Below are 57,671 nucleotides of genomic sequence, written 5' to 3'. Positions count from 1 at the left end.
TTCTGGACGTCAACTTCAAAGACGCCCGTCCACCTGAAGAGGTGAAAGCAGCATTTGACGATGCGATTGCCGCTCAGGAAGACGAACAGCGTTATATCCGTGAAGCCGAAGCCTATGCCAGGGAAATCGAACCCAGAGCGCGTGGTCAGGTTAACCGGATGGAACAGGAAGCCACCGCTTATAAGCAACGTGTCACCCTGGAAGCCCGCGGTGAAGTAGCACGCTTTGAAGAATTACTGCCACAGTATGTTGCGGCACCGGAAGTAACCCGTCAGCGTCTTTATCTGGAGACTCTGGAAGAGGTTTACGGTAACACCAGCAAGATCATGGTGGACAATAAAGGTAGCGGTAACATGATGTATCTGCCGCTGGATAAAATTCTGGAGCGTCAGAACAGCGCCACCTCGGCCCCTGTGTCCTCTAATACCCTGGAAGGCCTACGAACCAACACGCAAAACCAGTCTGCCAACGGCAACACGAGTAGCACAGGTTCCAGATCTGACAGATTCCGCACCGGGAGGGAGTAAGGCATGAAAAATTTTAGTATTGCACTGATTATCGTGCTCGTAATCCTAGGCTTCGGTTCGGTATTTGTGATTGAAGAAGGTTACCGCGGCATTGTCATTCAGTTTGGTAAGGTCCGCCGTGACGCCGAGACCGGACAAACCATCGTTTACGAGCCGGGTATTTATCTGAAGTTACCTTTTATCGACACGGTAAAACAACTGACTTCCAAGGTGCAGACCCTGGATGACGGCGCAAACCGTTTCGTAACAGCAGAGAAAAAAGACCTGATCGTTGATTCCTATGTGAAATGGCGCATTAAGGACTTTGCTACTTATTATCTGGCCACAGGTGGATTCAAGGACCAGGCCGAGACGCTGTTAAAGCAGAAGGTTAACAACGGATTGCGCACCGAGTTTGGTAGCCGCACTATTTCCGAGATTGTGTCAGGCGAGCGTTCAGAGCTGATGAACAAAGCCATGAAACAATCGGCTGAGAGCGCCGTTGAACTGGGTATTGAGATTGTCGATGTGCGGGTTAAGCAGATTAACCTGCCATTGGAAATCAGTAACTCTATCTTCGAGCGTATGCGTGCCGAGCGTGCTGCCGTAGCCAAGGAGCACCGTTCTCAGGGTCGTGAGCAGGCAGAAATTATCCGCGCTGACATTGATGCCCGGGTAACAGTAATGCTGGCAGATGCAGAGCGTAACGCCAGAAAACTGCGCGGTGAAGGTGATGCGGAAGCGGCCAAAATTTACGCCGACGCCTACACCAAAAACGCGGAGTTCTACGCCTTCCTGCGCAGTATGGATGCCTACCGTAAGAGCTTCAATAGCAAGCAGGATGTGTTGATTCTTGAGCCGGACAGCGATTTCTTCCGCTACATGAATAACACTAAAGGTAAGCAAAACTGATAAAGGGCCCCCAGGGGCCCTTTTGCTATTAGCAAGAGGCCAACCTTGTACCAACATCTGTACCGCCGCTTTCTCGACGCCAATAAGGGTAGACAGCATTTTGCCTGCCACAGTCATCACTACTGGCCAGATGTCACCCGTGATGCCATGCTGCAATACTGGGATGACACGGCGGCACTGGTGGACGACAAATGGCAGCATTTGTTTAGCGAGAAACTGCCCCAAGTCCAACAATCTATTGCTAACACTTTGAATACCGGCATGCCAGAACAACTGGCCTTTGCTCCCAACACCCATGAATTGCTATACCGCATCCTCAGTTGCCTGGACTGGCAAAAGCCGCTGAAGATCCTCACAACCGATAGTGAGTTTCATAGTTTTAACCGGCAAATCAGCCGCCTGGACGAGTTCGACAATCTCAGCCTTTGTCGTATTGAAACCCTGCCCTTTGCTAACTTTGAAGAGCGCTTTGCCGAGGCGATCCAATCAGATGACTGGGACCTTATTTTTGTCAGCCAGGTGTTTTTTAATTCAGGCCTGGCGGTCAAAGACTTGGAAAGCCTGGTCGCGAAAGCATCCGCTGATAGCATTGTTGTGATCGATGGTTATCATGGCTTTATGGCTATTCCAACCGACTTGTCGGCCATCGCCGGACGCGCCTTTTATCTGGCCGGTGGCTACAAATATGCGCAAGGAGGAGAAGGCTGTTGCTTCCTGCACGTTCCACCTAATTGTCAGTTGCGTCCCGCCTATACAGGCTGGTTTGCCGAATTCGGCGAACTCGACCAGGCCAAGACAGGCCAAGTAAACTACGCCACCAACGGTATGCGCTTTGCGGGTGCCACCATGGATTTTTCCCCTTTGTATCGTTTGGCCGCCGTGCAGCAGTTGTATCAGCAACAAGGATTAGATGTGGCGACTATCCACGCTTATGTTCAAGGCCTGCAACAAGCATTTTTGCAGCATCTGGATACATTGCAGCACCCGGAACTGAACAGAAACAACCTACTGGTCAACGAGCTATCGTATCATGGTCATTTTCTGACTTTTAAATTGCACAACGCTGATAAGGTACAGCAGTTGCACCAGCAACTGAGCAACCATGGAGTAATTACCGATGCCAGAGGCGACAGATTACGCTTTGGTTTTGCCATTTACCACAATGCGGCAGAATATGATCTTAGCTGCCTGAAGGAAGCGCCATGACCGACACCTTATGGATAGCACTGGCCTTGGTATTAATAGTGGAAGGTATCGGGCCCTTACTATTCCCTAATCGCTGGCAGAATTTTATGCATCAGCTTGCCAGCCAGGCGCCGCAACAGTTGCGCACAATGGGCGGAACTATGGTCACTATCGGTCTGGTGGCACTGTATTTTCTCCTGAGTTGACCGGAAATTTCCCATGGCAGCAAGGAATTAACACTCCTGTTAGGGTATTTCCCGGAAAACAGATGATCTGACTGCTCGAAATTTGATAGAATCCCCGCCTAATTTTCTGACCTCTTTTTAATCCATGGCAAAAAACGTTGTAGTGCTCGGCACCCAATGGGGTGATGAGGGTAAAGGTAAGGTCGTTGATCTGTTAACAGACAAGGCCAAATTCGTTGTACGTTACCAAGGTGGTCACAATGCTGGTCATACTCTGGTCATCAACGGAGAGAAGACCGTCTTGCACCTGATCCCTTCAGGCGTACTGCGTGACAACGTCACCTGTGTAATTGGTAACGGTGTAGTACTGAGCCCTGAAGCCTTGATGAAAGAAATCAAGATGCTGGAAGAACGCGGCGTACCAGTAAAAGAGCGCTTGGTTATCAGCGAAGCCTGTCCCCTGATTTTGTCTTACCATGTCGCCTTGGATTTAGCCCGCGAGAAAGCCCGTGGTAATAACCCTATAGGTACCACCGGCCGCGGCATTGGCCCTGCTTATGAAGATAAGATTGCACGTCGCTGCCTGCGCGTTGGCGATCTGTTCTGCGCCGAGACTTTCGCTGCTCGTCTGAAAGAAATTGTTGAGTTCCATAACTTCGCGCTGACCCAATACTACAAAGTTGAGCCAGTGAATTATCAGGAAGTATTGGAGCAGACTATGGCTATCGCTGATGTGATTAAAGCCATGGTGGTTGATGTGCCGGATATGCTCGACAAAGCCCGCCTGAATGGCGACCCCATTATGTTTGAAGGCGCACAGGGTACGTTGTTGGATATCGATCACGGTACTTATCCGTATGTAACGTCTTCCAACACCACAGCCGGTGGCGTAGCCACAGGTGCCGGTTTCGGTCCGTTAAACCTGGATTACGTACTGGGTATCGTAAAAGCCTACACTACTCGTGTTGGGTCTGGTCCTTTCCCTACCGAGCTAAACTGCGAAATTGGCAACCACCTGGGTACTAAAGGCCATGAATTCGGTGCCACTACAGGTCGTAAGCGTCGCACCGGTTGGTTTGACGCCGTAGCGATGAAGCGCGCTGTACAAATCAACAGCATCAGCGGTTTCTGTCTGACCAAACTGGATGTGCTGGACGGCCTGGAAACCCTGAAAATCTGTGTGGGCTACAAATTCCCAGACGGTACCGTGCGTGACGTACCGCCCATGGCTGCTGACGGATACGAGAAAGTCACCCCGGTATATGAAGAAATGCCCGGCTGGAGCGAAAATACCTTCGGTGCCACGACGTTGGATGCGCTGCCGCAAGCCGCACGCGACTACATCAAGCGTATTGAAGAACTGACGCATGTGCCGGTTGATATCGTCTCTACTGGCCCGGATCGGGTTGAGACAATAGTTCTGCGCCATCCATACGGCGCCTGATAAGACAAAGCCGCATACAAATGCGGCTTTTTCATTTCTATATCTCTAGTTTTAAGCAATTAATACGCTGCATTTTGGTTATGTTGTCTGGCCAGCACCATCTCAGCATTCACCTTTGCCAGCGAGTACAGTGCGATCCCCGCTTCATCCAGATTGCCACTCAGCAGTTCCTCCCTGACCTCCTGTACGGCAGGGGTGCCTCGGGCAAACAGGCTGGACGACACTTCTGGTGTACGCTGCCAAACTGCAATTAAATTGCGCAGTGAGCGATACAGTGTCACATTTTTATAGGCATGCTCATCGTGCAGGGTGTCCAAACGGCGGGTAAAAAGTACTCCCGTGGCTTCACTACCCGGTTCTGCCAGATTACGCTCCAGCAGCATAATAGATGTCAGGCGCTGTAAAACCATCTTGGTTTCTTCACTTAATGAATGCTGACGATGTTTAGCCAGCAGTGACTCTTGCACAGAAGTGATGTGCTGGGTCAGCAACCAAGGTTCAGCCAGCCACTTAACCAGAGCTTCGTCTTGCACTGGGGTGTTTTCCGCAACCCCTGGCACCTCAAGCTCCAGCATAACGTCTTTCCAACCTTGCAACATACTGCTTGGTTTACCTTGTAGGCCAAACAAGCGTAATTGCTGGTCCAATTCGTCCGACATCTGAATTTGAACAGCATTCGGCTCTATAGGTACTTCATTCGCCGCCAGACATTGGACACTCAAAGTAACGCTTAACGTTCCGGCGCACAGACCGGTCAATAATGCACGATATGCTTTCATGTTCTGTTCTCCTGATAACGATTCCTTGATGGCCGTTAAATCGCCATCACACCTAAAAGCGCTATTGGGGAGAAAATTCAGACATGAATTAACGATATTTTTTTATTTTCAATTAAAATTACCCAGAACAAGCACATGCATGACCTCTTGCGAACCAGCCTGACTCGTTTATAGTCCTTTAAGTCTTTGTTACTGAACCTGACTGGCAGAATAAGGCTTATATGATTACCTCCGCCTCTTTTACACAACAACTGGACCGCTGGCAGTCAGGCGATTCGGATGCCTTCGCTCAGGTCACTGAATTAATCTACCAGGAACTGCATAGGCTGGCCTGTAAGGAAATGGCCAAAGAACGAAAAGGCCACACCCTGCAAGCCACGGCACTAGTCAATGAGGCCTTTTTGCGACTGGCCGATGCTAATCTCAGTTGCAATGACCGGCGCCACTTTTTCTCACTGGCCGCCCGTACTTTACGACGTATTTTGGTCGACCATGCCAGGCAAAACGCCCGCCAGAAGCGCGGAGAAAATGGTCAGCGCCTGACACTACATGAATCCATGCTGGCAAATTCAACATCGCAAATGGAGGTGTTGGAGTTGGACGATGCCCTCACTCAACTCGCCAGTCAGGACCCTCGCAAGGCTGAAATCATTGAATTGCAGTTTTTTGCAGGCATGACCAATGATGAGATCGGCGAGCTGTTGGGGCTATCCAGCAAAACCATAGAACGCGACAGTAAGTTTGCCCGCGCTTGGTTACACCAGTTATTGAGTGAGTAGAAAAAACGCCGCTTGATGCGGCGTTTGTTATCCATGGGTGTCTAACTAAAAAAGATTAGACTCGTTCAAAAACGGTAGCGATACCCTGCCCTAAACCAATACACATGGTGGCGAGACCAACAGACTTGTCGTTAGCCTCCATCAGATTGATCAGAGTGGTGGAGATACGCGCACCTGAGCAGCCCAATGGATGCCCCAGCGCAATGGCGCCGCCATTAAGGTTAACTTTTTCGTCGTAGCTTTCCAGCCAGCCTAACTGTTTGATACAGGACAGCGCTTGCGCAGCAAAAGCTTCATTGAACTCCGCAATCTCAATATCATCCATACTCATACCAGCGGCTTTTAGTGCCTTTTTGGTGGCAGGTACAGGCCCGTAGCCCATAATCGCCGCATCACAACCAGCTACCCCCATCGAGCGCAATTTGGCGCGAGGTTTCAGACCCAGCGCTTTGGCTTTATCAGCGGACATCACCAGCATGGCTGAGGCGCCATCGGAAATGGCCGATGCCGTACCGGCGGTAACGGTACCGTTAACCGGGTCAAACACCGGCCGTAATCCTGCCAGCGTCTCTACCGTGGTATCCGGGCGCACAACCTCATCATAATCTACCAGCGTCAGTACGCCGTCAGCATCGTGGCCTTCAATGGCGGCGATTTCTGATGCCCAGCGCCCTTCCAGGGCTGCCTGATGTGCGCGCTGATGTGAACGGGCGCCAAATACGTCCTGCATTTCACGGGTGATGCCATTTTGGCGGCCCAGTAATTCGGCAGTCATGCCCATATTGCCGGAGGCCTTAGCGGTGTATTTCGCCAGGCCTGGGTGGAAATCGATATTAAAGTTCATGGGTACATGACCCATGTGTTCCACACCACCTATGATGTACACGTCGCCCTTTCCAGCCATGATGCCGCAAGCCGCATCATGCAAAGCCTGCATGGAAGAGCCACACAAGCGGTTCACCGTGACCGCCGGTACAGAGCGAGGAATATTCGTCAGCAGCTGGGCATTACGGGCAATGTTGAAACCCTGCTCCTTGGTCTGCTGTACGCAACCCCAAATGATGTCGTCAATTTCGCTTGGATCTAACGCACTATTGCGCTCAAGCAATTGGGTCATCAACTGTGCAGACAATGTTTCGGCGCGCACATTGCGAAATACGCCACCCTTGGAACGACCCATGGGGGTGCGGATGCAATCGACTATTACCACGTCTTTCATGATGTTCTCCCAACCTTAAGCGAAATAGGACTTGCCGGATGCTGCCATCTCGCGCAATCCGTCGGTGATCTGATAAATAGGCCCAAGGGCAGCATACTTGTCGGCCAAAGCCACAAAGTTTGCCAATCCCATACTTTCCATATAACGGAAGATACCGCCACGGAAAGGAGGGAAACCAAGACCGTACAAGAGCGCCATATCCGCTTCGGCAGCACTGGCAACAATGCCCTCTTCCAGACAACGCACCGCTTCATTGGCCATCGGGATCATCAGGCGGGCAATGACTTCTTCTGCATCAAATTCACGATGCTCGATATTAATCAGCCTGTAGGCTTCTGCGGCGGCGGCTTTGCTAGGCTTACCGCGCTTGTCTACCGAGAAGTCATAGAAACCTTTGCCATTCTTCTGGCCCAGACGCCCGGCCTGGTAAAGGCTCTGAATGGGATCATTACCAATACGCTGCATACGCTCAGGAATGCCCTCGGCCATCACACCCGCAGCATGATCCGCCGTATCCATACCCACTACGTCCAGCAAGTAAGCCGGACCCATAGGCCAACCAAAGATTTTTTCCATGACCTTATCAACGGCAACAAAGTCCGCACCGTCCAGCAGCAGTTGGCTGAAGCCGGCGAAATAAGGGAACAACACACGGTTAACCAGGAATCCCGGGCAGTCATTAACCACTATGGGGGTTTTACCCATCTTCAGTGAAAAGGCTACCACCGCTGCAATAGTATCGTCGGTGGTTTTTTCACCTCGAATAATCTCCACCAGCGGCATTTTATGCACGGGGTTAAAGAAGTGCATACCGCAGAAACGCTCAGGCTTATCCAGGCTGGTAGCCAGGCTGTTAATGGAAATTGTTGAGGTATTGGAACAGATGATCGCATCTGCACTCACAGCCTGTTCGGTTTCTTTTAATACTGCCGCTTTGACCTTGGGATTTTCTACCACAGCTTCAATAACGATATCGGCGCCCTTAATCGCACTGTATTCCAGGCTGGGAACGATATTATTCAGGGTTGCGGCCATGGTCTTACTGTCTACCTTGCCGCGCTCCATACCTTTACCGAGGATTTTTGCCGCTTCGTTCAGGCCCAGTTGTAAGGCATCCTGACGAATGTCTTTCATCACCGTTGGGGTACCTTTCACTGCGGACTGGTAGGCAATACCACCGCCCATAATGCCTGCGCCCAACACCGCGGCTTGTTTGATATCCTTGCTGGCGGACTTCGCTTGCTTCTTACCTTTGCTTTTCACCAACTGGTCGGCCATAAAGATGCCGATTTGCGCGGTCGCAGCTTCGGTTTTGGCTAATGCCACAAAGCCTTCATTTTCCAGCTTAAGGGCACCTGCACGATCTAATCCTGCGGCTTTGGCCACAGTATCTACCATCATATGCGGAGCCGGATAATGACGCCCCGCCACCGCAGTGACCATAGCCTTAGCCGTAGCAAAGCTCATCATGGATTCATTGGCATTAAGGCTTAATGGTGACTTTTTCTGGTCACGGCGTTTTTGCCAGTCCAGACGACCAGCAATAGCTTGCTTAAGCATATTAATTGCCGCATCACGCAGTTTGTCTGCGCCAACCACAGCATCAATGGCACCATCAGCCAATGCTTGTTCAGGCTTCTTGTCACGACCACTGGTCATCCACTCAAGTGCATTATCTGCACCGATAATGCGCGGTAAGCGCACCGTGCCACCAAAGCCCGGCATCAAACCGAGCTTAACTTCAGGCAGGCCGATTCGGGCCGTGTTGTCGACGACACGAAAATCACAGGCCAGGGTCATTTCACAACCACCGCCCAAGGCAAAACCATTCACCGCAGCGATTGTCGGGAAAGGCAGGTCTTCAAAACGGTCGAATACCTGCGAAGTTTTGGCTACCCAGCTCAGTACCTCTTGCTCAGGTAAGGCGAACAAACCGTTAAATTCGGTAATATCGGCACCAACAATAAAGGCACCTTTGTTGGAACGCACCAGGGCGCCTTTCACCGCCGCATTGCCTTCCAGCGCAGCGCATAATTCATTGAGTTCAGAGACAGTTTGTTGATCAAACTTATTCACCGAGCCGGCGGCGTCAAAGACCACCTCGGCAATGCCATCATCCAACAAGGACGCAGACAGGCTGTTACCTTGATATATCATGTTGCTCTCCTTTGGCCATCTATACTGATGGTGCAGCGTCCGAATTGGTCGGTACGCAAATGTAGGGTGGCTCAATTCTTGTTGATGGCGTATTAAATTTCAACCGAAATTCAAACAAACGTTTAAATAATTTATCAACTTTGTAAAAAACCAAATAAAGTCAATCAACTAGCGGCAAGCGACAGCCTTGAGTACAAAAAACACACAAATTAAACACCAATTAGTCTTCTCCCATACTTGATTCTGCGTTGACTATCATTAATCTAAAGGGTCCCCGCTCGCTCAGGAGGCTGGTTATGGTGGTCGTCTCTACAATGCGAAAATTAGTTGCTCTGCTGGCACTGATTCCTCTGTCTCTTTTAGCTGACGATAAGTTGGAACGACAGCGCGCGCAGTTTATCGACGCAGAAAAGTGGAGTTATTACCCAGACAGCGAAACTTATCTGGATGCCGTTAAACAACTGGGCGATTACCCGCTGCTCCCCTATTTACAGCAAACCGCTTTGCTTTCGGGCCTGAAGCTGAGCCGTGAGCAACAAATTGCCGCCTTTCTGAAAGACTATGCCGATACCCCACTGGACAGAGAAGTGCGGGAGAAGTGGTTGCGTTATTTAATGAAACGTAACGATCAGCATCGTTTTCTAACCTACTACCGGGATACTGGTGACGATACACTGCGCTGTACTAACGTCGCCTACCGCCTTGCTCAGCCAGACCTGCGTCAGCAAGCTTTCGCCTTGGTGCCCGAGCTGTGGTTAGTGGGTAAATCGCAGGACAAAGCTTGTGACAAAGTCTTCAAGCAATGGAGCGATGCCGGCCATCGCACCGCACCTTTAGTGCTGGAACGTTTAGTGATGGCCGCCGATGGCGGCGACCATACCTTAATTCCTTATCTGAAATCTTTGTTACCAGCGTCCCAGCAATATCTGGGTGATTTATGGCTAAACGCCAGACGTAACCCAGCTTCAGTGGCTCAGCTGACTAAGTTTCCCAACAAGTACCCTGCCGAAGAACGCCAGGTTATTGTCTATTCGTTGAAGCGATTGGTATGGCGAGATAAAGCCCTGGCGATGAAAACCTGGCAACGGGCTGCAGAGAAGTACAGTTTTGATGCTGTTGAAGAGCAAGATGTGGCAGCCGGGTTCGCTGTGGCCCTGGCGGTAGAAGATCATCCGCAGGCTGAATTCTGGCTGGAACGCGCCAATCGGGGCGATGGCAATGAAGATATTTTCCGTTGGCACCTGACACACGTTCTGCGTCATCAGGACTGGCAGCATGTGGCAGATGTTGTGAATTCAGCTCCTGCCGCACTGGAGGAGGATTACTCCAGCCGCTATTGGCTCGCCCGTAGCTATGAGCATCTGAATGACCCGGTCAATGCCAAGCGCCAATATGACACCTTATCCAACGTTCGTCACTACTACGGCTTTTTGGCCGCCGGTAAGCTGGCCAAATCACCGAATCTGGCCGATACGCCACTGAAGATTTCCGATGCGGAGTTGCTTCATGTTGAAAACCTTCCGGCAGCCAAGCGAGCCAAGGAATTATTGGCGTTAAAACGCTATACGGCCGCTCGCCGCGAATGGATTCAGTTACAAGGCAACCTAACCTACCAGCAAGGACTGGCTGCCGCGGTTCTGGCAGATCGCTGGGGGTGGCATGACCAGGCTATCTTTGCCTTCTCTCGCCTTGGCTATTTGGATGACGTTAAACGCCGCTTCCCACTGGCCTTTGACCAGCCGCTAATGCAAAGTGCCAGCAAGCACCATGTTGATCCGGCTTGGGCTTTCGCCATCGCCAGACGAGAAAGCTCCTTTATGGTGGATGCCAACTCTGGTGTTGGCGCCAAAGGACTAATGCAAATTATGCCGCGCACCGCTCGCGATCTGGCCAAGAAAAAGGTCTCAAACCAGGTGCTGTTCGATCCCGAAAAGAATGTGGAATACGGTACCCAGTACCTGCGTTATCTGATGGATAAAATGCAGGATAACCCGGTGCTGGCGACCGCCGCCTACAATGCCGGAATGAGCCGGGTAAAACGCTGGCTGCCCAAAGATGACGTGCCCATGGATGTGTGGGTGGAAACCATCCCTTACAAGGAAACCCGTAATTACGTCAAAGCGGTTATGGCATACAAACAGATATACAAGCAGCGCTTGGGCCAGGAACAGAATTTATTTGAAGATCTGGCCAATATGAAAATTTCGGCCTCCATGACGGCGCAATAACCAGGCACGAACGGCGTTTTAACGGTGCCGGGCGGATTAGTAGTTCAGCCCTTAGTATGCTAGTGTACGGGCAAAAATAATCCGCTTCCGGAGCACCTTAATGCAGCCATTAGCATCCCTCTATCCACAGCATATAGCAGAGCTTCAAACTCGCACGTTGGAGGCTATCCAGCGCGAAGGAATCGACGGTCTGATCATCCATTCCGGGCAGGCTAAACGTCGTTTTCTGGATGATATGGACTACCCTTTTGCCGTTAACCCGCAGTTTAAAGCCTGGGTACCGGTGCTGGATAACCCCAATTGCTGGTTAGTAGTTAACGGTGTCGACAAGCCAAAGCTGATTTTCTATCGCCCCAAGGACTTCTGGCACAAAGTACCACCTCCACCCAGTGACTTCTGGGCCGAGCAGTTTGATATTGTGTTGCTGGCGCAGGCGAATCAGGTGGAGAAGCATCTGCCCTATGACAAACGCCGCTACGCTTATATTGGTGAATATATTGAAGTGGCCAAGGCGCTGGGCTTTGAACTGGTGAATCCCGACCGTGTGCTGCACTATTTTCACTTCCACCGTGCTTATAAAACCGATTATGAGCTCGCCTGCCTGCGCGAAGCTAACCGCATCGCGGTGCAAGGTCATGAGGCCGCCAAAGCCGCTTTTTTCGATGAACTAAGTGAATTCGATATTAACCAGGCTTATCTGTCTGCCGTGCGTCAGGGCATTAATGAAGTGCCTTATGGCAACATCGTTGCCTTAAATGAGAATGCCGCAATATTGCACAATATGACGGTGGAAGCGCAAAAGCCGACTGAACATCGCTCGTTTTTAATTGACGCTGGTGCCCAGTTTCACGGCTATGCCGCGGATATTACCCGTACATACGCCAGACAACAGAACGAGTTTGCCGAGCTGGTGATTGCCATGGATCAGGTGACTTTAGACCTGGTGGACATGCTCAAGCCAGGCATTCCTTACCCGGATTTGCACTTTGCCGCACATCAGAAAATCGCCGCACTGCTAAAACATTTTGGCCTGGTAAACCTGTCTGCTGAGGATATCCTGCAGCAAGGCATTACCCGTACTTTTTTCCCCCACGGCATTGGCCACCATTTAGGCTTGCAGGTCCATGATATGGGGGGGCTGATGGCCGACGACAGAGGCACACCAGCACCACCGCCCGCAGAACATCCGTTTCTGCGTGCAACCCGTCTCGTTGAGGCGCGCCAGGTCTTTACTGTCGAACCAGGACTGTATTTTATAGACAGTCTGCTGGCGGACCTTAAAGGGAGCGAGCAATCCAAGTACATCAACTGGGACCGCGTCGAGCTATTCAGACCATTTGGCGGTATTCGTATTGAGGATAACGTCATCGTACATCGGGACAGGAACGAGAACATGACTCGTGATCTGGGTCTGAATTAAATTCGTTGCACTGCCACTTATAACAACAGGAATAAATACGTGAAAAGCAAAATTGCCCTGACTATTGCCGCCATTCTGGCGTCCACCAGCGCACTGGCCATTGTGCCCTCTGAGCAAGCCAAGCGCCTGGCAAAAGAGACCATTCTGGTCGACGGTCACATCGACGTTCCATATCGTATCAATGATGAATGGGAAGATGTCACCGTGGCCACACCCAAAGGTGATTTTGATTATCCGCGCGCTGTAGAAGGTGGTCTGAATGCCCCCTTTATGTCGATTTATATTCCCGCCAGCTACGAAGAGTCCGGTGGCAGCGTACTATTAGCTAACCGCCTGATCGACAGCGTAGAAGCCATAGTTGGTCGTGCGCCCGAAAAGTTTGCCATTGCCCACTCTGTGGCTGATGTGGAAGCCGCGTTCAAGGCCGGCAAAATTGCTCTGCCGATGGGAATGGAAAACGGTACGCCCCTGGAAGGCAGCATGGATAACCTGCAGCACTTCTACAAACGTGGTGTACGTTACATTACCCTGGCTCACTCTCAAGCAAACCATATTTCTGACTCCTCTTACGATTTACGCCGCAAATGGCATGGCCTGAGCGACTTCGGTAAACAGTTGGTTACCGAGATGAACAACATCGGCATGATGATCGATATTTCCCACGTCTCGGATGATGCTTTTTATCAGGTGATTGAACTGACCAAGGCACCGGTGATTGCTTCTCACTCGTCGCTGCGTAAATTCACGCCGGGATTCGAGCGCAATATGAATGATGACATGATCAAAGCGCTAGCTAAAAACGGCGGTGTAGTGATGATCAACTTTGGTTCCAGCTTTGTCTCCAACCAGGCACAGGCCTGGGGTAAAAAGCGTAGCGATGCGATGAAAGAAGCGCAGACAAAAGACCGTGAATCCTTCGACAAACAGTATCGTCAAAACAACCCTTACCCCTTTGCTACTTTGGAAATCGTGCTGGACCATATAGACCACGTGCGTGATTTAGTCGGTATCGATCATATTGGTATCGGTTCCGACTACGATGGTGTAGGTGACTCACTGCCTATCGATTTGAAAGACGTATCTACTTACCCAAACCTGATTCAGGGTTTACTGGACAGGGGCTACAGCGAAGCCGATATCCGTAAAATCCTATCCGGCAACCTGTTGCGCGTATGGCGTCAGGTCGAAGACTACGCGGCTAAACACTAATAGCATGTAGCTGCGTTAGTTTACTTGAAAAGGCCTTTGCCCCAAGCAAGGCCTTTTGCCTATTCAGAGCACCAATTTTGGCCAGGGACTGTACATCATCTGTACGAGTGTTAGGATCGCCGCCCTGGTTGCTTCGGCAAATCTTCTAATTGGCTGAGAGTTCAGCCCTGACCAAGGACTTATCATGTCTAAGACCTATAATACTCCGGAGCTGCAAGCCAGCTATGGTATCGGCTTGCAAATGGGCGAGCAGCTAGCCTCTAACCCTTTCGACGGCCTGGATATTGATGCCGTGCAAGATGGTTTGGCGACGGCTTTCCACCAACTGCCCAGCGCCGTTAGCAACGACGATCTGCGCACCGCGTTCAACGCCATCCATCAGAAAATGCAGGCTGCTAAAGCCGAGCAATCTAAGGCTGTTATCGCCGAAGGTGAAAACTTCCTGGCAGATAACGCCAAGCGCGACGGTGTAGTCGTTACCGACTCAGGTCTGCAATATGAAGTACTGAGCGAAGGTAAGGGTGACAAGCCAGTTGCTGCTTCTACCGTGCGCACGCACTATCACGGTACCCTGATTGACGGTACGGTATTCGACAGCTCCTACGAACGCGGTCAGCCTGCCGAATTCCCGGTAGGTGGCGTGATTAAAGGCTGGACCGAAGCACTGCAACTCATGCAGGTTGGTGCCAAATGGCGTTTGTATGTACCTTATCAACTTGCCTACGGCGAGCAAGGTGCTGGCGCAGCCATTAAGCCTTTCAGCACCCTGATTTTTGACGTAGAGCTGCTGGACATTCTGTAATATCCCTGGCCGGCAATAATGCTGGCCAAGCACATTTGCTGCGGCGTGCCATAAGGCGAGCCGCTTCAAGGATGAATAATGCGTAACTTGCTATGGATAGTGGCCTGCATAGGTAGCTTTGTCTTTGGTTACCTGGTCGCTTCACGTTCAGCCAAGCCTTCGGGTAGTGCACCTAATGTAGTCTCAGCACCTTCACCGGTGATCACGCCCGTTATTCAGGACGTGGCCAAAGCACCCATAGCTGCTCCCCCCTCCAGTGAGCAACTAGAACAAGATCACAGCTCAGCTCTCAGTGTCGACCTGGAAAAACAGCTGCAAGAGCAACAGCGCACCATCGACAAACAGCGAGCGCAACTAAGCAAAATACTGAACAGTAAGGCCTATCAAAAGGCACTGGCGGAAACTATACAAGTGACCAATGAAGATGTTGAGCGAGATAACTTGCCTGAACCCTTCAAATCATTTGTAGAAAGGCTGGACGGTCATATTGCCGAGCAATATCTGACGTTGCTCAATGAGCCTCAGGATCAAGACGAGGCTTATATGCTGAAGCAAAATATTGCAGATTTTCTGCAAATGCATGAACTGTCTCATTTGTACCAGATAGAAAATGTCCGTTGCAGCCAATCGGTCTGCGAGATCCGCGGTTTAAAAGATACAGATTCGTTGCGTATTGCGTTAGATGCGCTGAGCAAGCAGCCATTCTGGCGACAAAATTCTAATTCCACTTCTTCCTCCAGCTCAAACAGCAAAGAACATGGTAAGTACTTATACCTACTGGCAGGACGTAAGGTAGTCTCTATCCCAAAATAACAGAAGGCCTGAATCATCAGGCCTTTTTATTAGTATCGACAACCACAATCAGGCGGCGCGGCTCACCAACAGCGCTTCAACCAGATAGTTGTAAGCACCTTCACCGATTTGTGCAGCAATAGCCTCGATATCCGGTGAGAAGTAACGGTCGTGATCATAAAAAGCCACGCGCTCCCGCACCAGGCCATAGCCCTGCTCTACCTTTGGACTGGACAGCAACGGACGGCGAAAATCCATGCCCTGAGCGGCAGCCAGTAGCTCTACCGCCAGAATCCCACGGGTATTCTCGGCCATATCCGCCAGACGACGACCGGCAAAGGTAGCCATAGACACATGGTCTTCCTGATTAGCTGAAGTCGGCAAACTGTCCACCGAAGCCGGATGGGCAAAGGTTTTGTTTTCCGATGCCAGTGCCGCCGCAGTGACCTGTGCCAGCATAAAGCCGGAGTTCACCCCGCCGTTATTGACCAAAAAGGGTGGCAGCTTAGACAAGCCGCTGTCAATCAACAGCGCCATACGACGCTCAGACAAGGCACCTATTTCGGCAATGGCCAGCGCCAGGTTGTCTGCAGCCATCGCCACCGGTTCAGCATGGAAGTTACCGCCGGAGATAATGTCATCGCCAAACACCAGTGGATTATCGGTGACGCCATTCGCCTCAATTAACAACACCTCGGCGGCCTGACGCATCTGGGTTAAGCAGGCGCCCATGACCTGCGGTTGACAGCGCAGTGAGTAAGGATCCTGCACCTTTTCACAATCATGATGGGACTCACCGATTTGCGAACTGTCGCCAAGCAAGTCACGATAGGCCGCCGCCATATCAATCTGGCCAAGCTGACCACGGGCTTCATGAATACGCGCATCAAATGGCGCACGGCTACCCAGCGCCGCTTCCACACACATAGCGCCGCCAACTGTGGCCGCTGCCAGCAGGTCTTCGGCGTAGAACAAGCCTTCCAGGGCAAAAGCGGTGGAAGCTTGGGTACCGTTTAACAACGCCAGGCCCTCTTTAGGCGCGAAAGTTACCGGCTCTAGCCCGGCTATTTTCAGACCTTCAGCGCCGGTCAGCTTCTCGCCTTTGTGGCGCACATGGCCTTCGCCCATCAACGGCATGCTCATATGTGCCAATGGGGCTAAATCGCCACTGGCACCCACCGAACCTTTTTTCGGTACACAGGGGTACACTTCGGCATTTAACAAGGCGATCAGGTTTTCAATCACTTGTAAGCGGATACCAGAGAAACCGCGGGCCAGGCTATTGATTTTCAGCAACATCATCAGCCGTACAGTGCTGTCATCCATTAACTGGCCGGTACCAGCCGCATGGGAAAGTACGATGCTGCGCTGCAGCAGTTCCAGCTCTTCGGGTTTGATTCTGGTATTTGCCAGCAAGCCAAATCCGGTGTTGATACCGTAAACCACCCGACCTTCATCGAGGATTTTTTTTACTGTGGCCGCCGAGGCATTAATCACAGGCTTGGCCTGTTCATCCAGTTCAATGGTCATCGACTCGCGGCTGGCGGCGCGAAGCTGCGCTAAAGTCAGTTTTCCGGGTTGGAGTTTTAGCGTGGCCATTATTTGCTCTCCAGCATAGGTAGATCCAGGCCGTGCTCTTTGGCACAGCGTTTGGCAATGTCGTATCCGGCGTCGGCATGGCGCATCACCCCGGTTGCCGGGTCATTCCACAATACCCGGCCCACCCGCTTGGCAGCCGCGTCAGTACCGTCACATAAAATCACTACACCGGCATGTTGGGAAAAGCCCATACCCACGCCGCCGCCGTGATGCAAGCTGACCCAGGTAGCGCCACCAGCGGTGGACAGCAGAGCGTTTAGCAATGGCCAGTCAGATACCGCATCCGAGCCGTCCAGCATGCTCTCAGTTTCGCGGTTAGGGCTGGCAACCGAGCCTGAGTCCAGATGGTCACGACCAATGACCACTGGCGCTTTAAGCTCACCGTTTTTGACCATTTCGTTAAAGGCCAGCGCCACACGGGCACGGTCTTTCAGGCCAATCCAGCAAATACGGGCGGGCAAGCCCTGGAACTGAATGCGTTCACGGGCCATATCCAGCCAGTTATGCAAATGGGCGTTGTCGGGGATCAGTTCTTTAACTTTCTGGTCGGTTTTATAGATATCTTCCGGGTCACCAGACAGCGCTGCCCAGCGGAATGGACCGATACCTTCACAGAACAGCGGGCGGATATACGCCGGTACAAAGCCTGGGAAATCAAAGGCATTGCCCACCCCTTCTTCAAAGGCCATCTGGCGGATATTGTTGCCATAGTCCAAGGTGGCTGCACCGCGCTCCTGCAAGGTCAACATGGCGCGCACCTGCACGGCCATAGACTGCTTTGCCGCTTTAACGACTGCGGCTTCATCTTGCAGGCGCATGCTCGCCGCCTGTTCCATGGTCCAGCCTTGTGGCAGATAACCATTTAACGGGTCATGGGCAGAGGTTTGATCGGTCACCACATCCGGGGTGATATTGCGCTCTACCAGTTCGGCAAACACATCGGCAGCATTGCCCAGCAAGCCAACTGATACCGGGCTGTCTGAGGCGTTAATCATGGCCAGGGCTTCATCCAGGGTCGCGGCCTTTTTATCCAGGTAACGGGTGCGCAGGCGAAAATCAATACGAGTTTCATCCACATCCACCGCCAGCATAGAAAAACCGGCCATGGTCGCCGCCAGCGGCTGTGCACCGCCCATGCCACCAAGCCCCCCAGTAAGTACCCACTTCCCTTTTGCTTCACCGCTGAAGTGCTGTCTTGCCACAGCGCCAAAGGTTTCGTAGGTACCCTGCACAATGCCCTGGCTACCGATGTAAATCCAGCTACCGGCGGTCATCTGGCCTTACATCTTCAGAACTTGCTTATGCAACTCATTAAAATGTTCCCAGGTGGCCCAGTGTGGCACCAGATTGGAGTTAGCAATGAGCACCCGAGGCGCGTCTTCGTGCGTTTTAAACACCCCGACAGGTTTACCTGACTGCACCAGCAAAGACTCGTCCAGTTCCAAGCGCTGTAGTACTTCAACAATTTTATCGAAGCACTGCCAATCACGCGCAGCACGGCCAATACCACCATACACCACCAGATCTTCCGGGCGTTCGGCCACGTCTGGGTCGAGATTGTTCATCAACATGCGCAGGGCGGCCTCGGCCTGCCAGTGCTTGCAGCTTAGTTGGCTGCCATGGGGCGCGCGGATCACCCGCGATGGATCATGTCGGTTGCTCATGGTTATCTCCTGTTGATTCGTTCGCTTGGCACAAAAGTTAAATGGCCGCCAAGCTGATATTTTTCCCCCGGATGCGTCAGTAAGGCGTGGCTGACCACACCATCCCGGCTCCAGGTAGTTCGGTGTAAGCGCAGGCAAGGTGCGCCGACCTGTAATTGCAGATACTGAACAGACAAAGCATCAGCCAACATCGCCTCGACCTTATGTTCAGCCTCGGTCAGCGGTGCTGCCGTGCACAGGTATTCATGGGGCGTCAGGGTGCTGAAGTCCTGTTCAAGGTAATCAGGGGCAAGGGCTGGATTAACAAAACGCTGTTCAAGCTGCAACGGCTCATCATCCTGCCAATGGCAGATCAGGCTGTAATACAGCTGACTGCCCACCGGCAAAGCAAAATGAGCAGCCAGGGCGTTATCAGCCTGGATTTCTGCCAACTCGATGACTTGTGCACTATGGTTATGCTGACGCTCACGGATCTCGTCGGCAATATTGCGAATTTGCAGCATGGATGACTGGCTTTTGAGCGGTGCCACGCAGGTCGCCGCACCTTGGGTACGTTGCAACACGCCCTGCTCTGCCAGCTCCTGCAATGCACGTCTGGCGGTCATGCGGCTAACGCCAAATTCACCAGCCAGCTGGTTTTCAGACGGTACGGCATCGCCTTCCTGCCAACGTCCGGTTTCGATACGCTGCAAAATATGCGACTTAATCTGCTGATACTTGCTGTCAGCCAAACGCTATCCCCTAATATTGGTTAACTGTCGATTAACATCGTTTTATAAATTGACACAAACAACTTGTCTATACAAGATAATAGTCAAGCACAGCCCGTGAAGGAAACTTGCCATGTCGGACACCCATAACGCAGACCTGCTAATTACCAATATCAATCTGGCCACCTTTGATCCTGCCCTTGGACCCTATGGCATTATTGAGCAAGGCGCACTGCTGGTGGCGGGCGGCCATATCCAGTGGCTGGGTAAACAGCAGGACTTACCCAAGCTTGGCGACGTTAGCCACGCCGTGGACGGACAGGGGCAATGGCTGCTACCGGGCTTTATTGATTGTCATACTCATTTGGTATTTGCCGGTAACCGTGCCGATGAATTTGAGCAGCGTCTGCAAGGGGTGAGTTATACCGATATCGCCAAGCAAGGCGGCGGTATACGCCGTACCGTCAGCGCCACCCGCGAGGCCAGCGAAGCCCAGCTACTGACCCTGGCGCTAAAGCGCGCCGAGGTACTGCTGGCACAAGGCGTTACCTGCATAGAAGTTAAATCCGGCTACGGCCTGGATGTAGAAAGCGAGCTCAAGCTACTGCGGGTCGCCAGACAGATTGGGAAACATCTGCCGCTGACCATACAAACCACCTTCCTCGGTGCCCACGCCCTACCGGCGGAATACCAGGATGACGCCCAGGGCTATATCGACCTGGTATGTCAGCATATGCTGCCCCTGGTGGCCGAACAGCAATTGGCCGATGCCGTGGATGTATTTTGCGAGAATATCGGCTTTACCCTGGCACAAACCCAGCAGGTATTCGACGCTGCCAAACAACTTGGCCTGCCGGTAAAACTGCATGCCGAGCAGCTTTCCAATCTGGGCGGCAGTGCGCTGGCTGCCGATTATCAGGCCTTATCGGTCGACCATATTGAGTTTTTGGATGAAGCAGGGGTTAAGGCCATAGCCCAAAGCGGTACGGTGGCCACCCTGCTGCCCGGCGCATTTTACTATTTGAGAGAAACCCAAAAACCGCCCATCGACCTGCTACGCCAGTACCAGGTGCCTATGGCCGTGGCCACTGACTTTAACCCCGGCACCTCACCTATTTTGAATCTGCAGCTGATGCTAAATATGGCCTGCACCCTGTTTGCCCTGACGCCGGAAGAAGCCCTGCAGGGGGTAACTCAACATGCCGCTAAGGCACTGGGGCTGCAAAACACAGTCGGCATGCTCAAAGCAGGTATGCAAGCGGATATGCAGCTATTGGATATCAGCCACCCCAATCAACTTGCTTATCAGATAGGCGGCCATCCTCTGACCCGCTTATGGCAGGCCGGAAAGCCTGTTAAGGGCGGGCAAAAGTAGCGGGGTTGGTGGAGCTCTCAGAGCGTAGAGAGAATATAAACTGACCACAAAGAACACAAAGGTCACGAAGGGCTGGACGAAAATAAAGCCTAAAATCAGTGGGTTAAATTCGCTGAAATTGGGCTAGCCAGTATTCTCTCTTCTTCGTGCCCTTCTGAACTTCATGGTGAGACTGGTATTTTAGTGTTTTTAACTATGAAAAACTTAAGACTCACGAAGTGACGCACCGCTTTGACGACAGCAATGCCACTAAAGCGCTTCCGGCCTGCGTTCAACTTATAAACGGGAAAATGGGCTAATTACGCAATTGCCGCCCCGCTGCAGGATATGGGTATAGATTTGTGTGGTGCGCAAGTCCGCATGACCAAGCTGATCCTGCACAGTGCGAATATCGGCGCCCGCTTGTAATAGGTGGGTGGCAAACGAATGTCTCAGGGTATGTGGTGTAACATGTTTCTGAATATTGGCTTGGCGGCTGGCGCGGCGCACAGCCTTTTGCAGACTTGTTTCGTCCATATGGTGCCTGCGTAGCTCACCTGACTCTGGGTCTTTAGATAATTGCTGAGCTGGGAACAGATATTGCCAACCCAACTGCCTCTTTGAGCAAGGGTACTTTATTCGCAAACGATGGGGCATCCATACACCGCCATAATGGGGATTCGACAAATCGGCCTGCAAATATTGTTCGACCAAGGCTATCTGACTTCGTAAGCCGGGCAGTAACTCAGGAGCCAGGGTAACGACTCTGTGTTTACCACCTTTACCGTTCCAGATCCGCACTGACTTATAGTCGAAGTCGATATCCTGAACCCGCAAACGCACGCACTCCATCAAACGTAAACCACTGGAATAAAGCAGAGAAGCTGGCAACTTTTGTTTGATAGTTACCCGCTCCAGCAACCGCTTCACCTCATCAGGATTTAACACAACCGGCAATTTCTGCTGACGTTGACTACGCACAAAATTAAGCTGCACAGCCAGCGGTCGACCAATGATTTCCTTATACAGGAAAACCAGTGCGTTTAATGCGCTAGCTTGTGTACCTGCTGCTACATCAAGCTCATTAACCAAATGATTCAGATAAAGTTCCACCTCATTATCGCCCATAGTGGCAGGATGACGCTTCTGATGAAAATGGATATAACTGCTAACCCACTTCACATAAGTCTCAATAGTGCGCTTTGCATAACGCCGAGCATACATCTCCTCCGCGATATGGCGAAGAAACGGAGAATTAGCCATATAACGCCTCACAAGCAACTGTTTATTTATACAGTTATAGACAAGGATCCGTATAACAGCAATGGTACGGAACAGGTCCGCTTTTCCCCGGCACCAATTTGGTGCAGCTTCCAAACTCATGCTAGGCAAGGGCCACAGAGCATGCTAAAAAATGACTATGCAAAAGTACGGAACTTATCCGTGTTTAAACACGGAACAGTTCCGTCTATTAAACTGTTATGTTGCAAAGGTTTAATTAGAGGGTAATTTGATTGGTTAACTTCATTTTTTGGGCGAGCTTAATCTGGGGCGTATTTGGGGTTTTAGGTGCAACCGGCCACTTTATTGCCAGTCAAGCAAATGGTTTTGGGCTAGCATCTCCAATTGCATTCTGGTCTCAGGTTTTACTGTGCATTGTTCTGGTTGTTTCCGCTATTGGATTTAAAAAGCGGTCGGCACTAATGGCAAGGTTAGTCGGCTTCGCTTGGGTTGGATTGTTTTTATCTATGGCACTTGCATCATTCGAGGCATACAAGGAATTTAATTCGTTAGGAGCCTTTGGTGGGCTTGCGTTATTTTCTTGTATTGTTGCTCTTATCCTCAAAGGTTTGTTCAGCGAGGCAGTGCGTAAGCACTTGATGTCAAATGCAACATAACAAGGCGCATCACTCGCAGCCTGCGGCTGCTGGGACGTCAAACGCTGCCGCGTTTTTCCGCCCGTGTGCTTTGCGTTATATGCCAAGAGAGAAGTTATGTCTACCTATACAGTGAAACTTGGATCTGGCCACTACAATTATTCAGGTTCAGAAATCCAACTAACCTTTAGTAAAGCACTAGAATCAGTCGGTTTGGAAAAGCGAATTCCTGAAGATATGAAATCAGCGGTTAAAGACTATCTGAGAGATCTTTTCAGTGATATCAATGATTTATCAACTGAGATAATTGTAAAAGTACCGGACTACCTATCAGAATACGGGGATATTATTGCTGAAATTATTCGGAACTCTCTCGGCTAATGGCATATAACAAGTTAAATCATCGGAAAACCACCCACTGGCCAAAAAGCGGCCAAGGCGCGTGTGTTTTCCGCTGTTTAAAGCGTTAGGTGCAGCGGTGAAAAACCAGAAATCTTCATTCTTTTTAGTGCCATTTTTATTGCTGGCAGCGCCGTTTGCTTTTATTTCTAAGTTTTTCGAAAACCGCATCGAACTGTCACGAGTCGAAGTACAGAGTATCCTTGATAGAATGCTGAGTAATGAGCCAGATGAGAATCTTTGGGATGACTTTTTAAGTGTTCCAATTAAAGATCGTTCTTTGGATATGATTCGTGAAAAAGTCGAGGTTTTATGGGCTTACGACGAGTACCTAACCAAAAACGCAAGTGGTCAATATATACTTAATCAGAAAGGCTTGGACGAATTAGCCAACATAATTCAGGAGCTACGTTTTGGTCGCACCTAACAAACCAAGGCAGCGGGACTATTTCTCGCTGCGCTCAAAATAGCCCCTGCTTGGGGCGTTAGCACTCTCTTGAATAAATCGAACATAAGGATGTAAGCAATGAGTTTCGTCGGGGCAAGATGGTGGAAGTTCGATTTTCATACACATACACCAGCTTCTTTTGATTATGGAAAATCAGATAGTAGTTTAAAAGCATCGAAGACCGCTAAAGCTTGGTTGTTGGACTATATCGCCAAGGGCATAGAGTGTGTAGCAGTTACTGATCACAATTCTGGCGATTGGATTGATAGACTCAAAGATGCTGCAGTAAACTTAAGAGCCGAAGGTTATTCAATTTTCGTCTTCCCCGGCGTTGAGATTACAGCTAATTCCAACATACACGTTCTAGGTATTTTTGACCCACGTGCCACGTCAGCAGATATTAGTGCCGTTATCGGAGCATCAAAGTTTCGTGGCACAAAAGGGGATAGTGATTCGGTAGCTGAAGAAAGTGCTGAAAACGTAATAAAAGAAATCATATCAGCAGGTGGCGTTGCCATACCAGCTCATATTGATATGAAGGCAGGGCTTTGTCAGCAATATTCCTCTCACACAATTGGCCAAGTATGCAGGCATGCAAGTGCCGTTGAAATAATTTTCCCTGATCAAGAGCGAACTGATGCTCCTTTATCAAGATATACAAATTTAAATATCGACTTGCCATCGATAATTGGCTCTGACGCACATCACCCCAATGATATTGGGAGGGCTTATACTTGGGTAAAAATGTCTACCCCTTCGATAGAAGGACTTAAGCTTGCTTTGGTGGATGGTTCATCTTCTATTATTCGTTCAGACAACGAAACAACAGATCCTAATCGCTCCTCCAATACATTGTTACGCTCCGTGACAGTCGAAAATGCTAAATATGCAGGGCGGTCGGCTCCTTTGACAGTTGAATTCAACCCTTGGTTGAATTCAATCATTGGAGGACGTGGTAGCGGAAAATCCTCTATTCTTGAATTTATAAGACTTGGTATGGATAGAGCGAGAGACTTTGATCTATTGGATCGAGACAATGAAATTCGTAGATCTTTCGAGAGTTTTGCCAAAATATCTGCATCTAGAGATTCTGAAGGGGTAATGCTCGAAAATACGAGAATCAATTGCGTTTATACGAGAGATGGAATTCACTACCTCCTGACTTGGACTAAAGAAAATAACCGCGTTTCAATTTCACGTTATGATGGCCAGCAATGGATTCCTGAAGAGGGTGAAGCCCACACTCGCTTTCCTATAAAGATATTTAGTCAGAAACAGATATTCGACTTAGCGAAAAACCCTAATACGCTCCTGCGTCTGATTGATGAATCATCTACTGTTGGTTTCCAACAATGGAAAATGGAGTGGTCTGAAAAACATTCCCATTTTCAAACATTGTGCAGTCGAAAAAGGGAGCTTCAATCGAAGTTAGCAAATAAAAATGTACTATTAGGTCAGATTTCTGATGTTGAACAAAAAATAAAAGCAATAGAGAGATCTGGCCACACAGATATCCTCAAAAACTATCAGATATATAGTGGAAAGAGAACGAATGTTTCACAATATGAAGCTGGTATCGAAGATGTGAAGCATCAGATTGAGTCGATATCAAACGCTATTCCTATTCCTGCTATAGATACGAGTGCATTTGATACTCAGTCGGCAAGTGAAACAGAAGTTCTTGCCAGGTTAAATGCATTGAATGGGTCAGCATTATTTTTTAAAGAAACCATTAAACAAGCAGTGGCTTCACTTGAAAACGAATTGACTCAGTTTAAAGGCTGGTATAGTGAGTCTGACTTCAATAAGTCTCACATTGAAGTTATAAAAAAATATGAAGAATTAATTGATGGCTTGCGTAGCGAAGGGATTAACAGTCCCTCTGATTATGCAAAACTAATTGAAGAGCGGGACGTCATTAGTAAATCACTAAAAGCAATGGAGTTGGTAAGCTCTCAGATTTCTGAGATTGATTCTTCAATCAATTCTGCGTATCAAGCAATAATAGAATGCAGAAAGAAACTAACCATCAGTCGCCTGGAATTTTTGCAGCAGAATTTGGCTGGAAACTCTTCTATAAAAGTTGAGTTGGAACCTTTTTCAGATATAGGACACATAGAAGAATCATTTAGAGGTGTCATTGGACGTTCTGATAACGCTTTTTCTGCTGATATTTTTGATTTAGATCGTGAGTGTGGTTTCCTTTACAATCTAAATAAGGAGTTGTCTGCTATTACGCGATCTGGCGATTCAAATAATCTAGAGCCTTGGCTATCTAAAATTCATGAATTTAAGGGTCAGGTTTTTAACTTTAGGTCAGGTGAAATACAAGGTACAAAGATAGGGAAAAGATTTTCTGAATTCATGGCGAATTTGCAGCCTCCAAGCTTTGACCAAATAAACACTTGGTTTCCTCAAGATAAATTATCCATAAAGTTCAATGACGGCAATAGATTTAAGGACGTTTCACAAGGTTCAGCTGGACAAAAAGCTTCGGCTATATTGTCATTTTTACTATCTTATGGAACAGAGCCCCTCGTTTTGGATCAGCCTGAAGATGACCTCGATAACGGCCTTATTACAAGCTTGATCGTTTCCAAATTACATAAAAACAAAGCAGAACGACAAATAATTGTTGTCACTCATAATCCCAATATCGTAGTAAACGGTGATTCTGAGTATGTGATTGCGCTAGAAGATCGAGGCCAGATAAATCAAGTCGCATCTGGCGCACTGCAAGAAGTAAGCGTTAGGAAGAATGTTTGTGAAATTATGGAAGGTGGTGAAATTGCTCTCCAACAACGCTACAAACGAATGTTTAATGTTTAACTTAAGCAAAGTGCTAACAAATCAAATCACGCGGACGCAGGCAAGCTGCGCCGGTGTTTGAGGCGTTATAGCTACTAGCACCTTGACCGAGCGTACGATATGGCGTACGCTTTCCGGTCTGGAGGTGAATCATGACCACATTAAATGCTACAGAAGCCCGTTCTAAGCTATATGCACTGATAGACGAGGCGTCCACCAGTCACCAACCTATTGTTATTACAGGAAAAAGAGGTAATGCCGTGCTCCTGTCCGAAGAGGACTGGAATGCTATAAACGAGACATTACACCTGGTATCGATCCCTGGTATGCGTGAATCAATCCGCGAAGGTATGGAGGCCGACTTGGGGGAGTGTGACCAGGAGCTTGATTGGTGACGTGGAAAGTTTATTACACAAAGCAGGCACAAAAAGACGCGCGCAAACTAGCTTCTTCTGGATTAAAAGATAAGGCCAAGGAATTGCTCCAGATTATTGAAGAAAACCCCTATCAGAATCCGCCGCCCTATGAAAAATTAGTTGGTGATTTGGCAGGTGCCTACTCACGCAGAATCAATATACAGCATCGGTTGGTATACCAAGTATTAGAAAAAGAAAAATCCATTAAGGTACTTCGGTTGTGGACCCACTATGAATGAAAGCTATAACAATCAAAAGCAGCGGATCACCAGCAAGTTGGTTCCCCGCTGTTTTGGACGTTATATGCCAGTAATCAGAAAGTCGATAGCTGCAATGATCTCATTTCTAAAACTACTTAACTCATTGACTGGCTCACGTAAAATCTTGGTCGGAACACTGGCCATTTGGTGAGTTAAAATTACAAAGTCACCTTGATCAATATGGATCACTGGGCATAAATGATTCGGCGCTTTTTTATCCAACAACTCAACGGGTGTTAGCGGAATAACTAATCGAGTATTCAATGTATTAAGTAACTCACTTTGAACATCAACAAAGTAAGGGTATGCCGTTGAAGTGCTTTTATCGTTATTTTGGTATAGCGAAAATTGAGACATTAGAATACTCGGTAAGAATCGGAAAATAGCCCGTGATTTTCAGTAAGTTCATTGCAAGCATTAATAGCTTCCGCATTTTGCTCTAGCCATTCAGTTTTAAGGCGTTGTTTTACTTCTTTTTCAAGTGCCTTTTCCATTGTGGCTGAAAGATTAATATTGAGGCGTTTGGCCTCGGCGAGTAACTCACTGTTTAGAGTTAAATTTGTCGCCTTCTTTGGTGCTTGTGTGCTGTATGAGTTTTTCATGCCGTCTCCAGTGCGCATTTAAAGTGCGCATTAAGTATATGCGTGCAAAAGGCGTGTAACAAGCTGCTCGAGAGGGATTCGCAATGCGTAGCATTTTTGTTATGCATTTGGTTTGGTGTTTACAGTGCTATGCAGTGAGTTGGTAGTTGCGTTGCTCACCAGCAGGGCGTTAGGCTTTGATCAGTTGCCACCCATTAAGCGGCCCAAGCCGCTTTGACCCCCGCTTAAATATTCCCAGTCGGTGCAGGGCGCTGCTAAAAGGCGGGCAATTTGCTGGGAGCAAATTGAGTGGAAGACGCGTCTGGGATGGCATCGCCCGGAATTTGCGACAATTTCATCAGGAGTGAAATTGAACAGCCTTAGCTGGCCTGAAAGGCAACAGGCAGGATGCTTGTTGTAAATGGGACTGGCATCCCATGGATGGGCATATCATAAAGGACAAGGAGGTCATGCATTCAAGACCTTGCTATAGCGCTCTTGGCCGTGGATACTGAAACTCAGCTTGGCTAAATCAATGCCATAGAAATAGTTGAAATCAGACATGGACAGTTCTCCTCAATGATTGCCAAGTAAGCGTGGCATAACCCCGGCAAAGGGGGAGTCCAAATCATTCGTTATGAGAACCATCCCACGGATCTAAAAGAAATGACGACGAAACGAAAAATACTAATCATCAGAATCACATTGCTTGTTGGAACTATCATTTCACTATTTTTCGTGCCATGGATTTTAGTAAAGGCTTGGATTTTGCCGTTACCCGATACAGTTCAAGAGCAAGTAGATGAGGCCATTGGACAGGGTTTTGATGGCATGATTGTTTATGTGGACGAAGCAGGGAAACCTCCAGCATTCTACACCGGTGGCTGGAAAGATCGGAAAAACAAAAAAACAGCCGACGCAAATTCTTTATTTAAAATTGCCAGTATTAGCAAGTTATATACAGCTGTTGCTGTAACCAAAATGGTCAAAGAAAAACGATTATCACTAGACGCACCGCTTACCGAGTACCTTCCAGAACTTAAAGGTAGAATCGTAAATTCAGAAAAAATCACCTTGAAAATGATGGTACAGCATAGGTCAGGTATTCCCAATTTCACAGATAATCCTGCTTATTGGCAAAACGAACAGGAAAATAGTCATACAGCCCTTGATTTTGCACTCGACTTACCGCCGAGTTTTGAGCCCGACAAAGGTTATCAATATTCCAATACGAATTATTTACTACTTCGAAATATTATGGATGAGGTATTAGGATATAGCTACCATCAATATATTAAAGAAAAAATATTAATCCCCCTAGAACTGAATAACACATATTTTTCACTAAACGAAGTTAACCTGGATGATGTAATGAGTGGGTATTACGTCGGATATGAGGAAGATTTTAAACTTCGCGATTATGGAATGCTAGCTACAGCAGAGGACGTGGGTATCTTCTTGCGAGCCTTAAACGATGGCTCAGTATTTGAAGAAGGAGAAGCGGAAATCTATCCTTACGTCTACGAGCATGGGGGCTTGGTTGTCGGCTACCAGAGTCTCGCAAAATACGACAAAGATCTGGATGCGGTAGTAGTTCAGTTTATAAACACAACTGATTTTAACGGATATGAATGGAATTTATCTGAAATTACTATTAACCGTATCATTAAAATATTGAAAAGGAAAAATTCATAAAAATTTAATAAAATCAACCAGGCTAAATGAATATTCAGACACCAATTAACTTTCATGGAGTAAGACAAGTGACAAAAGAACAACGGATTAAAGAAATAGAGAAAGAATTTATGATGCTGGGCATAATTGATGCCATTCCTATGGTCATGATCGGCCTGGGGCTTTATGCCAAGTTTGCCAACGATAGCGAACCTGTATTTGCGTTTCTAAAAGATGAAGCCATCGTCAATGGTATGTTTATCGTCAGTGTTCCTGTTGTATTGTGGTGCATGTTCAGGGCAGTCAAATTGGCATCGGAAAGAAGACAACTGGAAAATACTCCCCATAAGTAAGGCTCCCCTTTACACCCGCTGAATCCCCCTCCTACAGTTACAAAGTTAAAGAGCGGGTTCAGCCTCTGTCTGTAAAAAATGACGTTAAGGATTCGGTTAATTCAATGACATTACGCCCGCCTATTATTCCCGATGCGCCAACATCCATTCAAAAAGGTACGCCGCTAAAAGTTTTACTTAATCCGCAGGCCATTCAATGCCTGGCGCAGAATATTCAGTATGTTCACCGGGATTTTGCGGTCAAAGCCTTCTGCGATTTTGCGCAATCGGGTCTGGAGCCATTGGAGCTTATGCAACGTGCTCAACACATTGCCCTGGCACTGAAAGAGTTTTTGCCACAAAACTATACAGACGCGATCACGATCCTTTGTGGTTCATTAACCCCGGAAAAGACCGACAGCGACTCTTCTGGGCTGGCTGGTTTTTTCTATCTTCCACATAGTTTTTTTATATCAGAGTTCGGACAAGATACGCAGTATAACGGCGGCCACGACCCTTTTGATTTGTCGATGGACGCCATGCAGGCGCTGACCACCCGATTTACTGCCGAATTTGCTATTCGTCCTTATTTAATTAGGCAACAAAGGCGCACGCTGACAAAAATCCTTGAATGGGTCACCCATCCTAACCCACATATAAGGCGGCTTTGCACCGAAGGAACGCGCCCTAAGCTGCCCTGGGGGAAACGCATACCCGCATTTATCGCCGACCCCAGTCCGACCCTGCCGATTCTCGAATTGCTCAAAGACGACGAGTCGCTTTATGTGCGCCGTAGCGTAGCAAACCATCTTGGCGATATTGCCAAAGATCATCCCGACACAGTATTTTCGCTATGCGAGAGCTGGTTAAACACTGGGGCATCCAAAGAGTTGAAATGGTTAATCCGGCATGCGGTGCGCCATCCGGCCCAAAAAGGCCATCCAAGGGCATGCGAGATTCGGCTAGCGGCAAAAGCCAGATAGCTGACTTAGGATTTCGATAACGGGTTTGTCCAAGCGAAAGTTAAGACCTGACAATTGAAGGACACATGATGACGCCAAAACAGCTGGTAAGTGCGTGGGTAGACACCTTTAATCAAGGCAATGCAGATAAGATTGCCGAATTCTATGCCAGTGACGCTATTAACCATCAGGTAGCCAACACGCCGGTCGAAGGCAAAGAGGCTATCCGCGCTATGTTCAGGGCTGAGTTTGCTAATGCCAAGATGGTTTGCATAGTCGAGAATATCTTCGAAGATGGCGACTGGGCGATCCTGGAATGGAAAGACCCTATCGGACTCAGAGGCTGTGGCTTTTTTAAGGTGGAAAAGGGCTTAATCACTTTTCAGCGCGGGTACTGGGACAAACTGAGTTTCTTAAAAGCCCATAACTTGCCTATTCCGCAGTAATATTCAAATACACTCATCCCCCAAGAACCTATCTCCCCCATAGATTGAGATACCGGGTCTGACCTAGCCCTTTCATTCTCAAAAGAAGGGCGTAGAAGAAAGCAATTACACAGGAAACTGCTTAACTGTTGGAATCAGTTAGAGCATGGTTGGGGGAACTGATGCTTCGAATGCTTAAAATCTTGCTGGTTCTTTTTATTGGTCTGCACGCGTTGATTTACGCAGTGCAGAACATCGCAAATCTCGGTCCAGCTCACGCTGCACTAGGCTATGTGCTATCAAATCAGGGGCATGAGGTTTACCCCGACAGTATGTTTTTCTCTGTAACCCAAGTCGGCACAGGTTCTATGCAGGGGGCCTTTATGTACTCGATGGCGTCAGCAATTACTATGATGTTTGTCTATAGCACCGCGGATTGACCCCGCGAGACAGGGTAAGAGCTAAGATATGGAAATATGGATATTTTTAGCCGCAGTGGTGTGCATGCTCGGTTTCTGCTGGTATGTATCACCTTATCGAAGACGCGAAGTCACAAAAGCTCAGCATGTAGTCGCGACAACTTGGTTGTTATTTCGCCGCGCAGTGTGTTTACTCGGAGCAATACTCTGCCTTTTTGCCATTGGCATATTCTTACTTCTAGACACTGCGTGGAAAGAGAAAGTATTTCCCATTGGCCTGTTTTCTTTGCTACTTATCATGTGTGTTTATGTTGGAATGTTTGGCCAGGGATGGGTTCAATACTCGCTTTCTGATGACTTTATGTTGTACAAAAAACTCAAAGAGAAATATAAATGGCGGTTCTAGCCAAACGCTAAGGCTATGTGTTTCAGGGCTAACTCCTCTTTCTTCCATTGCCCTGCTCAACAAAGGAACTGCACTATGAAAATGAATTACTTTGTCTTTGGCACCAACGATATGTCTAAAGCCATTGGCTTTTATGATGCCTTTTTTGAAGATACCGGCGTCCACAAAGGCCAGGCAATGGGACGCATGACATTATGGACAAACGGCGATTTTATGTTTGCCGTCGCCGAGCCTTTTAACGGCGAACCGGCCACTAACGGCAATGGCACTATGCTGGGGCTGAATTTGGGCGCTAAGCAGGAAGTGGAGCGGTTACACCAAAAAGCGCTGACATTGGGTGGCCAGAGCGAAGGTGAGCCCGCCGTGCGATCAGGACGGTTTTCAGCTTATTTTCGTGATCTTGACCAGAATAAGATCTGCTTATTTGCGTAATAAAGTCATTAAGCATACCTAGCTTATCCTCATCCGCCCCAGGGGTTTATGTTACTTACAGAGAAGCCGCAAAGCATGGTGCAGTTTGCCCCTGGTATGGTGGTGGCTTACGGTCAGGCGATTGATGCCATCATCCACCATCACCCGTTATGGCAACTCTGTCTGCCCAGTGAAGCCAGTTTGCTTGATGGTCAGCCTTTATCTGCCGGGGCGGTGATTGCCCCCAACATACCCCATAAGTTGGTCATGCCAAATGGCTGGGTGATTTTGGCAGAGCCCCAAAGTCTGCTGGGTGAAGCGATCAGCCAGCTTCCCCCAACGATCCCGCCGATAATTGATGCAAGCAATTGGCTAACTCTATTGCAGCAACTACATGTTTACCCAAAACTAACAGAGGCTTTGCAATACAACCCCTATCTTTGCCAGGATCCAAGGTTACAAAAATTATTGGCCAAGCTGGACGCTTGCTTTGGTAGTGAATGCTTAAAACCGGAGCAATGGCGCGCCAGTCAGGTAGCTGATTGGCTGGCACTGTCTGAAAGCCGTTTTTTACACCTGGTAAAAGCCGAATTGGGCATGGCCTGGCGGCCCTACCTGCTGTGGCGACGGCTGATTTGTGCCATGCAAGCGATTCGGAAAGGAATGTCGTCTACCCAAGCAGCCCATCTAGCGGGTTTTAGCGACAGTGCCCATTTAAGTCGTACTGTTAAGGCTACTTTTGGCATGACCAGCAAACAATTACTGCAGAGCTTTCAAAAGCAAGGTTAGCCAGTTTATTCAATTTATACGCCGATATAGGGGCTATTCTGCCTTCAATTCAACAAGGAGGCGCAAATGACCACAGCCTATTTGCAGGAAACCAGCCTGCTCGATTTCAGCCACAACAGTATTCAACAACTGATATCCGACAAACACTGGCGTGTCCTGCCCACTCAGGACACAATCGCCGCCGTGTACAACTTTGTACGTGACGACATCCTGTTTGGCTATAACGCCGATGACAGTATTCCCGCCAGCCAGGTGCTGGCAGACGGTTACGGCCAGTGCAATACCAAGAGCACCCTATTTATGGCGCTGCTCAGGGCTCTTGGCATTCCTTGCCGTCTGCATGGCTTTAGTATTTTTAATGCGCTGCAACGTGGGGCGATTCCGGCCTATTTAATGCCGCTAGCGCCCAAACGCATTTTGCACAGCTGGGTAGAAGTGCAACTGGCCGACAAGTGGCTGGATATTGAAGGCTTTATTATCGACCAGCCGTTTTTACGCCAGGTTCAGCAGGCCTATGGTGACTGCGGAGGTTTTAGCGGCTATGGCATAGCTGTGACTTGCCTGCAAAAACCACAAAATGAATTTAACGGCGGTAATACCTATATTCAGGCCGAAGGCATTGCCGACGACTTCGGCCTGTTCACCCAGCCGGATGAATTTTATGCCAAGTATGGCAGTAACTTACGCGGCCTGAAAAAGCTGCTGTACCGCTATATGCTCAGGCATCTGGTCAACTGCAACGTTAAACGCATTCGCCGATTGGGTATCCAAAAGCCTGCCAAAAGTTATTGAGTCTTTAGGCCCTGTGCTGGCTGCACAGGGTTAGGCATTTGCCTTACAGTAAGTAGCCGCCGTCCACCTCAAGTACAGCATTTCGCATGGCTAGTGAATGCTCTGAAAGCAGGAATTCAATGGCGCCAATCTGATCTGCCGGGGTCAGAACACGGCCTAAAGGGGTGCTTTCCAAGGTAGCGAAGAATGCACTTTGCTGTTCTTCTGTCATCCCAGCTTTGCCCTGAATCTCGGTTGCCGTAACGCCAGGGCGTACCGAGTTAATGCGAATGCCCAAAGGGGCCAGCTCAAGGTTGGCCACTCTGGTAATAGCCTCAAAGGCGGCTTTACTGGCGGAATACACTGCCGCCCCAGCGAACGCTCGGGTGACCGCGACGCTCGAGACAAACACCACACTGGATGGGTTATTCAGTAGCGGCTGCAATTGCTGTAAGGTGATAAATGGCCCCCTGGTGTTTATCGCCATGCTCAGGTCAAAGTCCTCTGCCGAGCTATTGAGCAGGCTTTGCGGGTAGAACACACCGGCGTTTAACACCAAACCGTCCAGCTTCACGCCCTCTTTGTGCAAGCCGTATGCCAGGGCCTGCAGTTGCGCAATATCAGCACTGTCTGCTGCATAGCCTGTACACCCAAGGGCAGAGCAAGCTTCATCAATTCTGGAACGGTTGCGGCCAGTGATAATCACCCGGTTACCCTGCGCCAGCAGGTGTTTTGCCAGCGCCCGTCCGATGCCAGCGGTGCCGCCAGTAATTAATATGGTCTTAGTGCTCATTAGTGATTCCTTTGCGATGGGGTAATTCAAGGCTAGCTAGATTACCAACTTGCTTTGACGCCAATAAGGCACCAATATGGACACAGAATGATACCAAAGTAGAAACAATTAAATTATGTCTTACCTAAATTTGCCGCTATTGCATGTATTTCATCTGGTAGCTGAGCACGGCAGTTTTCAGGCGGCGGCAAATGAACTGAACCTGCCACGCTCATCGGTAAGTAAGAAGATTCGTCAATTAGAGGAATTTGTTGGTCAGCCTTTACTAAAACGCTCTACCCGGCATCTGCACCTGACCGACATCGGCCGTAATCTGCTAAGCGGCACTGGTGAGTTGCATGCTGTGCTTAATAACCTGCACAGCTTGAAGGAAGAAGCACTGGATTCACCCAAAGGTAAAGTGAAGATCAGTGCCAGTGTTTTGATGGGACAGCGTTTTCTGGTGCCCTTGCTCGCTGCGCTGCGGCAGACCTACCCAGAGATTGAATTGGAACTGAGTCTGGATGACCGTACCGTCGACTTGCTTGAACAAAAAGTCGATATCGCCATACGCATAGGTCAACTGCCAGATTCTTCACTGATAGCCCGCAAGATAGGCACCAAACGCTGGGGATGGTTTGCGTCGCCAGACTACCTCGCCATGCACGGCACACCTTTAAGCCCGGCAGAACTGGAACAGCATGAATGCCTGGTATTCGCGGGCAGCACCTACCGTTTTAACTTCTGGCCGTTTCAGCACCCAACAGGCCATACCGAAACCATAGAGGTGAAACCCGCCATACAAACAGACAACAGCCGGGTACTGGTGGATATGGCTTGTGCCGGCCTGGGCATTGTGATGGTTGACCCCATGTTTATTGCCACAGAATGCCGGGAAGGGAAACTCGTGCCGGTGTTAACTGACTGGCAACACCCCGACAGCAGCCCGATCCATTTGCTTTGCCTGGGCCAACGCAGCAAAGCCGCACAAGCTGTGTGGCAATTTCTGCTAGCACAATGGCAACAGCAAGGTTTCACAAACCTGGCCAACTAAAAGAGGTATAGTGGCGCCATTCACTTGCCCAACCGCTCATAGTGCAGAGATTTATGTACCAACTTAACGCATTTAATCCACAACAGTTCTTACAACAACATTGGCAAAAACAGCCGCTGCTGATTCGTGGCGGTTTCCCCGGTTTTGTTGATTTGCTTGATGAGCATGACTTGGCGGGGCTGGCTCAGGAGCCCGACATAGATGCCCGCATCGTATCCAGAAACGGCAACAACTGGCAGGTTGCGCAGGGTCCGTTTGACGACTTTGCCCCTCATTGTCATGGTCAATGGAGCCTACTGGTGCAGGGTGTTGACCTATATCTGGACGAAGCCACCGAACTGCTAAATGCCTTTAATTTTATTCCACGCTGGCGCATAGACGACCTGATGGTGAGCTACTCAGTACCCGGTGCCGGGGTTGGCCCGCATCTGGATCAATATGATGTGTTTATTATCCAGGGTAAGGGGCGTCGTCACTGGCAGGTGGGCAACAAAGGTCAGTACGCAGAACACCGTCCGCATCCCATGCTTGGTCAGGTAGAACCCTTCGAACCTATTATTGATGCAATATTGGAGCCCGGCGACATTCTGTATATTCCTCCCGGTTTTCCGCACTGTGGCGAGGCGATAGAGCCAAGCCTGAACTATTCCGTTGGCTTTCGCGCTCCCAATCAGCAGGACTTGCTATCATCACTGGCCGACTTTGCCCTACAGCAGGAAGGGCTTACTCAGCGCTACCAAGATCCAGACCTGAAGTCGCGACCGCTTAGTGGCGAAGTGCTTGGCAGCGAAGTGGAGAGAATCCAAGAGTTGCTGCAAGCCAGTTTGCAAGGGCCAGCATTTACCCAATGGCTTGGCAGCTTTCTAAGCCGCGGGCCGCAAGAAGAATCTATTGAGGATGCCGAAGTCGCACTGGACGAGGTATTTGAGTACCTGCAAAACGGCAACGCCTTGCAGCGTCGATTGGACTTCAAAGGAATATGGTTAGAAAGTGACAGCCCGCAGGTTCAGTTACACCTTGGCGAGCTGAATATCCAACTGAATAAGAACCTGCTGCCCCATCTTGAGCCCATGCTGGCTCATGCCAGTTGGGTAAAACCCTCATCGATGACAGGCGAAACCTTAATGCAGTTATGCCAGGCCATTTTGCCGCTGATCAATGCTGGCGTTTGGGAACCCATTGAGGATTAACCCCCTGACTAAAGCGGCCTGAATAGCAGGCCGCGTTACTTTGACTAGTCGATACCCAGCTCTTTAAGTTTGCGGGTTAAGGTATTACGTCCCCATCCCAATTTACGTGCCGCTTCCTGTTTGTGGCCATGGGTGTAATGCAAGGCTCTTTCCAGCAAAATCCGTTCAAAGCTGACAGCGGCATCATTGAGAATATTCTGTTGCCCCGATTGCAACTGTTTGTCGGCCCAGGATGCCAGCAAACTTTGCCAGTCACCGTTGGCAGAAACACTGGCTTCGGCGATTAACGGCTGCTGATGCAGCTCCGGCGGCAAATCGGCGGGGATCACTTCCTTACCGCTGGCCATCACCGTTAGCCAACGACATAAGTTTTCAAGTTGTCGCACATTCCCCGGCCAGGGCAAGTTGGCCAGGATCTTAGCGGTATCCTTGCCGAGGGTTTTAGCCTCTACTTCCAGTTCTTTGGCGGCCTTAAGCAAAAAATGCTCAGCCAAGGGGGCAATATCTTCTCGCCGCTCAGCTAACCTGGGTATATGGATACGTATTACGTTCAGGCGGTGGAACAAATCTTCCCTAAACTTACCCTGAGCAACGCGCTGTTCCAGATTCTGGTGAGTCGCGGCAATGATGCGCACGTCCACCGACACCGGATTATGTCCGCCCACCCGGTAGAACTGCCCGTCAGCCAATACCCTCAGCAAGCGGGTTTGCACGTCCAGCGGCATATCGCCAATCTCGTCTAAAAACAGCGTACCACCGTCTGCCTGCTCAAAACGCCCTTGTCTGGCATTTTGTGCACCAGTAAAGGCCCCCTTCTCATGACCAAAGAGTTCTGATTCAATCAAATCGGTGGGAATGGCTGCCATATTCAGCGCGATAAATGGCGCCTTGGCCCTAGGGCTGTGGCGATGCAAAGCCTTGGCAACCAGTTCTTTCCCCGTTCCAGATTCACCGTTAATCAGCACACTGATACTGGAGCGGGACAAGCGCCCTATGGCCCTGAACACTTCCTGCATGGCCGGAGCTTCACCGATAATCTCGGTTTCCAGTCGTGGCGCTTGTCGTTGCTGCAACCGCAGCTGTTCTCTGGAGTGCGCCAAAGCGCGCTTAACCAGATTCACCGCCTCATCAATATCAAAAGGCTTGGGCAGATATTCAAAGGCGCCGCCCTGATAAGCATTAACCGCGCTGTCCAAATCCGAATGGGCGGTCATGATAATGACCGGCAGATTGGCGAACTGGCGATGTACTTCTTCAAGCAACTGCATACCGTCCATCTGCGGCATGCGGATGTCTGATACGATCACTTCTGGCTGTTGTCCGGCTTCAAGCTGGCGCAATAAGTCTTGCGGGTTGTCGAAGCAGAAACACTGAATATCTGCGGTTTGCAGGGCCTTTTGTAGTACCCAACGAATCGAACTGTCGTCATCTACAATCCAAACCGGTGCAGCGCTCATAGGTTTGGCTCCTTCTTATCAATAGGCAGATAAATAGTAAATTCGGTATGACCAGGCCAGCTTTCCACTTCAATCTTGCCGCGGTGATGGTCAATCAGGTTCTGAGCAATAGATAACCCCAACCCTGTACCATCTTGCTTGCCGGTCACCATAGGGTAGAACAAGGTATCTTTCAGCCGTTCGGGAATACCCGGGCCGTTATCAATAATCTTAATTTGTGCGCACAGAGGATAGCGTTTACCGTGGATAGTCACCTGCCTTTCTATGCGGGTGATAAAACGAATAACCCCTTTGCCTTCCAGCACCTGTACTGCATTGCGGGCGATATTCAGCACCGCTTGCTGGATCTTCTCTTCGTCTATCCATAGTTCGGGGATACTGGGGTCGTAATCCCTGACCAATTGCACATCGGCAATTTCATCAAGGCTCAACAGGGTGCGGATTTTTTCCAGCACTTTGTGCAGGTTATGCCATTGGAAATTGGGTGGCTTATTTGGGCCTAGCAGCCTGTCCACCAAATTTCGTAAACGGTCCGCTTGCTCAATAATCAGACCGGTAAATTCCCGCAGCTCAGGATCATCGAGCTGCTTCTCTAACAGCTGAGCGGCACCGCGCAGTCCACCAAGTGGGTTTTTAATCTCATGGGCCAGACCACGCACCAGCTCCCGGGCAGCTTGCTGCTGTGCCCATTGCTGATTCTCCTGACTGATGCGGCGAAGATGATCAATTTTTTTGATTTCCAGTAACAACAAGGGTTGTCCCTGCTTCTCAATACTGGAAACCGTGACATCCGCCAGTGAATGACGTCCATCAGCAAAGATTAACTGAACTTCACTGTCAGAGAAGCTGTCCCGGTCGCGCAGGGCATTGACCAAACGCTGTGTTTCGATACTGGATTGCAAAAACAACTTACGCAGCTCTTGCCCTTGTAGCTGGTTTAAGCTCTGCTCTAAAAAAGATTCAGCCGCCGGATTGGCATATCTGACTTTAAGCTCGCTATCCAGCAACACCAGTGCCAGCGATAATTGGCTGATCAAGCCTTCTGGAAATGCTGTTGTCACCCATACCTCATTTTTTATCTGCGTCGGCCGATGTTCTGCTCATGCACCAATATAGTGCAAAACATCAAAGACACGCATTATTTTAATGCGTTAGTGGCCGCAGCGTGATTTGGATGCCTTAACCTGACCGGTTCAAGACAGACGCCTGGTGCAGGTAAAAGACTCTGGTAGGAGATGATGCAAGGATCTTGCCCGATTTCGACACTAAACGAACTTCAAGTTGATGTTCACCGCGCGGCACCCCCTGCACAACAAATTGCGGTGAGGCCCCCGTTGCCAAAACTTGGCCGTTTAAGACCAACTGAAACAGACCAACCGCCTTTGGCTCAATGCTGGCGCTGACCTTAACTTCACCCTGATTGTTACGAATGGTCTCCTCATGAGCGGGGGAAAGGATACTGATGTTGTAATTTACATCCGGTTTAGATGGGGCGGTGGGTTTGGTGACCTGCTTCGGCGCAAGGGACTGTGAGGTGTTGGCATTTGGCAGTGCAACAGGTACCGCACCCGCAACAGGTCGGTCGGTATACACAACGGTACCGTCAGCTTGCACCACTTTATACAAAGTGGCACTTTGTGCCGACAGGGCAAATAGGGTGAATAGCCAGCTTAGTCTCATCAGATCCCCAAAATAGTTGCCATTCATCTAGATCATACTTCACCAGTTTAGCCCGAGCAGCGGCAACAAAAAAGCCCGCACAAAGGCGGGCTTGTTATGGTAAGTAAGACTTACACGCTGTAGTACATATCGAACTCTACCGGGTGCGTGGTCATGGCCAGCTTTTCCACTTCCAAGCGCTTGATAGCGATATACGCATCGATCATGTCGTCAGACATTACGCCGCCTTCTTTCAGGAAGTCACGGTCAGCGTCCAGCGCATCCAAGGCCATCTCCAGGCTGTGGGCGACGGTTGGGATGTCTTTCGCTTCTTCTGGCGGCAGGTCGTACAAGTCTTTGTCCATGGCGTCGCCAGGGTGGATCTTGTTCTTGATACCGTCCAGACCGGCCATCAGCATAGCCGCAAAGGACAGGTAAGGGTTAGCAGCCGGGTCAGGGAAACGTACTTCGATACGACGACCTTTCACGCTTGGTACGTGAGGGATACGGATAGACGCACTGCGGTTACGTGCAGAGTAAGCCAGCATAACAGGCGCTTCATATCCTGGTACCAAACGCTTGTAAGAGTTGGTAGTTGGGTTAGTGAACGCATTCAGTGCGCGGGCGTGCTTGATGATACCGCCAATGTAGTACAGCGCTTCTTCAGACAGACCTGCGTACTTGTCGCCGGCGAAGATGTTCTTGCCATCTTTAGCAATTGACTGGTGTACGTGCATACCAGAACCATTGTCACCTACCAGTGGCTTAGGCATAAAGGTAGCGGTTTTGCCGTATGCGTCAGCAACGTTGTGTACTACGTACTTGTAGATTTGCACTTCGTCAGCTTTCAACACCATGGTATTGAAACGACAGGCGATTTCGTTCTGACCAGCGGTTGCCACTTCATGGTGGTGCGCTTCGATAGACAGACCCATTTCTTCCATTACCAAACACATGGCTGCACGGATATCATGTGCAGAATCGACAGGAGGAACAGGGAAATAGCCGCCTTTCACGCCAGGACGGTGACCTTTGTTACCGCCTTCAAACTCAACACCTGAGTTCCACTTGGCTTCCATAGAGTCGATTTCATAGAAAGAACCGGCCATGTCAGTGTGGAAACGGATATCGTCAAACATGAAGAACTCTGGCTCAGGACCCATCAGAACGGTGTCACCGATGCCAGTAGATTTCAGGTATTCTTCCGCACGACGGGCAATAGAGCGTGGGTCACGATCATAGCCTTGCATAGTCGCTGGCTCATAAATGTCGCAGCGGATGTTGATTTGTGTTTCTTCAGCGAAAGGATCTAATACTGCGCTGGCAGCATCTGGCATCAACACCATATCGGAGTCATTAATGCCTTTCCAACCGGCAATAGATGAGCCGTCGAACATCTTACCTTCTTCGAAGAACTCCTCGTCCACCAGGGCAGCAGGAATAGTAACGTGCTGCTCTTTTCCTTTGGTATCGGTAAAACGCAGGTCAACAAACTTGGCTTCACTTTCTTTGATCAGGTCCAGTGCCTTTTCTACTGACATTATGTCCTCCAGGTTGATATTCAAAACGCAGATTCAGTAGTCTGCGGATAAGTCGAACTTTGTTGATGCAACAAAAGCCAGTTTCATGCCAAGTTGCAGTCCTCAGTAGTTATGCAGCCTTTGAAGCATATTGCCATGAAATCGAGCCAACTTAGCGCATCAAAAGCACCAATTTGGTGCAGCAACGCACCAAATGTGCGCAGAGCACTCCAGCAAGATGCACCTAAAAGTAGCTCAAATCCAGTTGGCTAGCGAAAAATCTCAATGTGTCATCGCAAAATCCTTGAGAAAACTGTACAATCCGCCGCCTGAAAAAAGGCATTGGGTGAAAAAACCGGCAAAACCGGCTTAAAAACCCAGCTAGTGTCGTCTGGATGAAATAAACTCAGAGGACACTGCCCGTATAGGATGACCACATCCGCTCCACGCCACCAAGAGAGAATCAGATGAGTTCACAACAAACCTCACTGGATAAATTGAGGAACATTGCCATTATTGCCCACGTTGACCACGGGAAAACCACCCTGGTTGACAAACTTTTGCAACAATCCGGTACGCTGGACAACCGCAAGGGCACTGACGAACGCGTCATGGATTCCAACGCCCTGGAAAAAGAGCGTGGCATCACTATTCTGGCGAAAAACACTGCCATTAATTGGAAAGACTACCGTATCAACATCCTGGACACCCCTGGACACGCCGACTTTGGTGGTGAAGTTGAGCGAGTTCTGTCTATGGCCGATTCAGTTTTATTGCTGGTTGACGCCGTTGATGGCCCCATGCCGCAAACGCGCTTTGTAACCCAAAAGGCTTTCGCCCACGGACTAAACCCGATTCTGGTTATCAACAAGATCGACCGTCCTGGTGCGCGCCCAGACTGGGTTATGGATCAGGTTTTTGACCTGTTTGATAACCTGGGTGCGACCGACGAGCAGCTGGATTTCCCTGTTGTCTATGCGTCTGCCTTACAAGGCTGGGCAAGCTTGGATGAAAACGAACAAGCCACAGACATGGAAGCACTGTATCAGGCCATCGTTGACAAAGTATCTCCGCCCAAAGCCGACCCGGAAGGCGCTTTGCAGATGCAGATTTCCCAGTTGGATTACTCCAGCTACCTGGGCATCATAGGTATAGGCCGTATCAAGCGCGGTCAGGTTAAAGTTAACCAGCAAGTCACTGTAGTGGGTGCTGATGGTAAGAAGCGTAACGGCAAAGTTGGCCAGGTATTCGGTTATCTGGGTCTGGACCGTTATGAAACCGAGACCGCCAGTGCCGGTGACATTGTCGCTATCAGTGGCTTGGGTGAGCTTAAGATCTCTGACACTATCTGTGCCGCTGATACGGTTGAAGCCCTGCCACCTCTGACGGTAGATGAGCCAACGGTAACTATGACCTTCCAGGTCAACACCTCACCGTTTGCCGGTCAGGACGGTAAATTTGTTACCTCACGCCAGATTCTGGAAAGACTGCAGACCGAGCTGAAGCACAACGTTGCCCTGCGTGTGGAAGAAACCGCTGACCCGGATAAGTTCCGTGTCTCTGGTCGTGGCGAACTGCACTTGGGCGTTTTGATCGAGAACATGCGTCGTGAAGGCTATGAGCTGGCCGTATCTCGCCCCGAAGTTATTCTGCGTAAGGAAGGCGAGCAGCTACTTGAGCCCTACGAGACGCTGACTGTAGATATCGAGGAAGAAAACCAGGGTTCCATTATGGAGCAACTAGGTTTGCGCAAAGCAGAAATGCGCGACATGAACCCCGATGGTAAAGGCCGTGTACGTATCGACTTCGTGGTACCCAGCCGCGGTTTGATCGGCTTCCAGACCGACTTTATGACCCTGACCTCAGGTACTGGTTTGATGTATCACACCTTCCTGGAATATGGACCGCATGCCGGTGGTCGTATCGGTCAGCGTAACAACGGTGTACTGATCTCCAATGGTAAAGGTAAGGCCCTGGCCTACGCCCTGTTTAACCTGCAGGAACGTGGTCGTTTGTTTATCGGTCATGGTGTGGAAGTGTACGAAGGCCAGATCATCGGTATTCACAGCCGCGATAACGATCTGACAGTTAACTGTCTGAAAGGTAAGCAGCTGACCAACATCCGTGCCGCTGGTACCGATGAAGCACTGACCCTGACGCCACCAGTACGTATGACACTGGAAAGGGCACTGGAATTTATCGACGACGACGAGCTGGTTGAAGTAACGCCTAACCATATCCGTCTGCGTAAAAAGCTGCTGACGGAAAATGACCGTAAGCGTGCCTCCAGAAGCGCCGACTAATCAGAAAAACCCGCCTTGTGCGGGTTTTTTATGTTCAGGGAAGAACGGTATGCCGACGTTGTAGGGCATATTCGTCGGCAATGTCCAGGGATGGATGGGCAGATAACTACTCCTCGGCTTTGTCTCCTGAGTCGCTCTACCTCCTTTTTCCTTGGCTAGGTGAGCAAAATAAGACTAAATTCCTTACTGACCCGAAATTCATTTAGATTTGATTAAGATTCTTTATCATTTGCACGCATTGGACTATAGGATGCCGCTATGCTGCGATTTTTTGTTTTACTGTTGCCCCTGTTGACCCTGTTCGCTTGTAAAGACAATGACAAAAGCGAGCACCGCTTAATTCGTCCTATTGCCTGGACCGAGGTATCCGCCTCTCCCCTTAAGCAAGTGCGCAGATTGTCCGGCACTATGGCACCCGTAGAAGCTGCCAGTCTGAGTTTTGAAGTAAGCGGCAAGATAGAAGCAGTGCAGGTCAATCTGGGCGAAAGCGTTAAACAAGGCCAGGAACTGGCCAGACTGAATCAGCGCAGTTTTAACCTCAGCCGTCAATCGGCACAGGCCACCCTCGAGCAGGCCAGCGCGAATCTGACCGAAGCGGAAAACGAATATAAACGTTACGCCGAGCTGGTGGAGCAAGGAGTAGTATCCAAGTCGGGGTTTGATAATGCCAAGGCTGCCTTTGAGTCCAGCCGCAGTGCCGTGGGTGTTGCCCAGGCCCAGTTGGATATCGCCCGGAAAAACCTCCACGACAGTGTGTTGCTTGCCCCCTACGACGGCATAATTACCAAACGTCTAATTGAACCCTCTCAACAGATCAGTGCCGGACAGACCGTGTTTGAAATTGAAGGCGAACACGGTTTGGAGGTCAGACTGATGGTACCTGAAACCATCATTCAGGAACTGCACAATGGTATGTCGCTACCAGTACGTTTTCCGGTATTACCCGGCCTGATCTTATCCGGCAAGGTCAGTGAAATAGGCACCAGAGCCGAAGCCGCCAACGCCTTCCCCACTGTTATTCTGCTCAATGAACACGATAGCCGACTACGTGCCGGTATGACTGCTGAGGTAGATATTACCTTTCTTGGCAGCGGCCGCAGCGGATTCACCGGCCCTAGCCTTAGGGTGCCGGTGTCGGCCATTGCGGCTGACACCGGAAAACAAGTTTATCTGTTTGTGTATGACCCTACCCAACAAAAAGTCTTCAAGCGCGTCGTGCAAACGGAGAATATCATCAATAACGAGGTATATATTTCCAAGGGGGTTAAGGAAGGTGAAATCGTTGCCACCGCCGGGGTAGCTTTCTTGCGCGATGGTCAGCAGGTTAGCCTGCTGGACAAGCAAATTCGTCAGTTCAACTGAGGCTTGTGGTATGAACCTGACGTCTGTTTCCTTTACCTATCGCAAATCCGTGATGATGGTGCTGGCGCTGCTGCTGATAAACGGCCTGATGGCCTACTTTACCCTGCCAGCACAGGAAGACCCGACCATCACTATTCGGGAAGCCATTGTCAGCACGGCGTATCCGGGCATGGCACCGGAACGGGTTGAACAGTTGATCACCAAACGACTTGAGGAAGAGATCCGCAAAATTCCGGAGGTAAAAAAGCTCAGCTCGTCGTCATCCACCGGTCTGTCGATTATTCACGTAAAGATTTACGACAGGTACTTCAATCTGGACAATATCTGGCAGGATTTGCGTAACAAAGTGCAGCAAGCGCAGCGCCACCTGCCAGATGGTACCTACCCTTCACACATCAATGATGAATTCGGTGACGTGTCGGTTATTACCCTTGCACTGACTGCCGACGGCTTTGGTATGGGCGAAATGTACGATGCCGCCAAACATATCCGTGACACCTTGTACGGCGAAGAAGGCACCAAAAAGGTGGAGATTCTTGGACATCAGGAAGAGCGGGTTTACCTACAGGTCTCCAATGCCAGGCTCTCGCAGTTGGGCATCTCCCCGCGCGCCTTAATTGCCGAGCTGCAAAATCAAAACATAATCAGCCCCGGTGGCCAGGTGGATACCGGTCGTAGCAGCTTTGTGATCGAACCTTCGGGTAACTTCAGTTCGTTGGAGGATATTGCCAATACCCATATGAGCATTCCAGGCACCGAGGACTACATTGCCCTGACCGACATTGTGGAACTCCAGCGTGGCTTCATCGACCCACCGGATAAACTGGCTTACTTTAACGGTACACCGGCCATTTTCTTTGCCATTTCCATGCTGCCTGGCTACAACATTCTCGACTACGCGCCGCGCATGCTGGAGCGTATTCATGCCCTGGAGGCCAACCTGCCGATTGGCTATAAACTGGATATTGCCACTTATCAGGCTGAACAGGTGGAAAAGACCGTGCATGGTGTGTCGGTCAACGTGCTACAGACGTTAGCCATTGTACTGATGGTGGTAGTGTTATTCCTGGGTGTTCGCACGGGTCTGATTGTTGGCACTATTGTGCCCTTTGTAATGCTGATTACGCTGTCGGTAATGCAATTTTCCGGGATTAAACTGGAAAGAATGAGCCTGGCCACCCTGATCATCGCTTTAGGCTTGCTAGTAGATAACGGCATAGTTATCGCCGAAGACTTCAAACGCCGCCTGGAAGAGGGTGAGGAACGTTTTGCGGCAATGTGCAAGGGCGGTAAGGAATTAGCCCTGCCGCTACTTAGCTCGTCAGCCACTACAGTTTTTTTCTTCCTGCCGCTGATGCTGGCCGATCACGTCGCCGGCGAATACACCCGCTCTATCTCGCTGGTCATTCTGGTTACCTTGCTCAGCAGTTGGATACTGGCCCTCTGTGTGACTCCGACCCTGTGCTACTTTTTTGTCAATGTGACACAAAATCGTACGGTAGTAGAAAAGAGTAAATGGATGCTCCGTTATGAGTGCTTTCTGCATTGGGTGATGGCACACAAACTGGTGTTTATGGCCAGTATGTTTGCCCTGTTAATTCTGGCGATTGTCAGTATGAAATTGGTGCCAAAGCAATTTTTCCCTGATTCAGACCGCACCCAGATTCTGGTCAACATTGATTTACCTAAGGGCACCTCCTCACGGGAAACCGACCGGCAGATGCGGGAGATCTTTACCTGGCTGGAACAAGAGCAATATCAATCTGTTATAGACAGTTATTCTGGTTATGTGGGTTTTAGTGGTCCCCGCTTTGTGTTGTCCCTCAACCCTGAAGATCCGGCAGAAAACAAAGGCTTTATCGTGCTCAATGTAAATGAGGGTGTAGATCTGTCGAGCTTCACACTAGAAATGGACAAAGCCTTGGAGATGGCCTTTCCGAATGTATCTGCCCGGGTCAAAAAAATGTTCCTCGGCCCGTCAGACTCCAGCATTATAAAGATTCAGGTAAAAGGGCCTGATGAAAACATCATTTATGCCAAGGCCGAACAAATTATGGCCTTGCTCAGCGACATCCCCAATACCATTGACGTTCGCAGCAACTGGGAAAACCGTATTATTAAGATTGAAGTGCAGGTTGACCAGCACCGGGCGAGGCGCGCCGGTCTGACCTCAAGCGATATCGCCACGGCATTGCAAGGCTATTTTTCCGGCGCCGTCGTCACAGAGTTTCGCGAAGGTGACGATATTATCCCGGTTATGCTGCGGGCCGCTGATGCCGAACGTAGCAATCTGGACAGACTGCGTACCCTGAACGTGTATTCGGAAAAAACCGGCCTGGCCGTACCGCTATTTCAGGTGGCCGACTTCGCCCCGGTCAATCAGTATTCTATTATTCATCGGGAAGATATGTTCCGTACGGTGAGCATCGAAGCCCGTAATATTCACATGGCCGCGGAAGACCTAAAACGTATTGTTGACCCGCAATTACAGGCACTGGCAGACGATCTGCCCATTAACCACCATATTGAGTATGACGGCGTCATTACCGAGTCGGCCGATGCGCAAAAGGCCTTGAAAGCCAATATGCCCATGGTGCTGGGGTTGATCCTGATTCTGCTGGTGATGCAGTTTAATTCGTTCCGCCGCTCGTTGGTGATTGTATTAACCATTCCTCTGGCCTTTATCGGCGCTGTGCTGGGTTTGTTTGTCACTGGCGCACCCTTTGGCTTTATGGTCACATTGGGTCTGTATAGTCTGGCAGGTATAGTAATCAACAATGCGATTGTATTGATCGACCGGATTGATATTGAAAAGGCCGAAGGTAAATCTGATTACCAATCCATAGTGGATGCCAGCTTGACCCGCCTGCGTCCCATCGCCATGACCACTATTACCACCATTATGGGGTTGTTGCCGCTGATTATTGGCAAGGATCCGCTGTTTCACGGCATGGCCAGTGTAATTGCCTTTGGGTTGGGTATCGGCACCATTCTTACACTAGGCGTGGTGCCGGTACTCTATGCAGCATTTTTTAAGGTACGGCGGCCAGCCTAACCGCTGAAGAGAAAAATCAGGCGCGGTAGCGGGCTTTGATAAAGGTACAAACCAATTCACTCAAGGCTTGACCTACCACGCGATTTCCCGCTTCCAGACCGGCAGGATGGCGTTGCGGCGCGCCTTCCGCCAGATGCAGATACTGCAAGCGCGGTAATAACGCCAGACGATGCACGTAATACAACGCATCGTCCAAAGACATACCGGCAAAGGTGACCGCACTGGTGGGAAGCTCGCTAACCGCATCCAGATCCAGCTCCAGTCCAACAGGTCGCCTTGAGGTTTGTAGATAATCGCTGACCTGCGACAGAGCCTGTTCAATGCTAAGTTCCCGACGCCACTTTAACTGCTGAATACTGAACCAGGGGAATCCTAAAGCTTCCAGTGCATCCAGAGCGTCGCGGGAGTTCTTCTGCTCATGCAATCCTAATACCGCGTAATGGGATAAATAGCCTTGGTGATGGGCATAGCGAAAAGGATTGCCACTGTGTCGCCCTTCCATGCGGCGAAAATCACTATGAGGATCTAGATTGGCTGCCGCCAGCGGCTCACCGCGCGTTTCACTGCAGGCACGAATCAAACCGTAAGCATTGTTGTGTCCGCCGCCTATCAAAATAGGTACCAGACCTGCAGCAAAAATCGGCTTGAGCGCAGCAACCAGGCGTTTGTCCGCTTCCTCGCACTGGGCTCTTAATGTGGCGATATCCTCGCTTACGGGTAAATCGCAACAATCCAACTCACCCACCAGCAAAATATCATCGCCAGGCAGATAAGTATTGGCCTGCAGGTTTAAAAAAATGGACAAAAATGCCTGCCAGCCTTGATGGGCTCCGCCTTTACCGCAATTGGCCATTGGCCCGATTTGCTCAGGTACACCAATCAGGGCAAATCGGCACCCAGCGGCTTTAGCCTGGTCATAATAAGCCAAGTCTTCCATGCTACGAACCACCTGACCAAGCTTAGTTTCTCCCGGTCTGGCATGAGTTAGTTGAGCAATACCCTCAGCACCCAGATAGCGAACAGACATGGTCGAATTATTCTATGTCCAGTGGCTCAGGAGAGAGGATGATGCCGGTGCTATCGGCATACAGATGATCTTCTGGCAAAAAGGTCACACCGCCAAAATTAACTGCGATATCCACTTCACCGATTTGCTCATAATCGGCTGAAACCGGCATAGATGCCAATGCATGCACACCGATATCCAGATCTTCCAGAGTGTCGACATCACGCACACTGCCGTAACAAACGATGCCTTCCCATTCGTTTTCCAGGGCCAGCTGAGCGGTATTGGCATCAATTAGCGCACGACGCAGCGAGCCACCGCCATCCACCAGCAGCACTTTACCTTTGCCAGGCTGCTGCAGGACTTTTTCAATCAGCCCTTTGTCCTCGAAACACTTGATAGTGGTAATGGCTCCGCCATATGAACGGCGACCACCGTAATTAACGAACATGGGCTCTACGACGTCGACATTATCGGCGAACAGGTCACATAGCTCAGAAGTGTTGTATTCCATGAGGGTTCCATCTGCATTGAGTGGGTTGCAGCCCAGTATACTAAGACTGTTTCGGGGCTGTCCATCCGAAAGCGGCGGGATGGAACAGGAAGGGCTGGAAAGGCTAAAATGGCCAGCTTTGGCTTATGTCATCAAGTCTTCTTGCAAATGTCACCTTTTATTCACATATGGTTCTTAGGATTGGCTGGCAAATGAGCAAGGTTTATGGTTATGAACTTATTTGCCCGCGCTGACACCCAACTATTCTACTGGCTGTTCAATAAAACGGCCGGCAGAAACTGTGCGCCGATTCGCTGGATATCCCGTACTGGTGACGGACACTTGTACCTGACGCTGGGTTTAGTACTGTGGTTCTTCGAACCTACTCATGGTGATTTGTTTCTGTATTCGGCGTTGCTTGCTTATGCACTTGAATTACCCATTTACGTGGTATTGAAGAAGCTGTTCAAACGCACCCGGCCTTGCGATTTGCTGCGCAACTTCAACGCTCACATTTCCCCTTCGGATAAGTTTAGTTTGCCATCCGGTCATACTGCCGCCGCCTTTTTAATGGCGTCGCTAGTGGCTCACTATTACCCGCTCTTTGCATTGCCAGTGTATGCCTGGGCCAGCACTATCGGTTTGTCTCGGGTATTGTTGGGAGTTCATTATCCCAGTGACATCCTCGCCGGTATTTGCCTGGGCATGACCATTTCCGTGTTTAGCTTGTCTTTGCTAGCCTAGAATTGATTCACGCTGTTTTGCCAATTAGCCTGCCTGAGAAACTAATGCACAAGTACAATTTGTTCCTTGGCTTACTGCCGTCAGGAAAAAGGAAGCCAATATGAAAATACTCTACGGTGTGCAAGGCACAGGTAACGGACACACCACCCGAGCCCGAGTGATGGCGAAAGCCTTTGGCCAACGAGATGATGTCCAGGTTGATTACTTGTTTTCCGGACGGGAACAGGACCGCTATTTTGATATGCAGGTGTTTGGACAATATCAAACCCGCCAGGGTTTTACCTTTGTCCATCAGCAGGGCGCGGTTGATATTTGGCAAACCATCAAAGCCTTCCGCCCGGTTCGCTTTGTTCGGGATGTGATGTCGCTGGATCTCAACGGTTACGACCTGGTAATCAACGATTTTGAACCTATCAGCGCCTGGGCAGCGCGACGTCAGAAAGTACCCTGTATTTCCATCAGCCACCAAGATGCCTTTCGTTATCCTATACCCACACAGGGTGATAATTGGATGAATCGTCAGGTACTCAAATACTTCGCCCCCTCTGATGTGCAGTTGGGCGTACATTGGCACCATTTCGGCCATGCCATCATGCCGCCCTTTATTGAAGACGAATATATACCTGACTCAGGGGCGGAGCATGTATTGGTGTATCTGCCGTTTGAATCTTTGCAGGACATCGCGCAATTTCTCGATCCTCTAAGCGAGGTGAATTTTGTCTGCTTCCACCCTGATCTTAACGAAGACAATGAGCAGGGCCATATCAAATGGCGACGCACCAGCAAACAGGACTTTCACCAAGCCTTACGTGTAGCAAGCGGCGTCATTGCCAATGGTGGTTTTGAATTATCCAGCGAGTGCCTGAAACTGGGCAAAAAGTTGCTTCTCAAACCACTGCACGGTCAATTTGAACAACTATCAAACATACTGACCCTGGAACAATTGGGCTTATGCCAAAGTATGTCCAGTCTGGATGTCGAAGAGGTGGAAACTTGGTTGGAATTACCGCCTGCCGAGCCAATTGCTTTTCCGAGCGATCCGCAATTACTGGTCGACTGGTTGCTGGCAGGAAAATGGCACGACACCCACTCAATTTGCGCGCAGCTTTGGCAACAGGTCAGTTTTCCAGAACGGTTGCAGCAGCGCTTAAATAGTTATCAAGCTGAACCTGCTGCTAAACTGGCGAGAAAATTGACCTGACTGCTTACAACACCCGAGGCTCAAAATCTTCGATAAAGGCATCAACTATTTCGCCGGCCTGGTCAATCAGGTCAGGATCAAACTTGGCAACATGGAATAAGGCCTCCCCTTCATTGGCAATAGGGATATTAGACATACCAATAATCACACCGTCATGGGGGGAACGTATCGCAACTTCAGCCTCACCATAAGGGCTGGTGGAATAGGCCAATACCTGGTTCTTGCTAACCAGCTCGCCTAATCGCACCTTAGTAATAATCAGGCCATCCATCTCGTTGCGCACCCATTGGCTGCTGTTGCCTACCATGGGTTCAAACTTCTTACGGCTGCCGCGACGGGTCGACATGCCCAAATACTTCATCACATTAAGAATGCCATTCAACCCGGTTCGGATGGATGCCTCATCGAAGCGCAGCGCTTCTCCAGCCTCATACAAAATAGAATGAACCCCGAGTTCAGAGGCACAAGAGCGCAACGATCCATCTCTTTCTCTGGCATGCAGAATCAGCGGTGCGTGAAACTCCTCTGCCATTTGCAGGGCAATGGGATCCTGAATGTCGGTGCGCACTTGGGGCAAATTGCTTCGGTGGATTGCCCCGGTGTGTAAATCAATCAGATGGGTGGCACGCTGCAATAATTGACTATAAAACAAATGCGCCAGCCTGCTACCCAGCGCACCACGCTGGGAACCGGGAAAACAGCGGTTGAGATCGCGTCTATCCGGCAAATAGCGAGTTTGCTGGATAAAGCCGAAGACATTCACTATGGGCACCACCATCAGGGTACCATTGAGACGCTTGGGGTTAACTTTCTTAATCAGACGGCGGCATATGTCTATGCCGTTCAACTCATCCCCATGAATAGCTGCACAGACCAAAAGCGTTGGTCCGGGTTTAAGCCCATGTAACACTTCCACATGCAGATCCATGGGGGTATCGTTATATAAACGGGCAGCCGGTAACTTAATCGCCCGCTGTGTGCCAGCGGGAATGCGTTGCTCAGCCAGCTCAAATGCCGCCTGTCTGGCCATTAGCCCTTACCCCGGGTACGAGTGGCATGCGCTTTGGCGTTCTTTTCAATAAACTCGATAATTTTGTCAGCGACATTCTTACCCGTGGCGGTTTCTATCCCTTCCAAACCGGGGGAAGAGTTCACTTCCATCACCACAGGGCCATGATTGGAGCGCAGAATGTCCACACCGGCCACATTCAAGCCCATAGTTCTGGCGGCACGAACCGCAGTACTGCGCTCCTCTGGAGTCAGACGAATTATAGAAGCACTTCCACCCCGGTGCAGATTGGAGCGAAACTCACCCGGCTTAGCCTGACGCTTCATTGCAGCAATGACTTTATCGCCAATCACAAAGCAACGAATGTCGGCACCGCCCGCTTCTTTGATGTATTCCTGCACCATTATGTCGGCTTTGAGGCCCATAAAGGCTTCGATAACACTTTCGGCTGCCTTACGAGTCTCCGCCAGCACCACACCTATACCTTGTGTACCTTCGAGCAACTTGATTACCAGCGGTGCACCGCCCACCATTTCAATCAGGTCAGGGATATTACTGGCCTGGTTAGCAAAACCGGTTATAGGCAGGCCAATACCTTTGCGCGAAAGCAATTGCAAAGAGCGCAGCTTGTCACGGCTGCGGCTGATAGCAACTGATTCGTTGACAGGGTATACACCCATCATTTCAAACTGCCGTAACACCGCCGTTCCATAGAAAGTGATGGAAGCGCCAATGCGTGGAATGATGGCATCAAATTCTGGCAGCTCCTTGCCTTTGATATGCACTGAGGAACTTTGCATATTGATGTTCATGTAGCATTTCAGGGGGTCGATAACGTGCACCTCGTGCCCCCTTGCTTCACCGGCTTCTTTTAGGCGCCTGGTGGAATACAGACTGTTGTTACGCGAAAGAACGGCGATTCTCATGGTACGAAACCTTGTAAAAGTGAATATGACCCGTACCTGCGCATGGTCACAGGCCCGGACCTTAAATGCTGTTGAAATCCCAATCACCAGAAACAGGCGCCTAGCCCGACAAAGGCATCAGTGTGGCAGCCACGAGTTCCTTTTTCAAATGAATGAGATGATGTTCCCTGTGATGATCTTCAGCTTTGTGGCTGGCCGAGCAAATAAGAAGCCTGGGGATCAACAACGAAGCGTGAACACATGGCTTGCCGCCCCAGTAGCATACGAAAACGCATGGAGTCACGGTTGGTCAGCGTCAGTTCTATAGGGAATCGCTGCCCTGCCATTTCCAACTCAGTTTCCACCACGAAGCGTTCTTCTTCATGGCCACCGGAATCACGCACCCTACGCCTGTCTATCAACTTGGCTTCACAGACATGCTCAATGTCGTTATTGTCCTGAACGGGATGCAAATGAATGCGAATCCACGTCTCACCGTCCCGCTCAAAAGGCGTTAACGCAAAGGCATGCAGACAAGACGTTTTAGCGCCACTGTCAACTTTCATTTTAATTTGTTCGATGCCCAGTTGGGGTAAACCGCCCCACTCCCTCCAGCCTAGTGTAATCATGTATTTATCCTGGATTTAAGCCAAAGGCTTTGTGCTTGCTTAAATTGTGCTGCGATATAGCACGATTGGCAAAAGTTTCCAAAAAAAAATGCATTTACAAGATGAATTAAACGGGCGGTGAGACCTTTGCGCTGTATTTGCCAGAAAATTGTTCTATCATGCCAGCTAGCAGCCATAGCCAGGGGCGATGGGGTGTAAACCCAAGGGATAAACATCGCTAGGACAAGGATTTTCAGGAGAAGCCATTGCTGAATTCATTACGCACTAAGTTAACGTTATCCATGCTGATCACCAGTTTGGCCGCTATTAGTGTTATGGCCCTTATTACTCCCTGGTTACTGGAACAACGCTTTATCAGCGAAGCAAAGGACGTACATTTCAAACGTTTTGTGCTCGCCATTGAAGAATTTCGTCAGGAACATGGTGAATGGGGAGGCCTACAGTCTGCTTTGCTGATTAATCAGTATCTGAGCAGTCGTCCAGCACGTAATTTACCGCCGCCAGGAAGACGTCCGCCGCATCCAAACCCACCAGCTAGCTCTCTGGCAGATAACTTTCGCTTTGTGTTAGCGGATCAGCAAGGCTACATCTTTCTACCTTTTTTTGAATATGAGTTAGGCCAGCAGCTCACTACTGAACAATTGCAGCAAGCTACGCCCTTGTGGTCTGGCGGAGAATTGGTTGGCTATGCGTTGAGCGGTGGAGAATTGCCCCTCACCGAGCAAGATAAATCTTATCTGATGATTCAAAGCCGCAGTATGCTGATTGGTGCGGCGGCAGGCTTAGCTGTCACCTTGTTACTCAGTCTGACTATGGGTAGCCAATTGGTAAAGCATATGCGCGCATTGACACGCGCAGCCATAGAAATGAGTAAAGGTAACCTCAACCAGCGGGTGCAAGTGGCTGGAAAAGATGAAGTAGCGTTACTGGCCAGAGAGTTTAATCGTATGGCCCAGGAGCTAAGCAATACTTACGCTGAGCTCAAAGCATCCAATGAAACGATCAAGGCACAGGCGGAAGCCTTACAAGAGTTGTCCCTACGCGATGAACTGACGGGTCTGCATAACCGTCGCTACTTCAATCAGCAGTTTCGCATGCTCCATCACCAAGCCATCCGCTACCAGGACACCCTGGCCCTGGCGCTTGGCGATATCGACAACTTCAAACAGATTAATGACAGATATTCCCATCAAATCGGTGATGCCGTGCTTAAGCAGGTCGCGGCACTGATGCAGGAAGAAATTCGCGAAGCTGATATTCTGGCGCGCTACGGCGGTGAAGAATTTGTCATTCTTATGGCCCATACCGACAAACATCAAGCCGAAGGCTTAGTGGACCGTGTGCGTGCTAAAGTTGAGGCCTGGCCATGGGAAAAGCTGGCCAAAGACCTACAAGTCACCATCAGCTTTGGTATCAGCGACAAACTCGACAGCGATTTGGGGCACAGTATGCTGGTAGAAGCCGACAATCGTTTGTATCAGGCCAAGGATCTTGGTCGCAATCGTGTGTGCGCCTAAACCGGCGACTCACCGGCTTTACCCATTGGGTTTGCTGATAGCCCTACTACCACTATTCACCATACATCTGTGCCTACTGCTAAGCTTCAGCGAAAACAAGCTGGAATGGTGCAATCCATATTGGCTGGATTGTCACAGTATCAGTGCCACAGGCCGGCATGGCCTAGCCTATTTTGTGTTCAAAGGTGGAATGCTGACTGCCATGGTCTTGCTTGCCTTATTCTGGTGGATTAATCAGTGGTGGCTAAACAACCAGACAACTAAAGCATCCGTTTTGATCGGCTGGCTCGGCAGTCTGGCAAGCCTGGCCTTGGTAATCTATACACTGAGCCTTGGTCATGACGGCAACATACCTTACCTTTTGAGACGTATTGGCGTTATCAGCTACCTTGGCCTGACGTTTATCTGCCAGTTACTGCTTTCAGCCAGCCTGCAAAGAAAGGCCGCAACCCAAGTCCAAGGCCGCCATTTACTTATGCTCAGCACCCTGATACTGGTGTTAGCCCTTATATCACTGGCACTAGATGCTGCGTTGGGAGCACAGTACAAACGGCTGGAAAACGCCATAGAGTGGGGGCTAATCCTGTTAATTAACCTGCATGCACTATTTATCGTAGCGGTATGGCGTAAGGTCGACTTACGAGTCACATTACGGCACCAATAAAAAAGGGCCCGCAGGCCCTATTTATCAGAGAATAAAACGACTGAGATCTTCGTCTTCCACCAAACTATCCAGGTGGCCTTTAACGTAGTCCGCATCAATCAGCAGCTTCTCACCCTGCTTTTCGGAGGCGGAGAAGGAAATCTCCTCCATCAGCTTTTCCATCACGGTATGCAAACGTCTTGCGCCTATGTTTTCAGTGCGCTCATTAACTTGCCATGCAGCCTGGGCAATGCGCTCGATACCATCCTGAGTGAATTCAACATCCACGCCTTCGGTTCGCATCAGCTCCACATATTGCTCGGTCAATGAGGCGTTTGGCTCGGTCAGGATGCGAATAAAGTCATTGGCTGTCAGTGCACTTAGCTCAACACGGATAGGCAAACGCCCTTGTAGCTCAGGGATCAAATCAGAAGGCTTAGCCATCTGAAATGCACCAGAGGCAATAAACAGAATATGGTCGGTTTTCACCATGCCATGCTTAGTGCTGACCGTTGAGCCTTCCACTAAGGGTAGCAAATCACGCTGAACACCTTCGCGGGACACGTCGGCACCGCTGGTATTCTCACGCTTACAAATCTTGTCGATCTCGTCGATAAACACTATGCCGTGCTGCTCAACATTAAATAAGGCCTTCTCTTTCAAATCCTCCTGATTCACCAGGCGGGCAGCCTCTTCTTCAATCAGCAGCTTGAATGCTTCTTTAACCTTAAGCTTTTTCTTCTTTTTCTGGGTGCCAGACAAGTTCTGGAACATGCTCTGCAGCTGATTGGTCATTTCTTCCATTCCCGGCGGCGCCATGATTTCCACGCCCATCTGCGGCAATGCAACATCAATATCAATTTCTTTGTCGTCTAGTTGCCCTTCACGCAGTTTCTTACGGAAGGCCTGACGCGTACCCTTATCCTGACCTTCTTCTCGCTCACCCCAGACATTTTCGGGGCGCGGCAACAAGGCATCCAGAATACGTTCTTCGGCAGCTTCTTCAGCGCGATAACGAACCTTGGACATTTCCTGTTCCTTGGTCATCTTTACCGCGATATCGGCCAGGTCACGGATAATGGTTTCCACTTCCTTACCTACATAGCCAACCTCGGTAAACTTGGTGGCTTCCACTTTGATAAATGGCGCATTAGCAAGCTTTGCCAAACGACGGGCAATTTCGGTCTTACCCACTCCGGTTGGACCTATCATCAGGATATTCTTGGGTGT

The 57,671-nt window shown here is 49.7% G+C and carries 55 protein-coding genes and 1 pseudogene (2 of these 56 running past the window's edge); 36 read left to right on the top strand and 20 right to left on the bottom strand.

All coding sequences use genetic code 11. The features are described from left to right. The 5 genes from hflK to J0A65_RS05145 all read left to right on the top strand — a co-directional run. Positions 1–527 carry the final stretch of an FtsH protease activity modulator HflK gene (gene hflK / locus J0A65_RS05165; protein WP_206593061.1) on the top strand. The gene continues 625 nt to the left of window position 1, outside the view, so only the last 527 of its 1,152 coding nucleotides appear in the window; the start codon falls outside the window, past its left edge; its stop codon occupies positions 525–527. 3 nt (positions 528–530) lie between these two features. Further along, positions 531–1,418, top strand: a complete 888-nt coding sequence (hflC, locus tag J0A65_RS05160; protein WP_206593060.1) for a protease modulator HflC — start codon at positions 531–533, stop codon at positions 1,416–1,418. 45 nt (positions 1,419–1,463) lie between these two features. Beyond that, on the top strand, positions 1,464–2,624 hold the full coding sequence (locus tag J0A65_RS05155; protein WP_206593059.1) for an aminotransferase class V-fold PLP-dependent enzyme: 1,161 nt from the start codon (positions 1,464–1,466) through the stop codon (positions 2,622–2,624). Beyond that, on the top strand, positions 2,621–2,809 hold the full coding sequence (locus J0A65_RS05150; protein WP_206593058.1) for a DUF2065 domain-containing protein: 189 nt from the start codon (positions 2,621–2,623) through the stop codon (positions 2,807–2,809). Before J0A65_RS05155 ends, J0A65_RS05150 begins: the two co-directional genes overlap by 4 nt. Positions 2,810–2,933: 124 nt before the next feature. Continuing rightward, on the top strand, positions 2,934–4,232 hold the full coding sequence (locus J0A65_RS05145) for an adenylosuccinate synthase (protein ID WP_206593057.1): 1,299 nt from the start codon (positions 2,934–2,936) through the stop codon (positions 4,230–4,232). Positions 4,233–4,291: 59 nt separating this feature from the next. Here the strand turns inward: J0A65_RS05145 and J0A65_RS05140 are convergent, their stop codons facing one another. Next, positions 4,292–5,011 (bottom strand): hypothetical protein, encoded by a 720-nt coding sequence (locus tag J0A65_RS05140; protein ID WP_206593056.1) that lies wholly within the window; start codon positions 5,009–5,011, stop codon positions 4,292–4,294. 221 nt (positions 5,012–5,232) lie between these two features. Here J0A65_RS05140 and J0A65_RS05135 point away from each other — a divergent pair, with 221 nt between their 5' ends. Continuing rightward, entirely contained in the window at positions 5,233–5,790 is a 558-nt protein-coding gene (locus J0A65_RS05135) for a sigma-70 family RNA polymerase sigma factor (protein WP_206593055.1), read from the top strand. A 55-nt stretch (positions 5,791–5,845) separates the two neighbouring features. Here the strand turns inward: J0A65_RS05135 and fadA are convergent, their stop codons facing one another. Further along, a complete protein-coding gene (gene fadA / locus J0A65_RS05130) occupies positions 5,846–7,009 on the bottom strand; it encodes an acetyl-CoA C-acyltransferase FadA (RefSeq protein ID WP_206593054.1) in 1,164 nt (387 codons plus the stop codon). 15 nt (positions 7,010–7,024) lie between these two features. Next, complete coding sequence (gene fadB / locus J0A65_RS05125; protein ID WP_206593053.1) at positions 7,025–9,166, bottom strand: fatty acid oxidation complex subunit alpha FadB; 2,142 nt, start codon at positions 9,164–9,166, stop codon at positions 7,025–7,027. 296 nt (positions 9,167–9,462) lie between these two features. On the opposite strand from fadB, the gene J0A65_RS05120 reads away from it, so the two are divergent. The 5 genes from J0A65_RS05120 (at position 9,463) to J0A65_RS05100 (ending at position 15,638) form a co-directional block, all read left to right on the top strand. Beyond that, on the top strand, positions 9,463–11,394 hold the full coding sequence (locus J0A65_RS05120; RefSeq protein ID WP_232849756.1) for a lytic transglycosylase domain-containing protein: 1,932 nt from the start codon (positions 9,463–9,465) through the stop codon (positions 11,392–11,394). A 100-nt stretch (positions 11,395–11,494) separates the two neighbouring features. Then, positions 11,495–12,814 carry a Xaa-Pro dipeptidase gene (gene pepQ / locus J0A65_RS05115; RefSeq protein WP_206593052.1) on the top strand — a complete coding sequence of 440 codons (1,320 nt, stop codon included), beginning with the start codon at positions 11,495–11,497 and terminating at the stop codon, positions 12,812–12,814. A 39-nt stretch (positions 12,815–12,853) separates the two neighbouring features. Continuing rightward, positions 12,854–14,023 (top strand): dipeptidase, encoded by a 1,170-nt coding sequence (locus J0A65_RS05110; protein ID WP_206593051.1) that lies wholly within the window; start codon positions 12,854–12,856, stop codon positions 14,021–14,023. A 184-nt stretch (positions 14,024–14,207) separates the two neighbouring features. Beyond that, entirely contained in the window at positions 14,208–14,825 is a 618-nt protein-coding gene (locus tag J0A65_RS05105) for an FKBP-type peptidyl-prolyl cis-trans isomerase (RefSeq protein ID WP_206593050.1), read from the top strand. A gap of 78 nt (positions 14,826–14,903) precedes the next feature. Further along, the gene (locus J0A65_RS05100) at positions 14,904–15,638 is read left to right on the top strand and encodes a hypothetical protein (RefSeq protein ID WP_206593049.1); all 735 of its coding nucleotides are present in this window, start codon (positions 14,904–14,906) and stop codon (positions 15,636–15,638) included. Positions 15,639–15,686: 48 nt separating this feature from the next. Here J0A65_RS05100 and hutH read toward each other — a convergent pair whose 3' ends face one another. From hutH to hutC, 3 genes and pseudogenes are all read right to left on the bottom strand, one after another. Next, positions 15,687–17,216 carry a histidine ammonia-lyase gene (gene hutH / locus J0A65_RS05095; RefSeq protein ID WP_206593048.1) on the bottom strand — a complete coding sequence of 510 codons (1,530 nt, stop codon included), beginning with the start codon at positions 17,214–17,216 and terminating at the stop codon, positions 15,687–15,689. Next, a pseudogene (hutU, locus tag J0A65_RS05090) lies at positions 17,216–18,880 on the bottom strand (urocanate hydratase). The gene hutH and the pseudogene hutU overlap by 1 nt, the downstream one beginning before the upstream one ends. A gap of 2 nt (positions 18,881–18,882) precedes the next feature. Then, positions 18,883–19,611, bottom strand: a complete 729-nt coding sequence (hutC, locus tag J0A65_RS05085; protein ID WP_206593047.1) for a histidine utilization repressor — start codon at positions 19,609–19,611, stop codon at positions 18,883–18,885. 112 nt (positions 19,612–19,723) lie between these two features. Here hutC and hutI point away from each other — a divergent pair, with 112 nt between their 5' ends. Then, on the top strand, positions 19,724–20,965 hold the full coding sequence (hutI, locus tag J0A65_RS05080; protein ID WP_206593046.1) for an imidazolonepropionase: 1,242 nt from the start codon (positions 19,724–19,726) through the stop codon (positions 20,963–20,965). A gap of 276 nt (positions 20,966–21,241) precedes the next feature. On the opposite strand, the gene J0A65_RS05075 is transcribed toward hutI, so the two are convergent. Beyond that, entirely contained in the window at positions 21,242–22,207 is a 966-nt protein-coding gene (locus J0A65_RS05075; RefSeq protein ID WP_206593045.1) for an integron integrase, read from the bottom strand. Between the two features lie 251 nt (positions 22,208–22,458). On the opposite strand from J0A65_RS05075, the gene J0A65_RS05070 reads away from it, so the two are divergent. The 6 genes from J0A65_RS05070 to J0A65_RS05045 all read left to right on the top strand — a co-directional run bounded on the left by J0A65_RS05070 (position 22,459) and on the right by J0A65_RS05045 (position 27,131). Continuing rightward, the gene (locus J0A65_RS05070) at positions 22,459–22,842 is read left to right on the top strand and encodes a hypothetical protein (RefSeq protein ID WP_206593044.1); all 384 of its coding nucleotides are present in this window, start codon (positions 22,459–22,461) and stop codon (positions 22,840–22,842) included. Positions 22,843–22,938: 96 nt separating this feature from the next. Further along, positions 22,939–23,202 (top strand): hypothetical protein, encoded by a 264-nt coding sequence (locus J0A65_RS05065; protein ID WP_206593043.1) that lies wholly within the window; start codon positions 22,939–22,941, stop codon positions 23,200–23,202. A gap of 97 nt (positions 23,203–23,299) precedes the next feature. Beyond that, positions 23,300–23,647: a hypothetical protein gene (locus tag J0A65_RS05060; RefSeq protein WP_206593042.1), complete on the top strand. Its 348-nt coding sequence runs from the start codon at positions 23,300–23,302 to the stop codon at positions 23,645–23,647. A gap of 99 nt (positions 23,648–23,746) precedes the next feature. Further along, positions 23,747–26,497: a TrlF family AAA-like ATPase gene (locus J0A65_RS05055; RefSeq protein WP_206593041.1), complete on the top strand. Its 2,751-nt coding sequence runs from the start codon at positions 23,747–23,749 to the stop codon at positions 26,495–26,497. Positions 26,498–26,628: 131 nt separating this feature from the next. Further along, entirely contained in the window at positions 26,629–26,871 is a 243-nt protein-coding gene (locus J0A65_RS05050; protein WP_102797579.1) for a type II toxin-antitoxin system Phd/YefM family antitoxin, read from the top strand. Beyond that, positions 26,868–27,131 carry a Txe/YoeB family addiction module toxin gene (locus J0A65_RS05045; protein WP_206593040.1) on the top strand — a complete coding sequence of 88 codons (264 nt, stop codon included), beginning with the start codon at positions 26,868–26,870 and terminating at the stop codon, positions 27,129–27,131. The genes J0A65_RS05050 and J0A65_RS05045 overlap by 4 nt, the downstream gene beginning before the upstream one ends. 60 nt (positions 27,132–27,191) lie before the next feature. Here the strand turns inward: J0A65_RS05045 and J0A65_RS05040 are convergent, their stop codons facing one another. Beyond that, the gene (locus J0A65_RS05040; protein ID WP_206593039.1) at positions 27,192–27,509 is read right to left on the bottom strand and encodes a CcdB family protein; all 318 of its coding nucleotides are present in this window, start codon (positions 27,507–27,509) and stop codon (positions 27,192–27,194) included. Next, positions 27,509–27,754, bottom strand: coding sequence for a type II toxin-antitoxin system CcdA family antitoxin (locus tag J0A65_RS05035; protein WP_206593038.1), 246 nt, complete (start codon positions 27,752–27,754; stop codon positions 27,509–27,511). The genes J0A65_RS05040 and J0A65_RS05035 overlap by 1 nt, the downstream gene beginning before the upstream one ends. Positions 27,755–28,399: 645 nt before the next feature. Between J0A65_RS05035 and J0A65_RS05030 the strand changes: the two genes are divergently transcribed. From J0A65_RS05030 to J0A65_RS04990, 9 genes are all read left to right on the top strand, one after another. After that, positions 28,400–29,428, top strand: coding sequence for a serine hydrolase domain-containing protein (locus tag J0A65_RS05030; protein ID WP_206593037.1), 1,029 nt, complete (start codon positions 28,400–28,402; stop codon positions 29,426–29,428). A 68-nt stretch (positions 29,429–29,496) separates the two neighbouring features. After that, complete coding sequence (locus J0A65_RS05025; protein WP_206593036.1) at positions 29,497–29,760, top strand: ATP synthase subunit c family protein; 264 nt, start codon at positions 29,497–29,499, stop codon at positions 29,758–29,760. 290 nt (positions 29,761–30,050) lie between these two features. Further along, entirely contained in the window at positions 30,051–30,722 is a 672-nt protein-coding gene (locus J0A65_RS05020; RefSeq protein WP_232849754.1) for a DNA alkylation repair protein, read from the top strand. Positions 30,723–30,790: 68 nt separating this feature from the next. Continuing rightward, positions 30,791–31,147, top strand: a complete 357-nt coding sequence (locus J0A65_RS05015) for a nuclear transport factor 2 family protein (protein WP_206593034.1) — start codon at positions 30,791–30,793, stop codon at positions 31,145–31,147. A gap of 161 nt (positions 31,148–31,308) precedes the next feature. Further along, positions 31,309–31,566, top strand: coding sequence for a hypothetical protein (locus J0A65_RS05010; RefSeq protein ID WP_206593033.1), 258 nt, complete (start codon positions 31,309–31,311; stop codon positions 31,564–31,566). Between the two features lie 28 nt (positions 31,567–31,594). Beyond that, a complete protein-coding gene (locus J0A65_RS05005) occupies positions 31,595–31,951 on the top strand; it encodes a hypothetical protein (RefSeq protein WP_206593032.1) in 357 nt (118 codons plus the stop codon). 75 nt (positions 31,952–32,026) lie between these two features. Beyond that, entirely contained in the window at positions 32,027–32,383 is a 357-nt protein-coding gene (locus tag J0A65_RS05000; protein ID WP_206593031.1) for a VOC family protein, read from the top strand. A gap of 48 nt (positions 32,384–32,431) precedes the next feature. Next, positions 32,432–33,151 (top strand): helix-turn-helix transcriptional regulator, encoded by a 720-nt coding sequence (locus tag J0A65_RS04995; RefSeq protein WP_206593030.1) that lies wholly within the window; start codon positions 32,432–32,434, stop codon positions 33,149–33,151. Positions 33,152–33,217: 66 nt separating this feature from the next. Beyond that, positions 33,218–33,943: a transglutaminase-like domain-containing protein gene (locus tag J0A65_RS04990; protein WP_206593029.1), complete on the top strand. Its 726-nt coding sequence runs from the start codon at positions 33,218–33,220 to the stop codon at positions 33,941–33,943. Between the two features lie 43 nt (positions 33,944–33,986). On the opposite strand, the gene J0A65_RS04985 is transcribed toward J0A65_RS04990, so the two are convergent. Further along, entirely contained in the window at positions 33,987–34,715 is a 729-nt protein-coding gene (locus J0A65_RS04985; RefSeq protein WP_206593028.1) for an SDR family NAD(P)-dependent oxidoreductase, read from the bottom strand. 115 nt (positions 34,716–34,830) lie between these two features. On the opposite strand from J0A65_RS04985, the gene J0A65_RS04980 reads away from it, so the two are divergent. Continuing rightward, positions 34,831–35,748 carry a LysR family transcriptional regulator gene (locus tag J0A65_RS04980; RefSeq protein WP_206593027.1) on the top strand — a complete coding sequence of 306 codons (918 nt, stop codon included), beginning with the start codon at positions 34,831–34,833 and terminating at the stop codon, positions 35,746–35,748. A gap of 53 nt (positions 35,749–35,801) precedes the next feature. After that, complete coding sequence (locus J0A65_RS04975; RefSeq protein ID WP_206593026.1) at positions 35,802–36,938, top strand: cupin domain-containing protein; 1,137 nt, start codon at positions 35,802–35,804, stop codon at positions 36,936–36,938. A 44-nt stretch (positions 36,939–36,982) separates the two neighbouring features. On the opposite strand, the gene glnG is transcribed toward J0A65_RS04975, so the two are convergent. From glnG to glnA, 4 genes are all read right to left on the bottom strand, one after another. After that, positions 36,983–38,395 carry a nitrogen regulation protein NR(I) gene (glnG, locus tag J0A65_RS04970; protein ID WP_206593025.1) on the bottom strand — a complete coding sequence of 471 codons (1,413 nt, stop codon included), beginning with the start codon at positions 38,393–38,395 and terminating at the stop codon, positions 36,983–36,985. After that, positions 38,392–39,456 carry a nitrogen regulation protein NR(II) gene (glnL, locus tag J0A65_RS04965; RefSeq protein WP_206593024.1) on the bottom strand — a complete coding sequence of 355 codons (1,065 nt, stop codon included), beginning with the start codon at positions 39,454–39,456 and terminating at the stop codon, positions 38,392–38,394. Before glnL ends, glnG begins: the two co-directional genes overlap by 4 nt. A 118-nt stretch (positions 39,457–39,574) precedes the next feature. After that, entirely contained in the window at positions 39,575–40,075 is a 501-nt protein-coding gene (locus tag J0A65_RS04960) for a DUF4124 domain-containing protein (RefSeq protein WP_206593023.1), read from the bottom strand. 110 nt (positions 40,076–40,185) lie between these two features. Continuing rightward, complete coding sequence (gene glnA, locus J0A65_RS04955; RefSeq protein WP_206593022.1) at positions 40,186–41,595, bottom strand: glutamate--ammonia ligase; 1,410 nt, start codon at positions 41,593–41,595, stop codon at positions 40,186–40,188. A 446-nt stretch (positions 41,596–42,041) separates the two neighbouring features. Between glnA and typA the strand changes: the two genes are divergently transcribed. The 3 genes from typA (at position 42,042) to J0A65_RS04940 (ending at position 48,294) form a co-directional block, all read left to right on the top strand. Continuing rightward, entirely contained in the window at positions 42,042–43,877 is a 1,836-nt protein-coding gene (typA, locus tag J0A65_RS04950; protein ID WP_206593021.1) for a translational GTPase TypA, read from the top strand. A gap of 258 nt (positions 43,878–44,135) precedes the next feature. Further along, positions 44,136–45,239, top strand: coding sequence for an efflux RND transporter periplasmic adaptor subunit (locus J0A65_RS04945; protein WP_206593020.1), 1,104 nt, complete (start codon positions 44,136–44,138; stop codon positions 45,237–45,239). Positions 45,240–45,249: 10 nt separating this feature from the next. After that, positions 45,250–48,294 carry an efflux RND transporter permease subunit gene (locus tag J0A65_RS04940; protein WP_206593019.1) on the top strand — a complete coding sequence of 1,015 codons (3,045 nt, stop codon included), beginning with the start codon at positions 45,250–45,252 and terminating at the stop codon, positions 48,292–48,294. Positions 48,295–48,310: 16 nt separating this feature from the next. Here the strand turns inward: J0A65_RS04940 and J0A65_RS04935 are convergent, their stop codons facing one another. Further along, positions 48,311–49,321: a formimidoylglutamase gene (locus J0A65_RS04935; protein WP_206593018.1), complete on the bottom strand. Its 1,011-nt coding sequence runs from the start codon at positions 49,319–49,321 to the stop codon at positions 48,311–48,313. Between the two features lie 7 nt (positions 49,322–49,328). After that, positions 49,329–49,814, bottom strand: a complete 486-nt coding sequence (gene rraA, locus J0A65_RS04930; RefSeq protein ID WP_206593017.1) for a ribonuclease E activity regulator RraA — start codon at positions 49,812–49,814, stop codon at positions 49,329–49,331. Between the two features lie 210 nt (positions 49,815–50,024). On the opposite strand from rraA, the gene J0A65_RS04925 reads away from it, so the two are divergent. Next, positions 50,025–50,537, top strand: a complete 513-nt coding sequence (locus J0A65_RS04925; protein WP_416135297.1) for a phosphatase PAP2 family protein — start codon at positions 50,025–50,027, stop codon at positions 50,535–50,537. Between the two features lie 100 nt (positions 50,538–50,637). Further along, positions 50,638–51,738, top strand: coding sequence for an MJ1255/VC2487 family glycosyltransferase (locus J0A65_RS04920; RefSeq protein WP_206593015.1), 1,101 nt, complete (start codon positions 50,638–50,640; stop codon positions 51,736–51,738). Positions 51,739–51,742: 4 nt separating this feature from the next. Here the strand turns inward: J0A65_RS04920 and J0A65_RS04915 are convergent, their stop codons facing one another. The 3 genes from J0A65_RS04915 to J0A65_RS04905 form a co-directional block, all read right to left on the bottom strand. Further along, positions 51,743–52,768 (bottom strand): succinylglutamate desuccinylase/aspartoacylase family protein, encoded by a 1,026-nt coding sequence (locus J0A65_RS04915; RefSeq protein ID WP_206593014.1) that lies wholly within the window; start codon positions 52,766–52,768, stop codon positions 51,743–51,745. Next, a complete protein-coding gene (gene rimK, locus J0A65_RS04910; RefSeq protein WP_206593013.1) occupies positions 52,768–53,673 on the bottom strand; it encodes a 30S ribosomal protein S6--L-glutamate ligase in 906 nt (301 codons plus the stop codon). Before rimK ends, J0A65_RS04915 begins: the two co-directional genes overlap by 1 nt. 179 nt (positions 53,674–53,852) lie before the next feature. Further along, positions 53,853–54,281, bottom strand: a complete 429-nt coding sequence (locus J0A65_RS04905; RefSeq protein WP_206593012.1) for an ATP-dependent zinc protease family protein — start codon at positions 54,279–54,281, stop codon at positions 53,853–53,855. Between the two features lie 245 nt (positions 54,282–54,526). Between J0A65_RS04905 and J0A65_RS04900 the strand changes: the two genes are divergently transcribed. Together J0A65_RS04900 and J0A65_RS04895 are read left to right on the top strand one after the other, a co-directional pair. Beyond that, positions 54,527–55,798, top strand: a complete 1,272-nt coding sequence (locus J0A65_RS04900) for a diguanylate cyclase (RefSeq protein ID WP_206593011.1) — start codon at positions 54,527–54,529, stop codon at positions 55,796–55,798. Continuing rightward, on the top strand, positions 55,785–56,462 hold the full coding sequence (locus tag J0A65_RS04895; RefSeq protein WP_206593010.1) for a hypothetical protein: 678 nt from the start codon (positions 55,785–55,787) through the stop codon (positions 56,460–56,462). Before J0A65_RS04900 ends, J0A65_RS04895 begins: the two co-directional genes overlap by 14 nt. Positions 56,463–56,486: 24 nt before the next feature. Here the strand turns inward: J0A65_RS04895 and hslU are convergent, their stop codons facing one another. Further along, positions 56,487–57,671, bottom strand: the 3' portion of a protein-coding gene (gene hslU / locus J0A65_RS04890) for an HslU--HslV peptidase ATPase subunit (RefSeq protein ID WP_206593009.1). 144 nt of this gene lie beyond the right edge of the window; 1,185 of the gene's 1,329 nt are visible here — the last part of the coding sequence; the start codon falls outside the window, past its right edge; the stop codon is at positions 56,487–56,489.

The organism is Bowmanella yangjiangensis (assembly GCF_017255015.1).
Lineage (GTDB): Bacteria > Pseudomonadota > Gammaproteobacteria > Enterobacterales > Alteromonadaceae > Bowmanella > Bowmanella yangjiangensis.
The sequence above is the reverse complement of the archived record's forward strand: the minus strand, read 5'-3'. Positions and strand labels throughout refer to the sequence as shown.

Coding starts and splice junctions, on each gene's coding strand:
- J0A65_RS04945 (WP_206593020.1), top strand. CDS start 44,136: ATGCTGCGATTTTTTGTTTTACTGTTGCCCCTGTTGACCCTGTTCGCT.
- J0A65_RS05030 (WP_206593037.1), top strand. CDS start 28,400: ATGACGACGAAACGAAAAATACTAATCATCAGAATCACATTGCTTGTT.
- J0A65_RS05015 (WP_206593034.1), top strand. CDS start 30,791: ATGACGCCAAAACAGCTGGTAAGTGCGTGGGTAGACACCTTTAATCAA.
- J0A65_RS05050 (WP_102797579.1), top strand. CDS start 26,629: ATGACCACATTAAATGCTACAGAAGCCCGTTCTAAGCTATATGCACTG.
- J0A65_RS05075 (WP_206593045.1), bottom strand. CDS start 22,207: ATGGCTAATTCTCCGTTTCTTCGCCATATCGCGGAGGAGATGTATGCT.
- J0A65_RS05105 (WP_206593050.1), top strand. CDS start 14,208: ATGTCTAAGACCTATAATACTCCGGAGCTGCAAGCCAGCTATGGTATC.
- J0A65_RS05000 (WP_206593031.1), top strand. CDS start 32,027: ATGAAAATGAATTACTTTGTCTTTGGCACCAACGATATGTCTAAAGCC.
- hutI (WP_206593046.1), top strand. CDS start 19,724: ATGTCGGACACCCATAACGCAGACCTGCTAATTACCAATATCAATCTG.
- J0A65_RS05135 (WP_206593055.1), top strand. CDS start 5,233: ATGATTACCTCCGCCTCTTTTACACAACAACTGGACCGCTGGCAGTCA.
- J0A65_RS05145 (WP_206593057.1), top strand. CDS start 2,934: ATGGCAAAAAACGTTGTAGTGCTCGGCACCCAATGGGGTGATGAGGGT.
- J0A65_RS05120 (WP_232849756.1), top strand. CDS start 9,463: ATGGTGGTCGTCTCTACAATGCGAAAATTAGTTGCTCTGCTGGCACTG.
- J0A65_RS04960 (WP_206593023.1), bottom strand. CDS start 40,075: ATGAGACTAAGCTGGCTATTCACCCTATTTGCCCTGTCGGCACAAAGT.
- J0A65_RS04975 (WP_206593026.1), top strand. CDS start 35,802: ATGTACCAACTTAACGCATTTAATCCACAACAGTTCTTACAACAACAT.
- glnG (WP_206593025.1), bottom strand. CDS start 38,395: ATGAGCGCTGCACCGGTTTGGATTGTAGATGACGACAGTTCGATTCGT.
- J0A65_RS04995 (WP_206593030.1), top strand. CDS start 32,432: ATGTTACTTACAGAGAAGCCGCAAAGCATGGTGCAGTTTGCCCCTGGT.
- J0A65_RS05100 (WP_206593049.1), top strand. CDS start 14,904: ATGCGTAACTTGCTATGGATAGTGGCCTGCATAGGTAGCTTTGTCTTT.
- J0A65_RS04905 (WP_206593012.1), bottom strand. CDS start 54,281: ATGATTACACTAGGCTGGAGGGAGTGGGGCGGTTTACCCCAACTGGGC.
- J0A65_RS04925 (WP_416135297.1), top strand. CDS start 50,025: ATGAACTTATTTGCCCGCGCTGACACCCAACTATTCTACTGGCTGTTC.
- J0A65_RS04935 (WP_206593018.1), bottom strand. CDS start 49,321: ATGTCTGTTCGCTATCTGGGTGCTGAGGGTATTGCTCAACTAACTCAT.
- J0A65_RS04990 (WP_206593029.1), top strand. CDS start 33,218: ATGACCACAGCCTATTTGCAGGAAACCAGCCTGCTCGATTTCAGCCAC.
- fadA (WP_206593054.1), bottom strand. CDS start 7,009: ATGAAAGACGTGGTAATAGTCGATTGCATCCGCACCCCCATGGGTCGT.
- pepQ (WP_206593052.1), top strand. CDS start 11,495: ATGCAGCCATTAGCATCCCTCTATCCACAGCATATAGCAGAGCTTCAA.
- J0A65_RS05010 (WP_206593033.1), top strand. CDS start 31,309: ATGCTTCGAATGCTTAAAATCTTGCTGGTTCTTTTTATTGGTCTGCAC.
- J0A65_RS04920 (WP_206593015.1), top strand. CDS start 50,638: ATGAAAATACTCTACGGTGTGCAAGGCACAGGTAACGGACACACCACC.
- J0A65_RS04980 (WP_206593027.1), top strand. CDS start 34,831: ATGTCTTACCTAAATTTGCCGCTATTGCATGTATTTCATCTGGTAGCT.
- J0A65_RS05040 (WP_206593039.1), bottom strand. CDS start 27,509: ATGTCTCAATTTTCGCTATACCAAAATAACGATAAAAGCACTTCAACG.
- typA (WP_206593021.1), top strand. CDS start 42,042: ATGAGTTCACAACAAACCTCACTGGATAAATTGAGGAACATTGCCATT.
- fadB (WP_206593053.1), bottom strand. CDS start 9,166: ATGATATATCAAGGTAACAGCCTGTCTGCGTCCTTGTTGGATGATGGC.
- glnA (WP_206593022.1), bottom strand. CDS start 41,595: ATGTCAGTAGAAAAGGCACTGGACCTGATCAAAGAAAGTGAAGCCAAG.
- J0A65_RS05035 (WP_206593038.1), bottom strand. CDS start 27,754: ATGAAAAACTCATACAGCACACAAGCACCAAAGAAGGCGACAAATTTA.
- J0A65_RS05065 (WP_206593043.1), top strand. CDS start 22,939: ATGTCTACCTATACAGTGAAACTTGGATCTGGCCACTACAATTATTCA.
- J0A65_RS04985 (WP_206593028.1), bottom strand. CDS start 34,715: ATGAGCACTAAGACCATATTAATTACTGGCGGCACCGCTGGCATCGGA.
- J0A65_RS05055 (WP_206593041.1), top strand. CDS start 23,747: ATGAGTTTCGTCGGGGCAAGATGGTGGAAGTTCGATTTTCATACACAT.
- J0A65_RS04940 (WP_206593019.1), top strand. CDS start 45,250: ATGAACCTGACGTCTGTTTCCTTTACCTATCGCAAATCCGTGATGATG.
- hutH (WP_206593048.1), bottom strand. CDS start 17,216: ATGGCCACGCTAAAACTCCAACCCGGAAAACTGACTTTAGCGCAGCTT.
- J0A65_RS05150 (WP_206593058.1), top strand. CDS start 2,621: ATGACCGACACCTTATGGATAGCACTGGCCTTGGTATTAATAGTGGAA.
- J0A65_RS05020 (WP_232849754.1), top strand. CDS start 30,051: ATGCAACGTGCTCAACACATTGCCCTGGCACTGAAAGAGTTTTTGCCA.
- hflC (WP_206593060.1), top strand. CDS start 531: ATGAAAAATTTTAGTATTGCACTGATTATCGTGCTCGTAATCCTAGGC.
- rimK (WP_206593013.1), bottom strand. CDS start 53,673: ATGAGAATCGCCGTTCTTTCGCGTAACAACAGTCTGTATTCCACCAGG.
- J0A65_RS05140 (WP_206593056.1), bottom strand. CDS start 5,011: ATGAAAGCATATCGTGCATTATTGACCGGTCTGTGCGCCGGAACGTTA.
- J0A65_RS04915 (WP_206593014.1), bottom strand. CDS start 52,768: ATGGCCAGACAGGCGGCATTTGAGCTGGCTGAGCAACGCATTCCCGCT.
- rraA (WP_206593017.1), bottom strand. CDS start 49,814: ATGGAATACAACACTTCTGAGCTATGTGACCTGTTCGCCGATAATGTC.
- J0A65_RS05005 (WP_206593032.1), top strand. CDS start 31,595: ATGGAAATATGGATATTTTTAGCCGCAGTGGTGTGCATGCTCGGTTTC.